A 57,671-nucleotide genomic window follows, 5' to 3' on the forward strand; every position below is an offset into this window, starting at 1 on the left:
GCCTGCAATCGCTTGATCGGCGAATTCCTGGATCTTGGCGATAGGAAACGGCGGACGGGTGCCGAGGTCGGTCCATCCCATGAAATGCCCGGCGCTCTCGCAGGCGTCCTCGTCGAAAGCGTACAGCGAGGCGTCTTTCGCGAAGAGCCGTCCTGCGACCTTGTTTCTGACGAGCGTTCGCGCCGAAGGGTAGGTCGTTTCATCCTGGCACGTGAGCATTCTTCCTCGATTCCGTCGCAGGCGCATGCGGGTCGCCTGGCCGCCCCTGCGACGAGGCATCTTGATAGCGCGCTTCGGGTCGCATGGCGTTAAGGGTAGCAGATACGGGCGGACGCCTCTAGCAAATGCGCGGAAGCTGCTCTCCGACGAGCATGTCCAGAATGCGTCGGCTGCCGAAGCCCGTTTCGAGGAGAACCTTGTGCCCGCGTTCGGGACGGCTTTCCTCGATCGTGCCGATGACGGCGGCATCTTCGCCGTAACGGCCGGCGCGCATGGCGTCGATAACGGCCTGCGCCTGGTCGGCCGGCGCGACGCATACCATCTTGCCCTCGTTGGCGACCTGGAACGGGTCGTATCCGAGCATGTCGCAGGCACCGCGGACGGCATCCTTGATGGGTACGTCGTCTTCCGATATCACGATATCCACGCCGCTCTGCTCGGCGAACTCGTTCAACGTCGATGCAAGGCCGCCGCGGGTCGGATCGCGGAAGCAGCGTACGTCGGGCGCAGCATCCAGCACGCGTGCGATCAAGTGGTTCAGGGGTGCGGCATCGCTTTTGAGCGCAGTGGAGAACGAAAGGTTCTCGCGCTGGCTCATGATCGTGATGCCGTGGTCGCCGATGGTGCCCGATACGATGACCGCATCGCCCGGCTTGCACGAGGCGCCCGAGAGGTCGCGGCCTTCGGGAATGAAGCCGATGCCCGCGGTGTTGATGTAGATGCCGTCGCCGTGCCCGCGATTGACGACTTTCGTGTCGCCCGTGACCACGTGCACGCCGGCTTCTTCGGCCGTGCGTGCGATGGTGGCGCAGATGCGTTCCAGATCGGACATCGGGAAGCCCTCTTCGAGCACCATGCCGATCGAGAGATACCTCGGCACGGCGCCGCTCGTGGCCACGTCGTTGACGGTGCCGCAGACGGCAAGGCGCCCGATGTCGCCGCCGGGGAAGAAATGCGGCGTCACGACGAAGGTGTCGGTCGAGAACGCCAGGCGCTCTCCCGGCGCCGGCGCGGGAAGCGTCGCGGCGTCGTCGCCCTGGGCGAGCTCCTCGGACCCGTACGCCTTCGCGAAGACGTCGTCGATGATGCGTTTCATCATCGAACCGCCCGACCCGTGGCCGAGCAGGACCGTTTCGTCTTTCATCTTCCGTCCTTTCCGACTGCGCGCATGCGCAGGCAGGCTCAGTAATACCGATAGTAGGCCGCGCAGGACCCTTCGGAGCTGACCATGCAGGGACCGATCGGATTCTCGGGGCTGCAGGCCTTGCGGAACAGCGGGCATTCGGCGGGGGTCATGATGCCGCGCAGCACGTCGCCGCACCGGCAGCCCTTGTGCTCGCGCGTCTCTTCGACGGTGGGGGCGAAGCGCCGCATCGCGTCGTACGCGGCGAATTCCTCGCGGATGCGATAGCCGCTCCCCTCGATCGGGCCCAATCCGCGCCACGAGACCGTGCAGGTCTCGAACACCTCGTCGATCGCGGCGAGCGCGACTTCGTTGCCGTGCGGCATGACGCCGCGCGCATAGGCGTTCTCGATGTCCGCGCGGCCTTCGGACAGCTGGCGGAAGATCATGAGCAGCGCATCGAGGATGTCGAGCGGCTCGAAGCCGGCGATGACGCCGGGGATGCGGTATTTCTCCGCGAGGAAGCGGTAGGGTTCCATGCCGATGATCGTGCTTACGTGCCCGGGCAGGATGAGCGCGTCGACCTTGAGCTCGGGATCGCCCATCAGGACATCGAGCGCGTTGGGCATGTTCTTGCACGCTGCGTAGACCGAGAAATTGGCCAGCCCCTCGGCTTTCGCGCGCTTGATGGCGATCGCGACGAGCGGCGTGGTGGTTTCGAATCCGACGCCGAGAAAGATGACCTGGCGGTCGGGATTGGCCTTCGCGATGGCGAGCGCGTCGAGGGGCGAATAGACGACGCGGATGTCGCGGCCCTGGGCCTTTTCCTTATTGAGCGACGAGGTGCTGCCGGGCACGCGCGTCATGTCGCCGAACGTGGTGATGATGGCGTCGGGCGTGCGCGCGAGCGCGATGGCGACGTCGATGTCCTCGTTCGCGGTGACGCAGACCGGGCATCCGGGGCCCGACGCCAGGCGCGTGCCTGCGGGCATGACGTTGCGGATGCCGAAACGCGCGATGGATACCGTATGGGTGCCGCAGACCTCCATGAGCGTGGCGTGTTCGGGCGCGACGGCCTCGATGGCGCCGATGAGCTTGCGCGCACGCTTCGGATCCTTGAACGTGTTCAAATCGAACATGGCGTCACTCCATGTCATCCACGAGTTCGGGAATCTGGTCGATCAGATCGAGCGTGGCCTGGGCATCCTCCTGGCTCACGACTTCGATCGCGAAGCCGGCATGCACGAGGACGTAGTCATCGAGCATGGCCTGGGGCGTCAGGTCGACGGAGATCTGGCGGGTCACGCCGAGGATGTCGACCGTCGCGATATTGCCTTCTTTGAATTCGGTGATGCGTGCGGGGATCGCTAGGCACATGTCTTACTCGCTTCCTAGGCGTGCGGATGCGACCGCCGCCTGTCCGTAGGAGAGGCCTCCATCGTTGGGAGGGAGCTCGCGATTGATCACGACGGTGAATCCTGCTTCCATCAGGGATTCGATCGTGTGTTCGATGAGATATCGGTTCATGAAGACGCCGCCGGAGAGCACGACCGTCCGTATGCCGTAGGCGGCCTGGGCGAGCAGGCACGTCTGGACGATCGCCTGGACGAAGGCGTTATGGGCCTTCGCAGCTATGACGTGTACGGGCGTGCCGGCCGCCAGATCGTCGAGGACGCCGCGGAAGAGCGGCTCGGAGTCGAGCAGCACGACGCTCGTGTCGTGCGCGGTGCTTTCCGCGGTCGCGGCATTCTTGACGATGGCTATCTCGTAGGCGTCGCGCGTCTCGCATCCGTCGATGGCGGCTTCGAAGAGCACGGCGGCCTCGCCTTCGTACCGCGCGTGCGCGCAGATGCCGACGAGTGCCGAAAGCGCGTCGAAGATGCGCCCGACGCTCGAGGTCGAAGGCGCGTTCAAGCCGCGCTCCATCATGGACGCGCAGACGTTCGCCGCATCTCCGAGCCTGTCTTCCAAGGGGCGGGCCCCAGGATGGTCGATCAGGTCGAAGGCCCACAGGGCGCCGAACGCCATGCGTTCAGGATGCTTCACCGCGGCCGCGCCGCCGGGCATCGGGACGTACGTGAGGTTCGCGAAGCGCTCGAAGTCGACGCGGTTCGCGATCAGGATTTCGCCGCCCCAGATGGCGCCGTCGAATCCGTATCCGGTCCCGTCGAACGCGACGCCGATGACCGCGTCGTCGATGTCGTGCTCCGCCATGGCGGACACGATGTGCGCATGGTGGTGCTGCACGTCCATGACGCGTATGCCGTGCGTGCGGCGCATCTCGTCCGCCCATTTGCTCGTCAGGTATTCGGGATGCATGTCGCGTGCGATGACGGTCGGCTTCGCGTCGAAGAGGCGCTCGAGGCGGTTCTTGGCCTCGAGCCAGGCATCGAAGGTCTCGGCGTTTTCCATGTCGCCGATATGCTGGCTTGCGAATGCGTCGTCGCCGCGCAGGAGGCAGAGGACGTTCTTCTGCTCGGGCCCGACGGCGAAGATGGTCGGCGTATCGGCATGTTCCTGCCCTTGCCCTGTGCCGTTCGCGGGCCGCGCGAGCTTGATGGGCATCGGCGCGAAGCCGCGGGCGCGTCGTATGAGCTGCACGGCGGCATCGCCTCCCACGCGGATGACGCGTGCGACCGAGTCGTCGAAGCGGGTCTCGATGGCGCGGTCGTTGCCGACGAAGGCGTCCGCGATGCCGGCAAGGGCCTTCCATGCGGCCTCGTCGTCGGTCTGGATGGGTTCGTCATGCACATTTCCCGAAGTCATTACCAGCATCGACCCGAATTCTGCAAGCATGAGGTGCTGCAGGGGCGTATAGGGGAGCATGACGCCGAGCTCGGAGAGATCGTCGGCGAGCCCTGCGGCGAAGACGGCGCCGGGCTTCTTCTTGAGCAGCACGATAGGATGCGCCGGGCTTACGAGCAGGCGTTCTTCTTCAGGGGACACGGCGCAGCATGCGCGGACGGCGTCCAACGAAGGCGCCATGACGGCGAAGGCCTTGCCCTCGCGGCGCTTGCGCGTCCGGAGCTCGGCAAGGGTTTCAGGATTTGCGGCATCGCAGACCAGGTGGAATCCGCCGAGCCCCTTGACGGCGAGGATACGCCCGTCGTGCAGCCAGGAGCAGGCTCGTTCGATGATGGCATCGCCTGCCGCCAGGTCGCTTCCCCATTCGAGTTCGGGATGCCGGTCGCGCAGCGTCCTGGTTCGTGCATCCGTATCCGCGTTTTCATGCACGTCTGCATCCGCGGGCGTCGCAGCGTCGGCCGCTTCCTTCCAATATATATGGGGACCGCAGTCGAAGCAGGCGTCGGGTTGGGCGTGAAAGCGCCGGTCGGCGGGATCGGCGTATTCGTGCGCGCAGGTCGGGCACATGGGGAACGCCGCCATGGATGTGGACGGGCGGTCATAGGGCAGCGCATCGATGATCGTGTAGCGAGGCCCGCAGTTCGTGCAGTTGATGAACGGGTAGCGATAGCGCCGGTCGGCAGGGTCGAAGAGCTCGCGGATGCAGTCGTCGCAGGTGGCAAGGTCGGGCGAGATGAGCGTCGTCGCATCGGAGGACGTTTCGTCCGAATGGCGGATCTCGAAGGAATCGAAGCCCTCGAGCGGGACTTCGTCGAGCAGGATCTCTTCGACGCGCGATGCGGCGGGAGCGTGCTCCGAAAGCTCCAGGACGAAATCGTCCAGATCGGACGCTTCTCCTTCGGCGTGGATGCGCACGCCGTCGATGCCGTTCAAGACCCATCCGTCGATAAGGTTATGCTTCGCGGCTCGATAGACGAACGGACGGAATCCGACGCCTTGGACGATGCCGTGGACGCGTATGTCAAGCGCCTCTCTCATAATCCCCCTTTGAAGGCCCGGTCGCGGCCCTCTCCATGCGCTACTTGCGCGCGGATCCGTGCATGCGGACGCGCGGGTGCGGGCGTTGCGGGTTTCCCGCGAGTCCCTGGTCGGACGCGATTGCTCCGTAGCCTGCGGCATTGAAGTTCCCGCGCTCGAACCCGCGCGCGGGGAAGGCGTCTTCGTCGTGGTCGGCTGCATCGTCGTGCGCATGGACGTGATCGCGCCCATGCGCCGCGCCGCTGTCGAGGCCGATGAGGTTCCGGCCCGTGGCGGTGATGGCCAGGTTGCCGTGCAGGACGCCCTTCGTGCCGAGGATCAGGTTGGATATGGCCTGGATCACATCGGTTTCGCCGCGCAGGATCACGACCTCCATGCAGAGCTCATGGTCGATATGCACATGCACGCTCGTGATGATCTGGTCGAGGTAGTCGTGCTGGATGGAATCGAGCTTCTCGCGCACGTCGCTCGCGTGATGGTTGAAGACGATCGTCAGCGTGCCCATGACCTCTTCGCCGGGCTCGCCGCTTGCCTGGCCGGCAAGCGCTTCGCGCACGAGGTCGCGCACCACTTCGCTGCGGTTCTTCGCGAGCCCGCGCGTGGCGACGAGCTTATCGAATTCGACCAGAAGGTCCTCGGGCATCGCGACCGAGAACCTCATCAAGTCGCGCCCCATGCCTACACCAGTTCGACGGTCACGCCGGTTGCGGTGCTCGCGTCGTCTTCGAGGGCATCCTTCGCTTCGTCGAGGAGCGCGCGCACGTCGTCGATCATGGACATGGCTTCATGCAGCTTTTCGGATACGGTCGCGAAGCCGGCGTCGCCGGCGGTGTGGCCGAGGTTATGGGTCCAGCGGCGCTCAAGCTTCAGATGGTCGTCGATCTGCTCGATCATCTGCTCGAACTGGCCGGTGTTGACTCCGTTGGTGCACATGGCTGCCTCCTTTGGTTGTCGTATGGTGCTATTGTGCTCCTTGAACCAGCAGATGAACGTGATAAAAGGAAAAACGGAGTGAAAAAACCTCTCAAAAGTAATACGTTTTCCCGCGCACGCGATCGCGACCTGGCGCCCTACGCGGCGGCCATCGAGGGCGATCCGGATGCCTACCTGTGCGCGCTTTCATGGAAAACGCCTTCCGATGCCGCGAAGTCCGCGATTAGCGCGTCTGCTCCGCGGATCGGATACGACGCCGTATCGTTCGTTTCCGTAGGCGGTTTTTCCGCGGCGGAGGCGTTCAGGCTCGTGGAAGCGCTCGATCCGGTGGCGCTCGTCGTGCTCGACGAGCAGGCGGCGCGCCTTTTGGAAGAGGCCTATCGCAGCCAGGTCAGGCTCGATGCGGAGGGATCGCTGCTCGGTCGGCCCGTCGCGGCCTTCTCCTCGTTTTCCGACGACCTGGCCTCGGATCGGCTGAAGCAGCGCGACTGGGCGCTGCTCAAGCGACTCAGGTCGAGGCTCGGTTGACGGCCTTCTGACGCACGCATGCCGTTCGGAGTCAATTTCGCAACAGAGGTTGCAAATGCCGTGCCCCATGGTATCTTGCACTTGCCGTTTCGCCCCTTGCGTATCTGGGTGCGCGGCCTGCATGTTTTACCAAGGGGGTAAGGAGCTCATCATGTCTCATCCTGTATTTGAAATCGATGAATGCATCGGCTGCGGCATCTGCGTGGACGAATGCCCGCAGGACGTCCTCGCCATCGAAGGCGGCGTCGTCACGATCGAGAACGAAGAGGCGTGCATCGCGTGCGGCGACTGCGTCGAGGAATGCCCGATGGGCGTCATCACGGAGATCGTCGAGGACTGACGTTCGCCGAGGACTCCCATGACCGAATCCCATCCGCACGCTTCGACCCATCCCGCGTTCGACACGCTCGTTGAAACCATCGCCGCGCTCCGCGATCCTGAAACGGGGTGCCCTTGGGACAGCACGCAGACGCATGAGAGCATCGCGGCGAACATGATCGAGGAAGCGTACGAGGCCGTCGACGCGATCGAAGCGGGCGACGTCGACCACATGCGCGAAGAGCTCGGCGACGTGCTGATGCAGATTCTCCTGCAGAGCCGCATGGCCGAGGAAGAAGGCTCCTTTTCCATCGATGACGTATGCAAAGACCTTGACGACAAGCTCGTTCGCCGCCATCCGCACGTATTCGGCGGCGCGCATGCCGGGACGGCGGCCGATGTCGAGGCAATCTGGGCGCAGGTGAAGCTTTCCGAACGTGCGGCCGCGCGGGCGTCCGACGGGCTGCTGGACGCGGTGCCCAAGAACCTTCCGGCGCTGCTGCAGGCGCAGAAGATTTCGCGCAAGGCGGCGGCCGTCGGGTTTGAATGGTCCAATGAGCAGGGTGTATGGGACAAAGTCGCCGAAGAGGTCGCGGAATTCAAGGCGGCGGCGACTCCCGAGGAGGCCGCGCTCGAATTCGGCGACGTCCTGTTCGCGCTCGTGAACGTCGCGCGGTGGCGCGGCATCGATGCCGAGAGCGCGCTGCGCGCGTCGAACGCGAAATTCCGTGCGCGATGGGCCCATATGGAAGCGGAAGCCGGTGGCTCCGACGCGCTGGAAGGGCGCGATGCCGCCGAGCTCGAAGAGCTGTGGCGATCGGCGAAGGCCGATGAATCGAAGGCCGGGAAGCCACGGACCGACGCGCAGGGGCCGGACGCGTAGAGAGATCCGGCGTCGCGCCCCTTGATTCGGAATGCAAGAATTGGGGGGGGTTGGAGGAATCGCCGGAAAGCTCCTTCGGGTTCAAACCAGGCATCTCCAGAATCGAAGCTGCACGTCGCCTTCCGCCATGTCCTGCGGCATCCCTCCGCCGACTGGTGCGCGTTCCTTTCGATGCGGCAAGGTTGCGATTCGGCGACGTTTCTTGACGTGGTGAATCGCGGGGCTACAATCTGCTTTGGCACTCAAGAGGTAAGAGTGCCAAACGGTATGTCACGCGAAAGGTCGTTTTCTCCATGCGCAAATTCAAGACAGAGAGCAAGAAGCTCCTCGATCTGATGATCAACTCGATCTATACGAACCGCGAGATCTTCTTGCGCGAGCTCATCTCCAACGCCTCCGATGCGGTCGATAAGCTCTACTTCAAGAGCCTGACCGATTCCGATATTCAGTTGGCGGCCGATGAACTGGGAATTCTCGTGTCCTTCGACAAGGATGCCCGCACGATCACCGTTTCCGACTCGGGCATCGGCATGACGTCCGAAGAGCTCGATCGCAACCTGGGCACCATCGCTCATTCCGGGAGCCTTGAATTCAAGACCGAGAATCCCAAGTCGAAGGGCACAGGCGACGCCGCTGACGACGAAACCGTCGCCGACGGAGCCTCCGCGCCCGAGGCGTCTGAAGGCGCGACGGCGGAAGCTTCCGCGCCGGCCGACGCGATCGATATCATCGGGCAGTTCGGCGTCGGGTTCTACTCGGCCTTCATGGTGGCCGACCACGTGCGCGTCGTGTCGAAGGCGTACGGATCCGACGAGGCCTTCGCCTGGGAATCCAACGGCATCGAGGGCTATACGGTATCCCCTGCCGAGCGCGCAGGCCACGGCACCGACGTCATCCTGACGCTCAAGCCCTCCACCGACGAGGCCGATTACGATTCCTTCCTGAGCCAGTACGCGCTCAAGGACCTCATCAAGAAATACAGCAACTACGTGCGCTATCCCATCCGCATGGAGGTCTCGAAGTCGCGCCCGCTGCCGAAGCCCGAAGATGCCGGCGACGACTACAAGACGGAATACGAGCAGTACACGGAGCTCGAGACCATGAATTCCATGGTGCCGATCTGGAAGCGCAAGCGCTCCGACGTGACCGACGAGGAATACGCCGAATTCTACAAGGCGGATTTCCACGACTTCGCCGATCCGTTGCGTACGGTTTCCCTGCATGCGGAAGGCGCGCTGACCTACGATGCGCTGCTGTTCGTTCCGAGCCGTCCGCCCTACGACCTCTATGCGCGCGATTTCAAGAAAGGCCTTGCGCTCTATAGTTCGAATGTCCTGATCATGGACAAGTGCGAAGAGCTTCTGCCCGATTATTTCGGCTTCGTGCGCGGCGTCGTGGCAAGCGACGACCTGACGCTCAACATCTCGCGCGAAACGCTGCAGCACGATCGCCAGCTCCATGCCATCGCCAAGCGCGTGGAGAAGAAGATCAAATCCGAGCTCGCCGGCATGCGCGATACGGATCGCGAAACCTACGAGGCGTTCTTCGCCGATTTCGGTCGCAGCATCAAGCTGGGAATCTACACCTCGTACGGCATGGCGAAGGGCCAGCTCGCCGATCTGCTCCTGTTCTATTCGGCCCGTCAGCGGAAAATGGTCACGCTGGATGAATACGTCGAGGGCATGCGTGCCGACCAGGGATCGATCTACTACGCCGCCGGCGACTCGATCGATCGCGTGGTCAAGACCCCGGTCGTGAAGTCGGTGCTTGCGAAAGGGTTCGATGTTCTGGTCTGCACCGACGAGGTCGACGAGTTCTGCATCCAAGCCATGCAGGACTATGCCGAGAAGCCGTTCGCGAACGTGGCGGGCGGGGATCTCGATCTGGCGAGCGACGAGCAGAAGGAAGCGGCCGAGCAGTCCGCGAAGGACAACGCCGGCCTCCTGTCCGCGATGAAAGATGCGCTCGGCGACGCCGTGTCGAAGGTGGTCGTTTCGTCGCGCCTGACCGATGCGCCCGCCTGCGTGACCGCCGAGGGCCCGATATCGCTCGAGATGGAGAAGGTGTTCGCGCAGAACCGGATGCCGGGCGAAGAGCCGATGAAGGCTTCGCGCGTGCTGGAGCTCAACGCCGATCACGCGGTGTTCGCGACGCTTGCGGCCGCCCAGGCAGCGGGCGATGCGGAAAAGGTGCGTCTGTATGCGAACGTGCTCTACGGCCAGGCGCTGCTGGTCGAGGGGCTGCCGATCGAAGATCCGGCGGCCTATGCGGAGGATGTCTGCGCATTGATGGTCGCCGACGCGGAACCGCCTGCGAAGGAAGCCGAATAACGCGATGCAGAACGGCCCGCCTCCCTTGCCGGGAGGCAGGCCGTTTCGATTCCGGCGGACGGGCGCCAGGGCTTCTAGAACGAGAACCCGATCTGGTCGAGCACGCTCTTGGGCACCATGAAGCGGATGGTCTTCTCGGGATCGACGAACTGGCAGACCTGCACGTCGGCGACGAGCGAGAACAGCATGACCAGGTCTGCTTCCGACATGTCGGTACGCTCGGCGACGATCTCCACCATGTCGTGCACGGCGATTTCTGCGGCTTCGTCCATCGTGGCGGCCGAGGCGATGGTGCCGAAGTGCGTCGCGTTTTCGATCACCGGATTCTTCAGGGAAAGCTCGGGAAGGGCGGTCAGCGTGACGGTGGCGAAGCCGGCCACTTCCGCGCCCGATACGCTCACCTCGCCGTCGCCCATGGCCGCGTGCATGTCTCCGCATCCGAACAGCGCGCCTTCGCAGGCGACGGGGAAATAGAGCGTCGCGCCCGTCGTGATGGCGGTGTTGTCCATGTTGCCGCCGTGGCTGCCGGGCGTGCCGCAGTTGACGGGAGCGCCCGCGGGTGCCACGCCGATGACGCCGATCATCGGATTGAGCGGGAAGGAGACCGCATCGTTCCAGACGAGCGAATCGCCGTCCACCTTGCAGAAATGCGTGCTCCAGGCATCGAACAGGTCGCCGCAGGCGCCCTCGCCCTTTCCCGTGCAGGAAGCGGTCTGCGCATCGAGCTCGATGTTCTCTATCGAGACCTTCAACGCGCCGCCCGCCTTGGCGCCCTTCACGAAGACGGGTCCGGTCGCGGGATTGATGGCATCCCAATCGATGGAGTCGAGCGTGTCGGCTTCGCTTCGAACCTGGTTGCCGAAGCAGTCCTTCGTGCGGATGCGGACGGTTTCGCCCGATTCGACGGTCAGGGCCGGGGCGAGTTCGGAAGAGAACGCGTAGAGGACCTTCTTATCATCGAGTTCGATCATGGCAGCTCCTTTCGAGCAAGGGGAAGAGGCGCGCCTCATGTGCGTTTCAGAGTATCATGCCCGGCCCAGGTGCGCATTCCCGATAATCCCTCCTTCCGCATCCATGCTGCGTACGCTCAGGAAATCATCTTTTCTGACAGTTAAGTAACATGTCAGATTACTTGTGAGAAAACTTGACAGTAACACACTTAGATAATATATTTGCATCGCGCCAAAGGGTTGGCCGGCGGGATCCGTTCAGGCCGGCAGCCATGGCGTTTTATTTAGGTCAGAAACAGTCGGCGGACCGGAACCCCGCCAGCGTCCCGAATGCGGGATGCGGATATGAGAGGACTGATACATATGGGAAAGATCCTGGGCATCGACCTTGGCACCACGAACTCCGCCATGGCCGTCATGGAAGGCAATGAGCCGACCATTCTCGTGAACGCCGAGGGCGACCGCACCACGCCGTCTGTCGAAGGCTTCCGCAAGGACGGCGAACGCGTCGTCGGCAAGGCCGCCAAGAACCAGGCGGTCACCAACCCCGAGAACACCGTCTCCTCGGTCAAGCGCTTCATCGGCCGCAGCTTCTCCGAAACCTCCGAGGAGCAGAAGACCGTCGCGTACAAGGTGGTGCGCGGCAAGGACGGCCGTGCGGTCATCGACATCGACGGCAAGACCTACACGCCCGAGGAAGTTTCCGCGATGGTGCTCCAGAAGCTGAAGGCCGACGCGGAGAAGCAGGTCGGCGGCACCATCACCGAAGCCGTCATCACCGTCCCCGCGTACTTCAACGACGCGCAGCGCCAGGCCACGAAGGACGCCGGCAAGATCGCCGGCCTCGATGTCAAGCGCATCATCAACGAGCCCACGGCCGCGGCTCTGGCCTACGGCCTCGACAAGGTGGATAAGGATCAGAAGATCCTGGTCTTCGACCTGGGCGGCGGCACGTTCGATGTGTCCGTGCTCGAGCTGGGCGACGGCGTCTTCGAGGTTCTCTCCACCGCGGGCGACAACCACCTGGGCGGCGACGACTGGGACCAGTGCGTCATCGACTGGCTGGCAACCAAGTTCAAGGCCGACCAGGGCGTCGATCTGCGTGCCGACAAGATGGCCCTCCAGCGTCTGAAGGAAGCGGCCGAGAAGGCCAAGATGGAGCTTTCCAACACCACCCAGGCCAATATCAACCTGCCGTTCATCACCGCCGTCGACGGCCAGCCGGTCCATCTGGACTACACGCTGACCCGCGCCGAATTCGAGCGCATCACGCGCAACCTGCTCGAGCGCTGCAAGGCGCCCGTCTCCCGCGCGCTGACCGACGCGGGCCTCGGTGCCGGTGAAGTCGACGAGGTCATCCTCGTCGGCGGTTCGACTCGTATGCCTGCCGTCCAGGAGCTGGTCAAGAACATGACCGGCAAGCAGCCGAACATGTCCGTCAACCCCGACGAGGTCGTCGCCATCGGCGCGGCCGTCCAGGGCGGCGTCCTGTCCGGCGATGTCGAAGGCATCCTGCTGCTCGACGTCACGCCGCTGTCCCTCGGCGTCGAGACGCTCGGCGGCGTCATGACCAAGATGATCGACCGCAACACCACGATTCCGACCCGCAAGACCGAGGTCTATTCCACGGCCGCCGACAACCAGACGTCCGTCGAGATCCACGTCCTGCAGGGCGAGCGCCAGATGGCCAACGACAACAAGACGCTCGGCCGCTTCCAGCTCACCGGCATCCCCGCGGCCCGTCGCGGCGTGCCGCAGATCGAAGTCACGTTCGACATCGACGCCAACGGCATCGTGAACGTCTCCGCCAAGGACCTGGGCACCGGCAAGCAGCAGCAGATCACGATCAGCGGCTCCACCGCGCTGTCCGACGACGAAGTCGACCGCATGGTCAAGGACGCCGAGGCCCATGCCGACGAAGACGCCAAGCGCAAGGAAGAGATCGAAGTCCGCAATAATACGGACTCCCTGGTCAACGCCACGCAGCAGACGCTCGACGAGCTGGGCGACAAGGTTTCCGCCGACAAGAAGTCGGAGGCGGAGTCTGCCATCGAAGACGCCAAGAGCGCGCTTTCCGGCTCCGACATCGAGGCCATCAAGGCCGCAAGCGAACGTTTGCAGCAGGTCGGATACTCGCTGGCCGAGGTCGTCTACTCCGCGCAGCAGGCCGAGGCCGGCGCTCCGGGCGCCGCGGGCGCGGCTCCTGCTCAGGATGACGGTCCGATCGAAGCCGATTACGAAGTCGTGGACGATAAGACCGACGAGGGGAAATAGCCATGACCGAAGACGGCAAGAGCTCCGATCCGCGCAAGATTCCCATCGACGGCACCGATGAACCCGTAGACGAGGCGGCCGAACAGGCCGCCCCTTCCGGGGACGAGGCCTCTCCCGCCGCCGAGCCGTCCTTCGCCGACGAGGTCGAAGCCTGGGTTCAGGACGGCGCCGAGGTCGAAGGCGACGAACCTGCCGAGGCGTCGGCTTCCGTGACGAGCGATCAGGAGGTTGCGCAGGCGCGCGCGGAGGCCTCGGCCATGCGCGACAAGTACCTGAGGCTTCAGGCCGACTGGGACAACTTCCGCAAGCGCACCGCCGAAGAGAACGACCAGATTCGCAAGCGCGCGACCGAGCGCCTGATGGAAGACGTGCTCCCCGTTCTCGACGATTTCGAGCGCGCCGTCTCCCATGCCGAGCAGAACGGCGAGACCGGCCTGCTCGACGGCGTGAAGGCCATCGGCGCCAAGCTTGCCGGCGTTCTGGAGAAGCACGGCCTCAAGGCAGTCGATCCTGTCGGAGAACCGTTCGACGCGCTCGCCCATCAGGCGGTCGCCACCGTGCCCGATCCGTCGGTTCCCGACGAGACCGTGGCGCAGGTGTACCAGAAGGGCTATCGCATGGGATCGAAGGTCATTCGTTCGGCGATGGTCGCCATTTCGAGCGGCGGACCGAAGAGAGAGCCCGAGCCGGACGCATCGGAGCACAAGTAGACGAAGGGGAAGCGGGCTGTTCGGGCCCGCTTTTCAATACATGTCCGAACACTGAGAAGGAGGTGGCGTTGTCATGGCTCAGACGCCTGATTACTACAAGACGCTCGGCGTTGCGCGCAGCGCCACGCAAGACGAGATCAAAAAGGCGTTTCGCAAGCTCGCACGCACGCATCATCCGGATGCGGGCGGCGATGAGACGCGGTTCAAGCAGATCAACGAAGCTTACGAGGTCCTGAGCGACGAGAAGAAGCGCAAGGTCTACGACCGCTACGGCACGGCCGATGCGCAGCGCATCCCCCACGGCGCAGGCGGGCAGAATCCGTTCGCCGGCATGGGCGGATGGGAAGACATTCTTGAAAGCATGCGCCGTGGCGAAGGGGCGTTCGGAACCGACTGGAACCTGGACGATATCTTCGGCGGGTTCGGCGGACGCGGGCGCTCGCCGTACGGCGGCGCGGGCTTCGGTGGCTTCGGGCAACCGGGAGCCGCGCGCCCGATGCGCGGACGCGACATGAACCTCACGCTCAACGTGACGTTCGACGAGGCCTTTTCCGGCTGCATGAAGAAGGTGAGCGTGAAGGCTCCCGACGGTTCGTCCGAGACGCTCGACGTGCGCGTTCCTGCAGGAGCCGTGGACGGCGGCCGCATCCGCCTGCACGGCAAGGGCGCAGCGGGAAAAGCTGGCGGTGCCGCAGGGGATCTGCTGATCACCACGAAGATAGGCTCGCATCCGCTGTACGCGCGCGATGGCGCCGACGTGACGATGGACGTTCCTGTCACGGTCTCGGAAGCCGCGCTGGGCGCTTCGGTGGTCGTGCCTGCGCCCGACGGCACGAAGGTCCGCATCAAGGTTCCCGCCGGAACGCAGGATGGAGCCCAGCTCAAGTTGAGCGGCAAGGGCGCCCCGAACGTCAAGGGCGGTGCCCGCGGGTCTCTGCGCTGCACGATTCGCGTGACGGTTCCCCGCACGCTTTCCGCGGCCGAGCGCACGGCCTTCGAAGCATTGAAAGAAGCCGAGCAGGTATCGGGCGTTCAGGTCCGTGCCGCGTTCGGTGCCTAGACGGGAGACGGATATGGAAGATAGGAACAGGCCGCTGTACATGATCGGCGTGGCCGCCCAGCTTGCCGGGGTCCATCCCCAGACGCTGCGTATCTACGAACAGAAAGGGCTGGTCACGCCCCAGCGTACGAGCGGGAACACCCGTATGTACTCGCAGGCCGACATCGATCGGCTCGAGCTTATCAACGAGCTGACGAGCGAGGGCATCAACCTCGCGGGCGTCATCCGCATCCTCGATCTGAAGGGGCGCCTCGACGAGCGCGACGACGAGATCGACGATCTGCATAAGAAGGTCCGTCGTCTCGCCGACCGCGTGCACGAACTCGAGACGCGCGCCGACGTGACCGCGCTCATGCTGCCGCAGGCGCAGCTTCCCCAGACTGCATCTCCCGTGCGGCGGCTCGGAAGCGGTCGCATGGGCGGGTTGGATTATTGAACCCCATGGCCGCGCTTATGCGAAACGCCCAGGTTGCGCGGCGGGGCGATGACGATGCGGCCTGGTTGCGGACGTGGCCGTTCGCATATGCCGCATGGTCTGAGCATGTGCGGCATCGTTGCAGGTTAGAAGATATGTCAAAAGGAGGCGTTCGATCATGAGATTGGACAAGCTCGCTATTACCGCCCAGGAGGCGTTCCAGAGCGCGATGGGCATCGCAGGCGATGCCGATACGCAACAGGTCGATTCCATCCACCTGCTGAAGGCCCTGCTCGATTCCGGAGAAAACAACCTTTCCGCCATCGTCAAGCGCGTGGGGGCCGACCCCGAGCAGCTGAAGATCAACGTCAACACGGCGATCGAGAACGGTCCGAAGGTCACGGGCGGCGTCATGGGGATGCCCATGCCCACCCAGAACCTTCTGAAGGTGCTGGACAATGCCGTGAAGATCGCGGAGAAGATGGGAGACAGCTACGCGACGAGCGAGCACTTGCTCATCGCGCTGGCCGACGACAAGGGCCAGGCCGGCAAGATCCTCAACATGGCGGGCGTCACGCATAAGAGCGTGGAAGAGGCCTACGACGATCTGCGCGGCGACGCGCGCGTGACGGATCAGTCGAGCAAGCTCGAGCTCGATGCGCTCAACACCTACGGCCAGAACCTGACGCAGATGGCGCGCGAGGGCAAGCTCGACCCGGTCATCGGGCGCTCGGACGAGATCCGCCGCACGATCCAGGTGCTTTCCCGCCGCACCAAGAACAACCCCGTGCTCATCGGCGAGCCGGGCGTCGGCAAGACGGCCATCGTCGAAGGCCTTGCCCAGCGCATCGTTGCGGGCGACGTGCCCACGAGCTTGAAGGATCGCGACCTCATCGCGCTTGATCTTGGGCAGATGGTGGCGGGCGCGAAGTACCGCGGCGAGTTCGAAGACCGCTTGAAGGCCGTGCTCTCCGAGGTCAAGCAGTCGGCGGGGCGCATCATCCTGTTCATCGACGAGCTGCACACCATCGTCGGTGCGGGTTCCACGGGCGACAGCTCGATGGACGCGGGCAATATGCTCAAGCCGGCCCTCGCGCGCGGCGAGCTCCATGCCATCGGCGCCACGACGCTCGATGAGTACCGCAAGTACATCGAAAAGGACGCGGCCCTCGAGCGCCGCTTTCAGCAGGTGTTCATCGGCGAGCCGACGGTGGAGGACACCATCGCCATCCTGCGCGGGCTCAAAGAGAAGTACGAGATCCACCATGGCGTGCGCATCACCGATTCGGCGATCGTCGCGGCGGCCGAGCTTTCGAACCGCTATATCTCCGACAGGTTCCTTCCCGACAAGGCGATCGATCTGATGGACGAGGCGGCAAGCCGTCTGCGCATCGAGATCGATTCCATGCCGCAGGAAATCGACCAGGCCGAGCGCAAGTACACGCAGATGCAGATCGAAGAGCAGGCCCTCATGAAGGAAGAGGATGCGGCATCTCAGGAGCGTCTGGAGGAGCTGCGTCGCCAGATGGCCACGTCGAAGGAGTGGCTGGATGCGCGCAAGGCCGAATGGCGTAACGAGAAGGACGTGATCGAAAGCGTCCAGCGCCTGAAGACCGAGATCGACCAGGCGCATACCGAAGAGGAGCAGGCGACGCGCGAGGGCGATCTGTCCAGGGCGTCCGAGATCCGCTATGCGCGCATTCCCGACCTGCAGCGCCGGCTCGCCGAGGCCGAAACCGCGGTGGCGGCGAAGCAGGGCGACGGCGCGATTCTTAAGGAAGAGGTCTCCGAAGAGGAGATCGCCGAGGTCGTGAGCGCATGGACCGGCATCCCCGTCACGAAGATGATGCAGGGCGAGATGGCCAAGCTGATCGATCTCGAAGACCGTCTGCATGAGCGCGTCATCGGCCAGGACGAGGCCGTGCACGCGGTCGCGGGCGCCATTCGCCGCAACCGTGCCGGGCTTTCCGATCCGAATCGCCCCATCGGCAGCTTCCTGTTCCTCGGCCCGACCGGCGTCGGCAAGACCGAGCTTGCCAAGGCGCTTGCGGAATACCTGTTCGATACCGAGAAGGCCATGGTGCGCATCGACATGTCCGAGTACATGGAGAAGTTCAGCGTCCAGCGTCTGATCGGGGCGCCTCCGGGATACGTGGGCTACGACGAGGGCGGGCAGCTGACCGAGGCGGTGCGCCGCAGGCCGTACACCGTGGTGCTGCTCGACGAGATCGAGAAGGCCCACCAGGATGTGTTCAACGTGCTGCTGCAGGTTCTGGACGACGGCCGGCTGACCGACGGCCAGGGCCGCGAGGTCAGCTTCAAGAACGCGATCATCATCATGACGTCGAACGTGGGCAGCCAGTCGATCCGCGAGTACAGCGCGCGCGAGGCCGAGGAGTCCATGGGCAAGATGGTCGAAGACATGATGCAGGCCGACGTGAGCACCGCCGCCCAGCGGCTGGCCGAGCTTCACCGCAAGATCAACGAGTCGCTGAGCCAGACCTTCAGGCCCGAGTTCCTGAACCGTATCGACGACGTGATCACGTTCAACGGGCTGTCGTCGCAGGAAATGGAGCCCATCGTCAGGCTTCAGCTCAAGGCTGTGCGCGAGCGTCTTGAGGATCGTCGCATCACGCTCGACGTGACGCCTGCCGCCATCGAACAGCTCGCGATCGACGGGTTCGATCCGGTGTACGGCGCCCGTCCGCTCAAGCGTTTGATCCAGCGCGAGGTGGTCGACCGCATCGCGAACATGATCATCGCAGGCGACGTGCTCGAGGGCGCGAAGGTGACCATAGACGCGGATATCGCCGAAGGCTATGTCTGCGAAGTAGAACCGCCTGCGGTGGATTAGGGGGGGTTCGAATGCTGCGGCCGCACCTAGGAGGGGTTGGCCGGCCGCGCGTTCGAGAACCTTCGACCGGCGTCGTTGGCGGTTGATGCCGTCGGAGGCTGATGTCGTCGTCCTTCGGATGCTTACAGCAGGAAACGGGCCGCGGCTTGAGCCGCAGCCCGTTTCTCACATAAGGTTCGATCTGTATGACGAGGGCGACATGAGGGACCCGGCCGCATCCCCGTTTCTCCGAGGGATTCGATCTGTAATCGACTCAGGTTCCGAGGGGGTTCGAACGGCGCGGCCGCGCATGGGAGGGGTCGGCGCGCTCGCGGGCCACGCCATGAATACCGAGACGGAGCCGCTCTGGCTGTCATGCGGCATGGTTGCGGTGCTGGTGGTGTTCGTCGCCGTGAATTTGATCGTGCTGAAGGAGTTCAGCTTTCAAAAGACGATCGACGGCGTACGGCCCCTGAAGGAGCTGTCGACCCTTCCTGAAGGTGCGACCTTCGATATGGCGGGTTCGTGCGCCGTCCTTGCATCGGATTGCGGACTCACGCCGCGCGAGCACGAGATCATGGGATACCTCGCGCGTGGGCGCAACGCGGCGTATGTTTAGGAGAAGCTGGTCTTGTCGCGCAATACGGTGAAGACCCATGTGGCGAACATCTATGCGAAGCTCGGCGTCCATTCCCAACAGGAGCTCATCGACATGGTCGAGAATGCGGCGCCTTTGAACGGATAGCGGGTCGTAACAGGTCGCTGCGAGCCTTAGTAACGAGCCATGGCGAGCTGCAGTGCGTAACGAGTTGCGGCGAGTTGCAGCAGGCTGTCGTACGAGCCATGGCGATCCGCAACGGGTTGTCGCGAATTGCGCGGCGAGCTGCCTCAACGAGCCGCTGCGACGAGCGTCCTGCTCTAGCGAGCCGCCGTAACGAGTCGCGGCGAGCGGATGACATCCCGCATCTGGCGAGTTGCCTTCGGCATCAGGCGTTATAACGATTTGCCGTAACGAGCCGCTGCATTGACAGGGCATACCGAGCATGAAGATTCGCATGCCGCAAGGACACTGACAATCGGAATCGCTCGTTGGCGTCTTGGCTATGCCGTGCCGACAAGGTAATCGAGTCGGTGCGGCAATCCTTTAAAAGCTTCGAAAGGAGAGAGAGAAAAAAAAAGGGGGGGGTATAGCCCCTTTTCGACCATCGAATTCGATGCTGATGACAAAAAATCGCTGCTTAGAGAATCTCGGGCACTAGTTTTGTTGTATTCACAACGAAAATGCCCCCAATGAGATGAAATTAAGTTGTCATTACAACATATGTGCTGAAAATATACCCCTATAGGGTATACTAAGCTTTGATATTTTGGCAGTAGAGAGGTTTTCACTTTTCACCCCCCCACCTATCGTCCCTATCGTTGACGCCCGCCCGCTCTTCGCCGCCACCCGGCCCACTGCCGCTTATCGTCGCCGCTCGCCGCTGCCTGCCATCTACCGTCGACAAATGCTTCTTTTCATATCCTTGGCGCTCGGCTTACGTGCGGTCCTCATAGAGCAGTGTGACAGGATGGGCCGCGGAGCATAGGTATGTTGTGGTTCTGAACTGGGGAAATCAAGGTAACATACGACTTCGATCGCTCCTGGCGGACGCCGTGCGCCGCGATTCCCTGGATACGGGAAGCCTTGCGTCCTTGTATCGGCCGTCTTCTCCTAGGATGGGGATGCCCGCTTCCCGCGCGTATGGAAGGAGACCAGGTATGGGTTCAGCAGGTATCGTCAATCACAGCGTATGCATGTCGGAACAGACGAACTTCGGCGATCGACTCATATGCGACTACATCGACTTCTTCGTAAGCATGAAGGAACGCAGCGGCGTCATCGAACGGTCGACCGTGCGGGACTATCACGCGGTGGCAAGGCTCATCGTGCGTTATATCGGCACCTGCACCGTTTCCGACGTGGAAGTGATGGCCGTCAGCGATTGGATGGCGTCGATGGTCAAAGACGGCTATGCCCCGAAGACGTGCAGCAAGGCGTTCCGTCTGTTGAGCCAGGCGTTGAAGTTCGCCGTCGGCCAAGGAGCGATCGACAAGAACCCCTGCGACTTCTGCAAGCCTCCCAAGCAGATGCGATCGCGCTTCATCGCCTTGGATCGTGCGGAAAGATCTCGGATGCTCTATCTGGCCAGGCAGGACGATAGCCCTCTCGGTTTCGCGATCGAGATCGCCCTGACGACAGGCATGCGGAGGGGCGAGGTGTGCGCTCTGAAGTGGTCGGATTTTTCAAGCCGAGGAACCCTCACCGTCCGCAGGGCGCTTGGCAACGCCGAGGGAGGGTTCTACATCAAGGAGCCCAAGTCGTTGAGCGGCATTCGCACCATTCCTCTGGCGAGCGACACGAACGAGGCCCTTGGAAGGCTGAAGGGTGCATTTTTAGAAGCGAATCGGAGCGAGGGCGGCGCTTCCGCGGACGGTTATATCGTCGGTGCGGGCGAATCGGGGGATCAACCTTATAACCCTGATCGACTGGGCAGGGATTTCGCTCAATTCTGCCGCGACAACGGTTTCGAATGCACATTTCGGGATTTGCGCCATACCTTCGCGACGTTCATGGTCGGCGCGGGCGTGGACGTCCGTACCGTGGCGAGCCTTCTCGGGCATGCGAACGTCGCGATGACGCTGAATATCTATGCAGAGGCCGATCCGGAGGCGAAGCGCCGGGCGGCAGGCGCGATAGAGCGTGCATTCGATGACGCGGCCTGGCAAAGGAAGGCGTTGACGGCTTTGGCATCCGAAGCCGGATTAAAGGTTGACGGAGCAGGCCCGTGCCTTCGCGCGGGTTTTTCTGTAAGTTAGCGTCGAGGCATTCTAGGTTTCTTCAGCGCCGCGGCGATGTCGGCGATTGGACGGCATATCCAGGTTGGGGAGGGTATATGGTTCCGCGTATATGGAGGATCTCGGCCGCGCTCTTCATTGCGGCGGTTGCGTTGGTTCTCGTGGCAGCCTATACGGTGGTCGCGTCTGCGGATACCGATAATGCGGCGGTCTCCCCGACCGAGGTCGCGGCTCCTGCGGCGGATGAAGATCCGGATACCGCCGAGGCACCTGCGGCGACCGACGGCCAGAAGGCTGCGGCGGATGATGCGTCTGACGAAAAGGCTGGCCAGCCGGAGGGGAACGCGACGGCCGATTCAGACGGGGACGCGACGGCTCCGGATAATGGGCCTTCGAACGGCGGCGCTGTTCCTGATGATGAGAAGAAGCCCGCCGACGATCCCGTCGCGCAGAAGCCTTCATCCGACGAGGGATCGACGGAAAAGGATCCTGCGCCTGGCAACGGAGCTTCGGATGAGAAGAAGCCTGCGCCCGAGGGCGATTCCGGGGGCGGTGCGAGCTCCGATGCCCAGCCGCAGACTCCGTCTCAAGATCCTGCCGAGCCGTCGGAACCCACGGATCAGCCCGACACCTCCATTGCCGAAGAATCTGGAGACGAATCGGTGGATACGCACGGGGCCGGCGGGTGCTCGGAGCGGGGCGAAGCGACCGATGGCCAGCACGAAGGTTCGCGCGTGTCCGAGACATGGAATATCGATTATGCCGTTCCGTCATGGGCGACGTCGGGAAACGTCGACTTGCGGGGCAGCCTTTCGACCGCTTGGGAGATGCGGTTGCTTGAAATAGGTCTCGAGAAGGATGCGGAGTCCGTTCGATTCCTTGCGGCAACCCGTATTATGCCGGGCTTTCGCGACGCGCGTATCGCGGGCGAGCGCGATGTCCTCGCGATTTACGCGGTCATGCGCGGCGAGACCGACGGCTTTCCTTACGGCGTCACGATAGATTCCGCCGCCGACGCCGAACTCCTCGGCAGCGTCTACTGGGCTGCGAACCGCGTCACTGCATCGCCCTCGGGCGGACTGAAAGCGGAAATGCTGGGCCTCTCCGAGACGGGCAAGTCGCTGGGGCTTTCCGACGAAGAGATAGCTCGTGCGCAGAATCTGTCCGATGCGGATACCGGTGCCGGGGTCGGCACGATGCTGGAGGGCGCGATCTCTTCGAAACTCACGGAAGACGAGCTTTCGGCCATCGATGCACGTATTCCTGACGGGATTTCCTATGGCCGCAGGGCGGTTCTCGAAGCTGCTCTGTCCCTCGAGGGCAAGGTGGATTATTTCTGGGGAGGCAAGAGCCGGGCGGTCGGCTGGAACGACAGCTGGGGAAGCCCGGGTATCGTCGCGAGCGCGGGAAGCACGGCCACCGGTTCGATCGAGCCCATAGGACTTGACTGCTCCGGCTTCGTCGAGTGGGCCTTCGTGAATGCGGCGGGCGATCCCGCTGCAGCGCGCTACATCGGGACGGGAACCTCCGAGCAGATCGGGAATTCCTATCCTGTCAAGTGGAACGAAGTCAAACCAGGCGACCTTCTCTTCCTGGCGGGAACGAACGCAGGAGCCCTCAATCACGTGGGCATCGTGCTCAGCGTGAATGACGACGGCACGCCGCGGGAAGTGGTGCATTGCTCGGGTTCGGCCGATAACGTCGTCGTGACCGGTCCTAATGTGTTCTCCATCGCACGAAGGCCGTACGTGTACGGGGAATAGCCATCCCGACAGCCGCCGGCGTCGAGCCCTTCTTCGTCAAGGCCGTGCGTGCCTGGCGGCGGCGTGGTGCGCACATGCTCCCGGCAGCGTGCCGCGCGTACGCCTCTCGGCAACGTCTTCGGCTCCCATGGCGTGTCAAAAGCCCCTGCCGCCTATCGACCTGCGACGCAGGCCGCTTCTCCGTGTCGTTCCCATGAATGCCTTGCGATGGGAGTATAGTGTGCATATACCCCCATGGGGTAACGACGACGTAGATGGAGAACACGCATGGCCGATGAAGAAGAAAACGCTGCAAGCACCCATGCATGCGGGTGCCGACATAAAGACACCGAGCGGAGCCTTGAGTTCCAAGAGGATCTCAAGAAGCGGTTGAATCGTGCGATCGGCCAGCTCAATGGCGTGAAGAATATGATCGACGACAACCGCTACTGCGGCGACGTGCTGATGCAGCTCGCGGCCGCAGAGGCCGCCGTGCGGCGCGTATCGGAGCTCGTCCTGCACGATCATCTGGAAACCTGCGTCGTCGAGCAGGTCAAAGCCGGCAATACGGACGTGCTCGACGAGGTCATGGACCTCATACGCACGTTCAAATAACCGCGGCCCGCCGGCACCTACGGCCTGCCGACGATCCCTTCGCTGCAGCGAGCGAATCGTCAGGCGCACCGATTCGGTCGGGGCCGTCTCGTCGGTCAAGAGGAAGAAGGCAGGATATGAAGCAGACGTTCGATGTGACGGGCATGTCGTGCGCAGCCTGCTCGGCACGCGTCGATACCTGCACGCGCGCCGTCGAAGGCGTGGCCGACGTGTCCGTGAATCTGCTGAAGAACAGCATGGAAGTCGAATACGCCCCGGATCTTTCGCCCGAGGACGTCGCGCGCATCAACGAGCGCATCGCCGCTTCGGTCGACAAGGCGGGCTACGGGGCCGAGCCTCGGCGCAAGGCTTCTGCGTCCGCGTCGACCGGCGGGAAGAGCACCGCGCAGCTTGCGCACGAGGCCGCGACCACGCGCGCCGCTGCCGAGGAAAAGCGCATGCGCATGCGCCTCATTACCTCGCTCGTCTTCTGCATTCCCTTGTTCTACCTGGCCATGGGCCATATGATGGGCTGGCCTCTTCCGAGCGTCTTCCTTGGCCGCGAGCATATGATGGTCACGGCCCTGGCCGAGCTCGTCTTGGTCGCCCCGATCATCTTCGTCGATTTCAAGTTCTTCAGCAACGGATTCAAAAGCCTGTTCCACCGTGCTCCCAACATGGATTCGCTCATCGGGCTCGGCGCGGCGGCATCCACCGGTTACAGCATCTGGAAGATGTTCGTCATGGCCGCTTCCCTGGGCGCAGGCGATCTGGAGGCCGCGCACGATGCCTTCATGGGGCTCTATTTCGACTCGGCGGGCATGATCTTGACGCTGATCACGCTGGGGAAGTATTTCGAAGCCCGTGCGAAAGGCCGCACGACCGACGCCGTGAGCAAGCTCATGGACCTTGCACCCAAGACGGCCACGGTTTTGAAAGGCGGCGTTGAAGAGGTCGTCCCTGTCGAGCAGGTCCGCATAGGCGATGTGCTCGTGGTGCGTGCGGGCGAAGGCGTGCCTCTCGACGGCGTGGTGATCGAAGGCAGCGCTTCCCTTGACGAGAGCGCCCTCACCGGCGAAAGCGTGCCGGTGGACAAGGCTGCGGGCGACGAGGTCACGGGTGCGACCTTGAACGTCGCGGGATACTTCACGATGGAGGTCCGCCGCACCGGCGATGACACGGTCCTTGCGGGCATCATCGCGCTCGTCGACGAAGCTACCGGGTCGAAGGCGCCGATCCAGAATACGGCGGACAAGATCGCCGGTGTCTTCGTGCCTGTCGTGATTGGATTCGCGGCGCTCGTTCTCTTCGTCTGGATCATGCTGGCCGCTCCGTTTTCCAGTGCGCTCAACTTCGCTATCAGCGTGCTCGTCATCTCCTGCCCCTGCGCGCTCGGCCTGGCCACCCCGACGGCCGTCATGGTCGGCACGGGGCGCGGCGCCACGCATGGCATCCTCATCAAATCGGCCGAATCGCTCGAGATCGCGGGCACCGTGCGGACGGTCGTGCTCGATAAGACGGGAACCATCACGGTCGGCCGTCCGAGCGTGCAGGCCTTCCTGACATCCGAAGGCGTGGAAGTCGAAGAGGCGCTGCGCACGATCGCCGCCATCGAGCAGCGTTCCGAGCATCCGCTCGGCAAGGCGGTGGTCGCATATGCTGCCGAGAAGGGCATCGACGCATCCGGCGTAGATGTCGACGATTTCGCGCAGGTGCCGGGCCAGGGCGTGCGTGCACAGATCGGATCGGCGTCATGTCTGGTGGGAAACCTTGCGATGATGCATGCGCATGATGTTCCGGTCGAAGGTTTCGCCGCTCGTGCGGCATCGTTCGCCGACGAGGGCGCGACCCCGTTGTTCTTCGCGCGCGGAGGACGCCTGGAGGCCGTCGTCGCGCTTGCCGACATCATCAAGCCGACGAGCGCCCGCGCGATTCGGGAGCTTTCCGCCATGGGCATCCGCACCGTGATGCTGACCGGGGATAACGAACGCACCGCCGCCGCCATCCAGCGCCAGGCGGGCGTCGACGAGGTCATCGCCGGCGTGCTTCCCCAGGACAAGGCCGCGGAAATCGCGCGCCTTGCCGATCAAGGCCGAGTCGCCATGGTCGGCGACGGCGTGAACGATGCGCCCGCTCTCGCCCGCGCCGATGTGGGCATCGCCATCGGAGCGGGAACCGACATCGCGATCGAGTCGGCCGACATCGTGCTCATGCGCAGCGATCTCATGGATGTGCCCGCCGCCATCCAGCTTTCCCGGCGGACGCTTCGCACGATCAAGCAGAACCTGTTCTGGGCGCTCATCTACAACGTGATCTGCATCCCTATCGCCGCCGGATTCTTCAGCTGGGCAGGGCTGACCATCAATCCGATGATCGGCGCCGCGGCCATGAGCGTGAGTTCGGTGACCGTCGTCGGCAACGCCCTGCGTCTGCGCAGGTGGAAACCGCGCTTTACCGATCAGGCGCCGCAGTCGTCCCCGCATGCCGAGGATGCGCGTATGCAGGGACGCGTGGGTGATGCCGTCGCTTCAGGCGAGGAATCGACCGAAACCGACGCGATTCGAGCATCGATGGATGGTGAGGCCCGGGTATCGGCGGGCAATGCGGTCGTTCAGAAACGCGCAGGCGACGAACCTGCGCACGAATCGGAAGGAAAGGAACCTCTCATGGAAAAGACCCTGAACGTCGAAGGCATGATGTGCCAGCACTGCGTCGCCCATGTGACGAAGGCGCTCGAGAAGGTGGAGGGCGTCGCGTCGGTCGACGTCAGCTTGGAAGAAAACCGCGCTACCGTCGCCCTTTCCGCCGATGTCTCCGATCAGGTTCTCATCGACGCCGTCGTCGATGCCGGATACGAGGCGACGGTCGCCTAGGATCCAGATCGCCTAGGATCCGGCTCGCCCGGAATCAGGCGCACGCCGTTCACGAGGAGCCGGTCCGTTCTTCCGGGGCCGGTCGGCTATCTGCGAATGGCCGATGTGGCTTCCGGAGCCAGTCGGTCGCCTGCGCGCAGCAGATACGGTTCGCGAGGAACCTGCCCTGGCACCGGCCCCTCGGGCTCCTCGTTAGTTTTCGGGGTCTTCGACCTTCAGATCTTTGAAGGCCGCACGAACGTCCTGCCGGACGATGATGCGCGAGAGACGGCTTTCGGGGTTATTGATCAGGACCGTCAGCCACATGCCGAGGACAATAGGCAGGTAGAAGGTGTACAGGCGCCAGATGAAGGTGGAAAGCGCCACGAGCGAACTGCTTGAATACACGGACGAGAAGAACGCCACGTAACTTCCTTCGGCGGCTCCCATCGCGCCGGGCAGCGGCACGAACGACGAGATCATGTACACGAAGGCCTGGTAGGTGATGACGGTCAGGATGTCGCTTCCGGTTTCCCCGAAGCCTAGATAAATGGCGAAGGATATCGAAAAGAACACGGTGAGCTGCACGAACGTGACTCCTGATACCTTGAGGAGCAGCTTCGGCTCGTGCAGGAGGAACGAAACGCCATCGTAGGCCTCGTCCATGGAATGCAGCGCGCGCTCCTTGGTGCGTTCGGGATGCCTTACGATCCTGATCTTCGCCAGAATGCCGATGACCCACAGCGCGAGCCGTGTGGTCGACTTGCGCGCGAACGCGAGCGCAAGCAGGGCGGCCACGAGTCCGATGCCTCCGACGAACCCGACGACGACAAGCGCCATAAGTGCGTCTATCTGCGACGATATGCGATTGAAGTGCAGTGCGAGCACAATGAACGAATAGAGCGTCACGGTCGTCTGGTAGACGATGAAGCGGCAGAGCAGCATAGGCATGGCATCGGAGAGCGGAAGCCCCAGACGGCGGTAGTAATAGGCCTGCATGGGCTGACCGCCGCTCGAAAGCGGCGTGATGCCGTTGAAATACTGCCCGATGATCGTGACGACGTTCGTCTTGAGGAACGAAAACCCCGGATGCAGTTTGTTGACCAGTATCTGCATGCAGAGGGATTCGAGCAGCCAGTAGACGGCCATTCCCGCGAACGCGACGAGCAGGAACCAATAGTTGAACCGGCGTACCGCTTCGAGCGTCTTAGGGCCTTCATCGGCGATGAAAAGGTATCCGAACAGCATCACGAAGGCCAGCGCGATGAGGATGGCGTTGAAACGGCGGCCGGTGATGCGCGGCGGCTCGGAAGGGAAATCCGTGCGGGAAGAGCCCTGCCTCGCGCCCGATGAGGACCTTGCGTTGTCTTCTGTGCGTCTCGCGTTCACGAATGCCCGGCCTTTGTCGAAAGCTTGCCGCCTAGGCAAACTTGTATTTCCTCTGCGCGTACGAGAATACCGCGACGGCGGCCTTGCGGAACAAGGCGGTGCGCCGGTTCGCAAGGCCGGCGAGCGACCGTGCGACGCGCGCGTGCAGGGCGGGGTTGGTTCGCTTCATGTACGCCCAGAGCTCGCGGTTCTTTGCGATCGCCTCAGGGGTTCCGATCATGAACAGGTGGATGGTCGATACGCTCATCATGGCCGATACGTAGCGCGCGTAGAGTTCCGCCATCGGCGGGTCCTGCTGCTTGAGGCGGTTGAAATCGTGATCGCCGATGCAGAGGCGCGTGGCCAGAAGCTGCTGGTCGATGCGCTTCTTCACCGTTTCGATGCCGATGGACTGGTCTTCGCGACCGATCAGGTAATGGTAGACGTCCGCATTGACGTAGTAGAGCCGCTTCACGAGCGGCAGAGGATGCAGCATGAGGTAGCCGTCCATGTAACAGACGTTCGTGGGAAGGGTCACGCCGCTTTCGCGCAGAAGATCGGTCCGGTACCAGGTTGCGTGGACCATGATGTACTGGTCGATGCGCGGCTTCCCGAATTCTTCCCATCCGAAGGGCCGGTCTTGCGGCATGAGGCCGTCGTAGCGGATGGCGTGCTTCGTCCCATCCGTCACATGGTCGTAGACGAAGTTCGAGAACACGAGGTCGAAGGCGGTCTCGGGCGTGGCATGGGCTTTAAGCACGTCGAGGACCCGATTGAATGCGGGAACGTCGAGCCAGTCATCCGAATCGACCACCTTGAAATACGTCCCGCGCGCGCAGGCGAGCCCGTTGTTGATGCCGCCGCCCCATCCGGCGTTCTTCTGATCGATGACGCGGATGGAATCGGGATATGCCGTTTCGTATTCGCGGGCGATGGCCAGTGTCGCATCGGTGGAGCCGTCGTTCACGATGATGGCTTCGCAGCAATCGAGGGCGGGCACGAGAGAATCGATGCAGGTGCGCATGTAGGCGGCCGAGTTATAGCAGGGTACGACGAACGAGACGATCGGGCGGGTCGAAGGCGCGGCCGGCATGCCGGATGCGGCCGTCGCTGCATATGTATGCACCACGCGCCCCTCCGTATCCTGATGCGTTCGCGTTTCGGTCGTTCGGGGGGAACCGCATGCGGTGGTCTGGGATGATGAGATGCGCCCCCGAAGCATCGATTCATTCTATAGAAAATGTCGCGGCTATGGGCAAGGCAAGGCGGTATTCGTGGATAGCCATAGAACTTTTGCGCATCCGTTACCCGCGCGTGAGGTTGCGAAGGATGGGCTCGACGGCATTCCCGCGCCATCCATCAGGCGATGGCATTCTTGTCCGGAGCATTCCGTTCGGGGGTCTTTCTCATGCGCGCAAGCTCGGGGATCTGGGTCATGGCGATGCCGGCGAGCACGAAGGCGACGCCGAGGACTTTGAGCGGCGTCGCCGATTCTCCGAGCACGAGGACGGCGAGCAGAATGCCGACGGGCAGCTCGCTCGATGCCATGATGGTCGTAAGGCCTGCCGGAAGATGCTTCGTGGCGATTCCGAGCAGCACGATGGGCAGCAGCTGCCCGACGAGCCCGAGCGAAAAGCCCGGAAGGGCGATGCCGTGCGCGAGGGCTCCGGACGTGAAGAAGGCGGGGCAGAAGATGAACGCAGGAATCATCGTGCCTATGTTCACGAACAGGCCGCGCACGGCCCAGTTCGTGAAGACGCCCATCCGTCCGTTGAGAAAGAGGTTCGCGGTGTAGCAGGCGGCCGTTCCTACGCCTGCGACAAAGCCGACGATGCTGAGGGCGCCGATGCCTTCGTCGGCGAGACCGCTTCCAAGATACGCTCCTGCCAGCACGAACACCGTCGCTACGAGCTCGACGGGCTTGGGAGGCCTACGGGCGAGGATGGCTTCGAGCGCGATTCCCATCCAGACGAATTGGAAGAGCAGCGTGAGCGCCATGCTCGCGGACACGAGCGAAAGCGTAAATGTGTAGAGCAGCGTGACCGAGCAGGTGATCAGGCCGAGCGTGACGAGCCTGAGCGCTTCGCGCAGGTCTATGCGCGTGCCCGGCGCCTTTCGCGCGACCGCTCCGGCTGCGGCGGCGGCGAACAGGACGAGCCCGAAGAGGCACTGGGCGAACGTCGTCTGCTGCCACGTGAAGCCGCTTGCCTCGGCCGCCTTGATGATCGGAGGCGATGCCGCATAGCATGCTCCCGCCAGAAACACGATGGCGGCGTAGAAGGCGGTGGGACGGGTTCGAGACCGCGGCTCTTCGTGCACGCTCGAGCGACCTTAGCGCTTGTTGAAGGGGACGAGCGTCGCCGGACGGCCGCCCTCGAAGACGAGCTTGGGCTCTCCTTCGATGAGCGGGCGGAAGTAGTCGAGCGCTTCTTCGGTCACGCCCTGGTAATCGGGCAGGATCCATTCGGCGGGGAAGTTCCTGACGGCGTTCGCGAATTCGCTTGCGGGGCCGGCGAAGAACTCGGCGTTATACGCTCCGTCGGCGGAGGCGCGGCGGATGCCGACGACCTTGCCGGTGAACGACGGGTCGGCTGAGCGCATATGCGCGCTCATGCCCAGTTCGAACGCTTCGGTCACGTCCACGAGGCTTTGCGCGAAGTTGCTGGAGCGCGCGGCGCGCGATAGGTCCTGCACCACGCCGCGGGGCGCGATGCCCGAATCGAGGATGATCTGCTTGAGCGCCTGGCCCGCGCCGCCGAGCACGGCGTGCGAAAAGCCGTCGTTGGCGGCCTTGCCTGCGGCGATGTAGGTGCCGTCGGCATAGTGGGCGCCTTCGCTCACCACGATGTAGCATTCGCCTTTGAGCGCCATCTTCTTCTGAACCTGGTTGAGGAACGCCTTGGCGTCGAAGTCGACCTCCGGCAGGACCAGCAAGTCGACGTCGCCCGAAACGCAGCAGCTCGCGGCCAGCCAGCCGGCGTCGCGCCCCATGGTTTCGAGGATGAAGACTTCGGGACGGGTGTAGGCGGCGTAATCGAGATAGGTGGCATGCGTGATTTCGATGGCGACTTTGGCGGCGCTCGGGAAGCCGGGGCAGTGGTCGACGGGGACAAGGTCGTTGTCGACCGTCTTGGGGATGCCGATGAAGCGCTTGGAAATACCGTTGGCCTGGGCCCATTCGGACAGGGCGTCCACGGTGTCCATCGAATCGTTGCCGCCGATGTAGAACATCGCGTCGATGCCGTGTTCATCCATGACTTCCACCAGGCGCTTGTAGTCCTTGTCATCGCCGCGCTTGAGCTTGTAGCGGCAGGTGCCCAGGGCGCTCGAAGGAGTCTGCTTGAGGATGTCGATATCGCGGCCGGAAAGATCGGTCAGGTCGTACAGGGATCCGTCAAGGACGCCTTCGATGCCGTGGATGCCGCCGAAGACGCGGTCGTACACGGGATTGAGCTGGTTGGCGCGTATGACGCCGGCGAGGCTGGCATTGATGACGGCGGTGGGGCCGCCCGACTGCGCGACGAGGCAGTTGCTCATGGTTGGTCTCCTCTATGGATTCGATGCGGTGCGCGCCGCCTGCCCGAGGGGAGACGGCTGCGTGTTCGTGCCCAAGGCACGTGCCATTATACGGCGTTGCGGCCGCGTGCGGGATGCTTGCGGAAACCCTCCGCATTGCTGCCGGGTTTCATGCCGGAAGGTCGAGTCGTTGGAAAGAGAGGCGGCTCAGAACAGCCCGACGAAGCTCGCGATCGTGGCATCCGAGAGCCGGATGATCTGCTCGCGTTCCCGCTCGGCGGCAGGGTCGAGCACGCCGATGATAGGGAATCCCGCACGCTTCGCCGTCTCTATGGCATGGAGGGAATCTTCCATGACGACGGTCTGAGAGAGGGGCGTACCCAGACGTTTGCGCGAGAGGTTGAAGATACGCGGATCGTTCTTGTCGGAGCCGACGGTTCCGCAGGTGTGCAGGAAGCCGAAGCGGTTCCAGACGCCGAGCCGCTCAAGCGCGGCGCGCGCCAGGTCGTAGTCGGTGGCCGTGGCGATGCCCATGGGGATGCCGTTGCCGTCCAGCGCGTCGAGCATCTCGCGCACGCCGGGCTTGAGGGGGATGAGTTCGCGATAGGGGCGTTCGATGCCGGCGACGATGCCGGAAATCACCTCTTCGACGGGCTCTTCAAGGCCGTAGGCTTCCTTCATGTAGGCGGCGGAGCCTTCGAGCGTGCGACGTTTGAATTGCGCGCGGATATCAGGAGCGGGCGTCTTGCCTCGGGAACGCAGGTAATCTTCGCCAAGATTTTCCCAATAGGGCATGGAATCGAAGAGCGTGCCATCAAGGTCGAAGATGATGCCGCGGACGTCTATAGGCAGGTCGGCGATGCGCATGGGGCTCCTTCTATGCGGGTGCGTGCGGAAGATTGTACGGCATCGCGTCGCAGTGGCGCCCGAGAGCTTTTTCATGCCTCATCATTCAATTTGATGCATCAAACTTCCAGCTGATGATGCATCAAATTACGATTGCCGTGCACGGCGTCATCCGCGTCGGGGGTTCGAGCCTGTCGGCGGCCCGCGCGATCATAGCTTCTTCGCACGGCCGCGTTGCCGTCGGCCGATCGGCGTTCGTGGGTGATAATGGCGGGAAAGCGAATCGATGCGAGGAGGCGTGCGTGCGCATGGAATTCAAGGGCGGGGAAACGCCGCGGCTCATGAAGGCGGATCTGCTGAGTCCTGGCTGGCTGAATAAATTCGACCTGCATTTCGAGCTGCCTGACGGAAGCGTGCATACCTATGAGACGGTGTCGCGCAAGAAGGATGCCGTCTATCGCGCCGCTCTTGACGCTGCCGCTGCGGGCGAGGATGTTGCGGGAGACGGCGATGCCGTCTGCATCGTCGGCGTGACGCGCGCAGGCGCCTTCGTGCTGACCCGGGAATTCCGATGTCCCGTGAATGCATGGACGATCGCGTTTCCCGCCGGCCTTGTTGAGCCGGGCGAGGACATCCTGGAGGCCGCCGATCGCGAGCTTCGGGAAGAGACCGGCTATGCGTTCGTGCGCGAGGCCGACGGCACGCCGACACGGGCATTCAGGTTCGCGCATCCCGGGTTTTCGACGCTTGGCGTGACCGACGAAAGCGTGGCCTTGGTGTTCGCGCTGGTGGAAAAGGCGGGAGAGCCTTGCACCGAGCCGACCGAGTTCATCGAGGCGTTCGAGCTTGCGCGTGCGGACATTCCGTCGTTTCTTGACGCATGCGCCGATCCGATGTGCGTGCGTACGCAGATCGTGCTTGGCATGACGGCATTCGGGCTGGTGGGGTAAATGACGGAGAAAAGAACCAGGGAAACGGCCGGTACCGCGCAGGACGGCAGGGGGATCGGCGGCCTTGAAAGCCCCGACGGCACCGCATCGAGCACCGATGTATTCGCTCATGATGCCGCTCTCGAATGCCCGGTGCCGCGCATCGGCGAGATCGTCGTGCCCGACCCTTCGACAGGGCGGGATGCGAAGGTGCCTGTATGCGACAAAGGCGCCGATCAGTTCGCTGCCCGTCTGCGCAAGGTCGCCAAGGAGCGTCGCAAGTGGGCCGCCAAGTCGGGGGTGTCGTGCTATCGAATCTACGACGCCGACCTGCCTGATTTCTCGGTGGCGATCGATCGATACGACGGCGTGCGGCAGAGCGCGGGCGAAAGCTACGTGGTGGTGGCCGAATATCAGGCGCCGAAGACGATCGACCCTGTACGTGCCCAGGCGCGTTTCGCTGACGTGATGAGCATCGTGCCGGTTGCGCTGGGCGTTCCGGCCGAGCATGTGTTCGCCAAGACGCGCAGGCACGAGCGCGGCGGCGGGCAGTATGTCGATCAGCAGAAGGAAAGCTGCGTGGCCTACACGCAGGAGGCAGGCCATGTATTCGAGGTCGATCTGGGAAGCTATCTGGACACCGGCATCTTCCTCGATCATCGCGACACGCGCGTCATGGTGGGGAAGATGGCAGCGGGCACGCGGTTCCTGAACCTGTTCGCCTATACGGGCACGGCGACGGTGCATGCGGCCGCGGGCGGTGCGAAGGCTACGACGACCGTCGACCTTTCTCAGACCTATCTTGCATGGGCACGGAAGAATATGGCGTTGAACGGGTTCGATGGGCCCGAGCATCGATTCGTGAGAGCCGACGTGCTGCGTTGGATCGAAGAGGAATGCATGCGCGGCGGGGTGTACGATCTGATCTTCGTCGATCCGCCGACGTTTTCGAATTCCAAGGCCATGGGGAAGAGCACATGGAGCGTGCAGCGCGACCATGTGCGCCTGCTCGCATATGCGGTGCGCATGCTGGCGCCGGGCGGCGCGGTCGTGTTCAGCTGCAACCTGCGCAATTTCCGCCCCGATCTCGAGGGGCTGGCACGTGCCGGCGTGGCGCTGGAGGACATTACGAAGCGGACCATCCCGCACGATTTCGAGCGCAATCCGCGCATCCATTGCTGCTACATCGCGACCAGGGCGTAAAGACGCTTGAGCCCGGCGTGTCGCGAGGCTTTTCATTAGAAAGGGCCTCGCGACAAGAGGCTGCTGTCCAGGAAATCTTCGGGCAGGTTCTGCATCGTCGTCCAGACGCGTGTCTTCATGATCCCAACCAGGCCTGACGGAAAATCGTAAAAACCGCAATCCTCTTGAAGGCGTTCTCCGCGGCTCTCATAGTGAGGCTTGACGTACAGGGGGAGGGACGTCGTGAAACGGGCAAGGGTTGCCAATCGGTTGAAGGCCGCCCTATGCGGACGCTTCTCTTCCCCTTCATCAAGTTCGAGGGTAAGGGGGTACCAATGTCTCGAAACACAGAGGGTGGGTCGAAGTCTCTGCGGCGTCGAAGCTTCCTGAAGCTGGCGGGCGCGGCCGGTATCGGAGCCATCGCTCCATCGGTGCTTACGGCCTGTTCCGCAGGATCCGACCAGGAGAAGGCGCCGGCGACCGGCATGGCGCAGCCCGACCACGACAGGGTCGCGCGATGCACCTGCGCGCCGAATTGCGTGGGCAGCTGCGGCATCAACGCGTTCGTGAAGGACGACACGATCATCAAGGTCGAGCCGGCGGACTTTCCCGACACGAACTATAATCGCATCTGCCTGGGCGGCATTTCGAATGCGATGCAGCGCGTGTATTCGCCTGACAGGGTGAAGTACCCCATGAAGCGCATAGGCGAGCGCGGCGCGGGGGAATGGCAGCGCATCTCGTGGGATGAGGCAATCGACCTCATTTACGAGAAGATGAGCTACAACATCGAGCATTACGGCCCCACCGCGAATTCCTGGTTCACGATGGTGGGCAATTACGGCATCATTCCCCAATGCTATTCGGCCATGATGGCCAACACCTACGATGGAACCCAGTGGACCAACTTCGGCATCATGGGCGACCTTGGCTGCAATATGGGCTGGATGCCGACCATGGGCATACAGCAGGACTCCGCGGGCTGGGAAGACATGGTGGGTTCTAAGTCCATCATCATGTTCGGTTGCAATTATGCAGAGACGAACAAGCAGGAGATGCACTTCGTCTTCGATGCCCAGGAGGCCGGCGCCCGTCTGATCGTCGTTGATCCCCGCTTCTCGAGAACGGCGGCGAAAGCGGACTGGTGGGTTCCCATCCGTCCCGGCACCGATGCCGCCTTGATGATGTCCATGATGCATTGCATCATCAAGGACGAGGCATACGACAGCGACTACATCAGGACGTATACCAACGGCGCTTTCCTTGTGGATCCCGAAACCCGCAAACTTGCGAAGTCGGGTGCGAACTATCTTGTGTGGGATGCGTCTGCGAAATCCGTGGCCGAGGTCGCGCCTCTCGACGACGCGCTGAAGCCCGCCTACCCGTCGGTGACCGTTCAAGGCGAGGTCCCTGCAGCGTGCGAGGTTCCCAAGAACGCGGCTCTCACGGGCAGCTACGAGGTCGAGCTCGATGGCGTGAAACGCAGCCTCGTTCCGGCTTTCCAGCTCATCGTCGACTCGGTCAAGGACTACGATCCCGAATCGGCAAGCGCGATATGCGAGGTGCCTGCCGAGGACATCGTCGAGCTCGCGCGCATCTACGTCGAGGAGACGCCGAGCAAGCTGCAGATCAGCCAGGGAACGAATCGATACTGGAACGGGCATCTTCCCACGCGCGCAGCCATTCAGATGGCGGCTATAACCGGCAACGTGGGAAAGCCCCACGCGAACGTCAACTGGGCGGGAGGCACCCTCATGCGCATCCTGTTCAGCGTGAATCCCGAAGGAGTCGTTCCTCGTCCCGGTCATGCAGCGACCCCTCTTCCAGGCACGCAGTGGATGGATCTCGTGGCGAGCCAGCAGCCGCATCCGGTCAAGCTCGTCTGGTTCAACAATTACGGATGGGGCTCGCAGATGCCCGAAGGCGTGAAGATGATCGAAGACGTATTGCCTCAGCTCGATTTCATCATCACGTCCGAGCAGATGATGAACGGAGGGGCCGACCTTTCCGACCTCGTGCTTCCCATAACCTCGTATTACGAGGAGCCGTGCGAGGTCATCAGCTCCTGGTCGAATTTCTACCTTCAGATGAGGAAGCAGGTCATTCCCCCGCTGTACGAAGCGAAGACCGATTACGAAGTGGGGCAGATGCTCGCCGAGCGCTTCGGGATCAAGGACGAGACCTCGTGGAAGCATGACGTGAAGGATTGGTTGCGCAAGTTCGCCATCGAAGGAAACGCCGCTCCCGAGTTCAATACCGTAAGTTTCGACGAGCTTGAAGAGAAGCAGGTCGTACGCGCGAATTTCGACGACCCGTATATCCCCTTCACGAGCCAGCGCTATGCGACCCCGTCGGGCAAACTGGAGATCTACACCGAAGGCCTGACCGATTTCGGCGAGGAGATCGCCACCTACTACGAGCCCATAGAAAGCAACCGCAAGAAGATGGCGGGGGATTATCCGCTGACTTTCATGAACGCGCGCACCGTGTACACCACCCATGGGCAGCACGTGAATCTGCCGTGGATCCGCGAGGTCATCCCCGAGCCGTGGATAGAGATCTCCGCCTACGATGCGCACGAGCGCGACATACGGACGGGGGATATGGTGCGCGTCTTCAACGAACGCGGGTCGTACAAGGTGAAGGCTCTGGTGACCGAAGAGATCAAGCCGGGCTGCGTGAACCAGCGCCAGGGCTGGTGGCCGAGGGATTTCCCCGAAGGGCACTACAGAGATCTGCTTCAGATGGAGCTCAATCCGGTACAGGATGCGATCTTCGAAACGAACTTCGCTCCGTACGACAATCTGGTCGAAATCGAGAAGGCATAGGAGGTGCGAGGGATGACTACGTACGCTTTCGCAATCAACCTGCATCGTTGCGTCGGATGCCGCACCTGCACCATAAGCTGCAAGATGGAAAACAAGGTAGCCGACGACCTGCAGAGGATTCGTGTGCTGAACGCGGAAGGCACCACGGTGCTCGATACGCCGACGGGATCGTACCCGAAGCTTGAATTCATGTGGCGCCCCGTGCCATGCCAGCATTGCGATACGCCGAGCTGCATAGAGGTGTGCCCCGTGGGTGCCACGTCGAAGCGCGAAGATGGCGTGGTCGTGGTTGATAAAGATATCTGCATCGGCTGCGCATCGTGCGTATCGGCCTGCCCGTACGATGCTCGTGCAATCGATGCCGATGCGGGCGTGGCAGACAAATGCGAGATGTGCGTCCACCGTCTGTCCAACGGCGTGGAAACCACCATGTGCCAGCTGTGCTGCCCGAATCGCGCAATCGTCGTGGGCGATCTGGACGATCCGGAATCCGAGGTCTCCAAGATCGTTTCCGGCAAGGACGTGGAGCGCTATCTGGAACACGAAGGCACGGCGCCGAACGTCTATTACTGGCGATCCGTTCCCACCTCCCGATAGGGTATTCGGCCAGCGGAATGCCGGCAGCGCTTCGGCATTCCGCTGGCCAGGCTCTCTTGCGCGTATTCCGTGTCGGCTCCTGCCGATTGCGGCATCTAAGCGGAGGGCGATCTATCGGGCCGCTTTCTTCGATAGGAGGATGGTGTTCATGCCTGTATGCGAAAACGCGGCGCTTGCCCAATCCGATGCCGAGCTCGCCGAGCTTCTTGCCCGTTGCTTCCTTCAACCGTCGCCCGACTTCGCGCTCGAGGTCAAAGGAGGCTCGCTGACGCGAGCGCTACGTGAAATCCTGGGAGAATGCTCCGATTCGGAGATACGTGCGGCTTTGGATGACGTGGAGTCGTTCGCGCGCGACCTGTCGGCCCTTGACGAACAGGCCGCATATCTGAAGCTTGAGGCTGATTACAATCGGTTGTTCGTGGGGCCGGGCAAACTGCTTGCTCCGCCGTATGAATCGGTCCATGCGACAAGGGATGGGCTCGAGGGGCGCGGCCGTCTCCGGGGCCCCGCCGAACGGGAGGTGCATGCGGCGTACATGGCCAGCGGGTACGACATGCCCGAGCGGTTTGTCGAATACCCTGACCACATCGCCGTCGAATTGGAATTCCTTGCTATGCTCGCCGCGCAAGAGGCTGAGGCGTGGGAACAAGGGGATGAATCGGCGGCTTTCGAACTGCAAGAACGTGCCGATGCTTTTCGCGAGGAGCATCTTGGACGCTGGCTTCCCTCGTTTGCCGAAGAGGTTCGGTCGGGCGCGAAGCTGCCGTTCTATGCGTCCGTGGCCACGTTGGCGCGAAAGACCATGCTAGTGCCCGGTGAGTGAATCGCGCGAAATGGGCTCGTCGTTGAGCATGGCATCGTAGAAGCGGTCGAACACGCTTAGGGCCTCGGTCGCTTCGAAAACGCGGCCGAGGCTCAGATCGTTTTCAACGACCTTGATCATGCCGGCGGAGACCAGGCGGTCCACGGCATCGTTGGTGGCTGAAAGCCCCTTGCCTATAAGGCGTCTCGCGAAGTCGACCGTGATATAGGGATACCCGGGCAGAAGGCGCATGAGGGCCTGGGCGGCGGAACCGCGGCTTACCTTTCCGAACCGGCGCTCCCAGTTCTCTTCGAGCCGAGTGTAGACGTCGATGAAATCAGAGCTTATGCCTACGGCGGCCGCAAGGCTGATGGCGCAGAAATTGGTCCAGGAATCCATGGCTTCACCCAGGCGTTGTTCGTTCGAGAGGTCTCTGAAGCTGTAAGGGAGCAGGTGTTTGGCGTGGTCGGGAGTGTTGATGGCCGGCCAGAGAGCGATGGGCGCGATGATGCCTTTCGTGAGCCCGCGCGACTTGAAAAGCGCGTGGCAAAGCGCCCTGCCCGTGCGGTCGCGACCGCTCTTGAACGGCTTGATGCACTCGAATTGGAAATGCATGAAACCCGATTGCGCTATAGGCGAGAACCATTCGTTATTCATGAACAGGCAGAGGTCGTCGATATAGACCGGCAGATCCGTGGGAACAGGCGGGCGCAGGCCGTTCATGGGGCCGTCGGATACGGGAATGAACTCCCTGTGCCTGAATCGCGCTCCCGTCTGGTCGGCCGGTTTGCCGTAGATGCACCGCGAATGCACGTCGAGTATGAATTCGGGCGTGAAGACGAATCCAGGATGCACGGTTTGCGAGATCCATCTCAGCGTATTGAGGTATTTCAGGGCATCGAGCGTGGCGGCCCGTTCGCAGAAGCAGGAATCGACCTGGCGGCTATGCAGGAAATCTCGGGAATCGATATCGCCGAGGATATCGATGAGCGCAAGGTCGCGCATGGCGGGGATCTGCCCGTCTATGCGCACCGATGTGATGGCTTCGATACGGGCGATGGCCTGAATGAGGGCCGGGCCGATCGAGGAGCCTGCGATCTCGTGTTCGATGCGCACGAGGGAGGTCTCCGCCTTGTAGGCGTTGGCCGAGGTCCTTCCATTGAGGACGAATCTCTGATCTCGAAGATAAGCTGGCGTATACACGATGCATCCCTTTTTGCCGCGCATACCTGCATCGGATCGTCGAGGCAGCCCCTTGGAATCTCCGACCGATGCAACTCCCCTTCATAGATTATATTTCCTCGCAGGCATGTTCCCCAAGAGATTGCGGTTTCTTGAGTTTTCCGCAAAGAGGCAGGTTAGAGTTGTTTATACGATAGGCACGTAGATGACTTCTATATCGCTGTTCCTGCTGTCGAGATTGAGGAACGAAGGGAAGATAATCGCATCGCTTTTCGCCTTGTAGCCATGTGTGTCAAGATAATCGTAGAGTTCGGAGAACGATGATCTTCGTACGCTTTCCGTCCGATTCAGCCGTCGCCGGAATCGGACGCACGTTCCCAGTCGAAACTTGCTCAAGGAAGCTCTGCTCGATTCGCTGACTCGATAGACGTCTTCTTCCGATATGGCATTCGCGTAGTCGATGTCGACCTCGGGAGAATCATCAATAAGGTTCTCGTATCTGATGATACGTACGCAGTGGCTTACGTACAGCAGGTCGTACAGCTCGGCACGTGCCGAGGCATTTTCCAAGGAGATGCTGAAGTCACTTCCCAACGATGCGCGTACGAAAAAGTAGTCAGGCATCGTGACGACCTCGAAATCAGCGCTGATATCCGAATTCGCAGATGTGAGTGCCTTTTGAATGCGAGCTAGACGACAAGAGATGACGTCGGCTTCGTGCAGGAGCTTCTTATGCTGCGTTTGCAGCGTATGTATGAAACTATGAGTTTCTTGATCGGCGTCCACAAGCTCTATAGCCTCTTCGATGCTGAATCCATACTGAAGAAGCATGCGGAACGCGTTTGATCGGAATGCGTCTTCGGGTGTGAAGACTCGATAGCCGTTTTCCTCACGGTGCGAGAGCAGAAGCCCGCGTTTCTCGTAGAAACGGATTTTCGATTGCGAAAGCCCCGTCATTGCCGAGAATTCCCGAATGCGGTACATGGCCTCTCCCCTCCGCCTCGTCGTTCGAGCGTCTGTTCATAAAGTGCATTATGCCCCACCTCTCGCCTCGGGCACTCCATGCGTTTCAGGAGAGGGTTGACCTTCGACCTGGTCGAGGGTTTACGGTTGCATCAAGGGCGAAGGAGGCATGGCGCAAGGGGAGCCGTGCATGCCCGGAAGAAGGAGGGAAAGGATGGAACGATCAGAATTATCAAGACGAGCATTCTTGAAAGGCATCGGTATTTCCGGCATAGCTGCGACTGGTGCATGCATGCTTGCTAAACCGACGGCAAGCGCTCTCGCCAAGGAAACGGAATCGACCGGGGATGCGGCAAACCTATATGCAAAGGCGCTTGGCGATGATGCAACTATGCTACCTATGCTCAAGGCAACATGCCCAGGTCCAAGGGGCCCGGTTGCATTCGAAGATCGCGAGATTCCCGAGTCGGAGTTTTCTGCGGAAGAAGACTGCGAGGTTCTCATTATCGGCGCCGGCATCGGCGGGCTGATCGGCAGTCTGAAGGCTGCGAGCGAAGGTGCAAAGGTCATTACGCTCGAAAAGATGAGCAAGGGCCGCAGCGCTTGGGAAAGTTTCGGTGCCGTAGGTGCCCGATTCCAGGTCGAACAGGGTCTTGAGATAGACGCTACGCAACTCAAGGACGAAATACTCCGTGCTGCGGACTGGCGTGTCGATCCTCAAACCATCGAGTCGTACATAGCGCATTCCGGAGAAACGGCCGACTTCTGGCAGGACATGATGGATAAGGTCGACTCAGGTATTGAGATGTATAAGTTCGACCAGGCTCCCAACTACAACGGGTTTCCCGTCATCGATTCCTATGTGAATTTTCGTTTGCCGAAAGGCATGAGCAAAACCTGGCTGTTCGGCCTCTATGTATGTGAGGCTCTGCGCGATGCGGCTAAGACGTTCGACGCGCTTGATATCCGCTACAACACTCCTGCCGTGCAGCTCATTCGCGAAGATCAGGGTCGTGTCAGCGGTGCCGTGGCAAAGACCGAAGATGGTAGCTACCTGCGCATCAACGCGAGCAGGGGCGTGCTCATCGCTACAGGAGGTTACGATGCCAACCCCGAGATGATGCAAGCGTGGGTTCGCCCCGAGGATTACGAGTCTTCGAGCTGGTGGAACCCGTCGTGGGGAACCACTGGCGACGGTCATATGATGGGCTTGAAAGTTGGGGCGGATATGGACAGCCTGCCTCATGCCGTTATGAACTTCAGCAACGCAACGCCTGGAACCTTCGTCGAAAAGCGCGTGTATTTTCCAGGTCCCATGAATCTTGGCATCATCGTGACGGATGAAGGCAAGCGTTTCGTCAACGAGAATAATCCCCGCCAATATGTTTCGAACTGCGTAAACGTGCAGATCCGCCGCGGAAAGTCGTGCTTCAGCATCTGGAATCAGTCGATGTTTGGCGAGACGTTGGAAAAGGTTCCAAACGCCGATAAGCAAATCGCGCTTGATGAAGAGAAAGGTTACCTCTTCCGAGCCGACACGATTGAAGAGCTTGCCGCGAAGGCCGGCATAGATGAGGTCGGTCTTAAAGATACGATCAAGCGCTACGACAAAGCCTTTGAGGATGGTCTTGAGCGTGAACCTGATTACTATCGCTGGACTGGCAATAACAAGCCCTTTGGAGAAGACGGGCCTTGGTATGCACTTCGTTCGCAGAGCGTTATTCTCGCGACCGTCAGCGGTCTTACTATCGACGCGAATGCCAACGTGCTCGATCGTGCCGGCAAGCCTATCGAAGGGCTGTATGCAACAGGGAATGCTTCGGGCAATTTTTATTCAGGCAACTATCCTCGCCATATACCAGGAACTTCGGTCGGACGCGCTGCGACGTTCGGCTATGTTGCGGCGACGCATATGCTGAAGGGAGACCAGGCATGAAGGCATCGAAGAAAAAGAACGTCGCAGTCTCTGCGTTCGTCATCGCCATAGTTTCGGCAGCCCTCATGCTTGCTGCGTGCTCTCAGCCGTCCGACGGAGCTTCCGGTTCGGATATTGCTTCATCCGAGCAGGGCGAGGTAACGGAAGCGCTTTATCCGGTCTCGGATTTCGATGCGAAATGCCTCGGATGCCATGGCGGCAGTTATGAAGCGGTCGCCAAACTCACTGAGAATCTTGGCGAGTGGAATCCTCATGATTCGCTTCATGGAGGATACGTCTCCTGCGAAAACTGCCATGCGGAAGACATGAGCGTAAAACGCAACTACTGCAGCCAGTGTCATGCGTATGCTCCTACAGAGGACAGCTTGTTTCTTAAGGATTCATGGTAATAACAACCATCGATTCGAGATTTGGTGAAATCGCGCCGGTTGATGAACGAGGCGGAGCCGACGGATTCTTTCCCGTCGGCTCCGCTTTTGGAGGGAACGAACGCGACACGAGTCGCGCTTCGTTTTCGAAGCCAGGGAGCTCCGACGCGCAAGAGCTGCGGTCCATCGATTCCGGATGCGATGGACCGCGTGCTCGATCGTCGGGCAGCGTTGCTCCGGCTGGAATCGTTACGCGATGGCTTCGGCCACCACATCGCCGACGTTACGGCCGAAAGTCGTGACGTCGCAGACCGCGTTGCCGCCGATGCGGTTGTTGCCGTGAATGCCGCCGGTCACTTCGCCGGCCGCATAGAGGCCGTCGATCTTGGTGCCGTCGGCACGAAGGGCTTCGTTGGAGGTGTTGATCTTGATGCCGCCCATCTCGTGGTGGACGCCCGGCGACACCTTGATGGCGTAATAATTTCCGTCAACGAATTCGATGCAGCCCTTGGTGCGGCCGAATTCGTCTTCCTTGCCTTCGGCGGTGATGGCGTTGTACGCATCGACGGTGGCCTTCAGCGTATCGGCGTCGACACCGATCTTAGAGGCCAGGTCGGCGAGATCGGATCCGGTGACGACGAGGCCTTGGGAATCGTAGTTCTTGACGGCCTTGTTGTTGTCGTAGACGGTCTGGTCGAAGACCTCCCAGGCGTATCCGCCCGGCTGCTCGAGCTCGGCAGCGGACACCTTGTCGCGTGTGCTCATCTCGTCGAAGAAGCGCTTGCCGTCCTGGTTGACCAGGATGGCGCCGCCGCCGCGCACGGCCTCGGCGATGAGCGGGGCGGGCTTGCTGCCATCGGCGCCTTCGACAAGGCCGACGGTCGGATGAATCTGGATCTGATCCATCTGCACGAGCTCGGCGCCCGCCTCTTCAGCCATGACGTAGCCGTCGCCGGTGGCGGCGGGCTGGTTGGTGGAGGCGTAGTCCTTCAGGTCGGGGCGGTACTTGGCGATGAGCTCCTTGTTCGAACCCAGGCCGCCGGTCGCGAGGATGACAGCTTTGGCGTTATACGTCGCTTCGGAGCCGGCATTGTCGGCCATGACGCCGGTCACGACGCCGGAGTCGTCGACGATGAGACTCTTGACCTGGCAGTTCTTAACAACTTTGATGTCACGGTCCTTGACCTGCGCCTCAAGGCCGGGCACGACGGTTGCTCCCACGGGAGAGCCGTCAGTGGGACGGTGGCAGCGCTTGACCGACATGCCGCCTGTGCTCGTGATGTTGTCCAGCCTGATGCCTAGGCCGTCGAGCCAGTCGATGGTGCCGGCGGAATGATCGCACATGAAGTCGACGAGCTCGGGGTCGCCGGTGTTGTGCCCGCCGTCGAGCGTTTCCTGAGCGAAGAGCTCGTTGCTGTCCTCGATGCCCTGTTCCTTCTGGAACTTGGTCTCGGAGGCGTTCATGCCCGACGAGCTGAAGCTCGTGTTGCCGCCGACCATCGATGCCTTCTCGAGGATGACGAGGTTCTTGATGCCTGCATCGAAGGCCGCGATCGCGGCGCACATGCCTGCTCCGCCGGCACCGACGATCACGATGTCGTAGTCTTCCGCGGTCGCATTCGATGAGTCGCCGACAGTGCTCGGCGCGCCGCAGGCCGAAAGCCCGAGCATGCTTGCGATAGCCGTGGCGCTCATGCCCACGACGAAGCTTCGGCGCGTCATGCCGGAGCCGGAGAATACGTTCTTACGTGCGTTTTCCATTCGAACCCCTCCTGGTCGAATCGTGAATGCGCTGGCATTTCCATGCGCCAGCATCCCTGAATGTAGGCCTGCGCAGGTGTGGACGATACACCCATATATGGGTAATATTGTTTGAGGGTGTTGAGATGATGACGGATAGATTATCCGTTTCAACTGGGATGATAAGTGCTATTCATACCATGGCATTAATGGGAGGGGCATGAAGGGGACGAGTCGCGCGCGGGGTATCGCAGCGATGGCGGCCACGGGACTGGCATGCCTGTTCGCGGGCATCTGGATCATGGATTCGTCGCTTGCATGCGTTCTCTCTCTTCCGAATGCCTATGCGATCGCGCGTATCGCCACCATCTTCGACTATGCCGCGTTCTTCGGAATCGTCGCGCTCGTTCATCGTCGGCGTGCGCGAGGCGTGGCGCCTTCGGATGCCGCAGCGCGCGACAGGGGGCTTCGCATCCTGCTTATTTCCGGTGCCGGATGTCTTGCGGCGTCCGTTCTCGGCGCGATGCTTCTCGGTTTCTTACGCGCGGGCCTTGCTTCGCACGGTCTTGCCGGATTCCTGCTTGTTCTGGGTCTCGTTTTGGCGAAGCTCCAGGCGGTTCCTTCCTCTGCAGCGTACGCAGGTCTTTTCGTCGAGGTCGACGGCGACGCCTTGGCGGGTGCGTCCATTGCGGGAATTGCAGGAGCATACGTGCTCGATACCGCGATCACGGCCGTGTCCGCCTCTTGCGGGCTTTCCGTATCGGGCCAGATGGCGGTTTCGTGCGCGTTCGTGCTGGCCGGAATCCTGATCGGCGCGTTCATCTTAAGGACGGTTGCGAAGGAAGAAAGCGATAAGGTCGATCGGCCGCGTGCGGGGTCGGGCAGGCTGCGCGAGGCGTTTTCGGGCCGGCTCGTGGTCACCATGCTCATTTCCTCCTTGATGCTTGGGTTCTTCCGTGGCGGAGCGGTGGAGGGGGCATCGTGCAACGTGGCGTTTTCCTCCGTTATGCTCGCCGTCGTGGCCGCGTTGGTCGTTCGTCGCGATGCGTGGGGCATTCAGGAGATGCTCAGGTCGGGGGTTGCGTTCGTCTCCGCAGGCGTTTTGCTTGCGCCCCTGATCAGCGCTGCGGTACCGGGATCCGACGTGGCTCTCGAAGCGGTCGGCATGGGGTTTTTCGAGGCGACGACCTGGCTTCTTGCCGTGCGCTGCGTGCGGTTGAGCCGCTGGATGGCGGGTGCGGCGGCGGGAGCGAGGCTGCTTGCGACGCTCGGGCACAGCTTGGGTGCGGCGCTTGCGGCCGGGGCGACGATGCTGGCTTCCTTTGGAATCAGTATGCAGGCGGCTTCTCTGCTGCTGGTCTTCGTGTATGTGATGGCGGCGATGTTCTTCTTCAGGGATCCGAACCATTTCATGAACATGGCGCCGCTGCCTGATGTAGTTAGGCGCAATGACAAGGCCGAGGAGGATTCGGCCGGTCTTGTGTCGGGCGGCGTTGCCGAACGCGAGCCAGTCCCTTCGAATTCTTCGGGCACCGAAGATGCGAATCGGGCATCGCTCGAAGCCATGGAAGACGCGTTCTACCGGGAACCTTGCCGAATCCTTGCGGAAGAGCATGGGTTGACGCCGCGCGAGCTCGACGTGCTTCGCTATCTTGCGCAGGACAAGACGCTGGGGCAGATTGCAGAAGGGCTGGTGCTCTCGCGCAATACCGTTAAGATGCATACCAAGCATGTGTATCAGAAGCTCGAGGTGCACAGCAAGCAAGAGGCCATTGCGCTCGTGAACGAGGTTCGGGCGCGAGGCGGTGCGTAAACGCCGCTTCGAAGGACGGTGTGGCTCACGCAGGGCATGATGGCTCGCGAGCGTCGTGCCGAAAAAATGTTGCACCCCGTGCAGGCATGTTGCTATGGCGTGCGGCGGCGCGTACAGAGCATGGCGGCTCGCGCAGGCGTCTTGTTGCGAGCAGCGGATTCATGAAACGCGCATGCTGCACGATGAGCGGCGCGTGTAAACATGATCGAAGGAACGGTCCACGTGCGCGTCATCGGATTGGTTGTGGAAAGGTGGAATCATGAAGCTCGTCATCGCATCCGACATTCACGGATCGGCCCATTGGTGCCTAAAGCTGATGGATGCCATCGATGCCGAGGCTCCGGATTCCATCGTGCTTCTGGGGGATCTGCTCTATCACGGTCCGCGCAACGGCCTGCCGTTCGGATATGCGCCGAAGGAGGTCATTCCGATGCTGAATTCCTTGGCGGGGAAGGTGATCGCCGTGCGGGGGAATTGCGACGCCGAAGTCGATCAGATGGTGCTCGACTTCCCCTTGGAGTCGGATTACGCAGTGATCATGGATGGAGAACGGCAGCTGTTCTGCACGCATGGGCATGTGTTTTCTCCGGGCGATCATCCGGTGCTGCCCGAAGGGAGCGCGTTTCTGTCGGGGCACACGCACGTGAAGACGAACGTGGTGCGGGACGGGATCCGGTATGTGAACCCGGGAAGCGTCAGCATTCCGAAGGACGGGTCGAATAGCTACGCCGTGTACGAGGACGGGGAATTCACGTTGAAGGAGCTCGTGTAGCGGCGGTTGTGGAGATGAGGCGTGCGTAGCGGGTGGTGCGGCGGTATTCCTTGCAATTGGTCGCATGCCGGTGCAACAGGCTGATGCGCCAAGGGTAGTGCGTGTTTCGGTCTCAGATGCGCTGCGCCTGCGGATGGCTCGATTGTGGAGATGCGGCGTGTGCGACGGCCTCAGCTTGCAGCGTTTCTTGCAATCGGTCGGCCATGAGGCTAATATGTCTTTTCGCACGTTACGCGTGCCCAGATACTGCGGGGTGGAGCAGTCTGGTAGCTCGCCGGGCTCATAACCCGGAGGTCGTTGGTTCAAATCCAGCCCCCGCGACCAAAATTACAACCCTGACCTGTGCAAACAGGTCAGGGTTTTTCATTTGTGGGGGGGGAATTTTCCGACCGACATAGTTTACCCCGCAGCACGCACGCCTTGCGGGCGACCAGGAGGGCCTGTGCTACAATCCGGACCATGGAGACGGCCGCCGCATACCGCAACCCCTACGAGGGCGGGAACCCCTCCGACGTCGGCGGAGCGCTCAGGCGCGCGGGTTTCAAGCAGGCCAACGCACCGCTGACCCACATGAGCATGAACTACGTCGAAGGCCCCGACAACGGTCTTCCGCTGGTGCTTATCCCCGCCCAGATGGGCATATGGCAGACCTACGAGAAGGTGCTCGTTCCGCTTGCCCGTTCGTTCCACGTGTTCGCGATAGAAATTCGCGGCCACGGGCGGAGCAGCTGGACGTCGGGTGACTACACCTGGAGCTCGATGGGCGGCGACGTGGCGGAGTTCGTCGAGAGGGTCGTGGGCGAGCCGGCGATAATCTCCGGCAATTCGTCGGGCGGCATCATAGGCCTGTGGTGCGCCAGTCACGCTGCCCGTTGGGTGAGGGCGCTGGTGCTGGAGGATGCCCCGGTGTTCTGCGTCGAGATGCCGCGCTTCAAGGAGCGGGACAGGTTCACCTACGAGGGACTCAGACACCTCGTGAACGCGATCGGCGACATCGGTGACCGGGATTTGGCCGACTATTTCAGGGGCCAGGTTATGCCGGTGTCCGAGACGCGCACCAAGGAGATGCCGAAGTGGTTCGTGTCGTTCATCTCGAGGAAGCTCAAGCAGACCGCGGCCCGACAGCCAGGCAGCCCCGTGGCGCTCGACCAGTGGTACCTTCCGGCGATTCTGAAGCGGCAGTTCCAGTCGCTCAAGACCTTCGACCCCGACTTCGCGCGTGCCTTCGTCGACGGGCGCGTCTACGAGGACTTCAGCCATGAGGCCGCGCTGCGGCAGGTGGGCGTCCCCCTGCTGGTGATGCACGCGAACTGGCACCGATACGAGAGGTACGGCCTGGTGGGCGCCATGGATGACGACGATGCCCGCCGCATCGCGGAGCTGGTGCCGCACGCGGACTACGTCAGGATACCTGCCAACCACGTCATCCACGCGTTCAAGCCGCGAGCGTTCGTGCGGGCGCTCGAGGACTTCGCCGACGCACACGGCCTCCGCTGAGCCCATCGCCAGGCGGCAGCCCGCTCAAACGCCAGTCTGCCGGCGGGCGGCGTTACGCCACTGCCATGCCGATGACCTGCGCGCGCTGTAGGCGCTTTTCGAGTGTCCTGCGGTTCACGCGGATCGTCTTGGTGCTCAGCTTCATGGCCGGTATCTCGCCCTGGTGGATGAGCTGGTAGATCGAGGTGTTGGAGATCTGCAGGGCAAGCTGCACCGCGCGCACGTCGAACCTGCGGTCCGTGGGTTCGAGCTCCTCCCTTCTTTCCGTCTCAGCCTCATCTACCCGAACCTGAGGTTCGGCCTCAACGGACTATACGGACTGTGCGCCATCAGGAAATGACAGTTTTACTCGAACCTGCTTGTACCTGCGAGGAGGGTGCCACCGCAACGGACCATGCGACTTCAACTGCCGTATGGACGTTCCCGGCGGGGGATGTTCTGCTGAGAGCGTCGCAATATCCTGTTTGTCGTGATATTCGCGACATATCGAGACTCCGCCGCAGCGCTCTCCACGCTTTCTACCAGGGCGGGTGGCGGAGGGCCACGCGCAGCCCGCAGCCGGTCTTCCTCGGCGGGAAGAGTGGTGAGGGCCTCCGCACTTCCAGCAACACTCCGTCCTCCTCAGGTTCTAAGGCCGTGGCAGAGGGCCCTAGCCAACGTCGAGCGATTGCGCGAATCGAGAGAAGGGTCGATACCGTCGCGTAGCCACCACGCCTGGCAGAACCATAATACGCACGGCATTTCACATCGAATAATTGTGCAATATATTGCATTTTGTTAAACTGTGCAATATATTGCATTTAACGAGAGGGGAAGGGTCCGTGAAGGTGACGACGACAGAGCAGCTGGGCTCCATCGTGAGGAACGCGCGGGCCGAGCTCGGTCTCACGCAGAGTCAACTCGCAGCGGAGGCAGGAGTCTCGCGCAGGCTCATCGCAGCCGTGGAGGACGGCTCGGCAGCCAATGTCGGGTTCGGGCGCGTGCTCGCCATATGCTCCGCACTCGGGATATCCATGTGCCTGGGAGAAGACCTGCCATCTAGGCCCCTTCCGCCCGCCGAGGAGAGGCTCTCGGAGAAGGCCCTCTCGGCAGGGAGCGCCGCGCTGGAAATCTTGGGAGGCGGCAGCCGATGAGGGAGAGAACGCTGCACCTGCTCGTGGGAGGGGGCATCGCCGGCGAGATCCGACGCGATTCGCAGGGCAAGCTGTCCTTCCGATACTCCTCGCGCTACGCGGGCCCTTCGGTATCGCTTTCAATGCCGAAGGGCTCAAGGGAATACGGCGATGCAACGATCCGCTCGTGGCTCCTGGGCCTACTGCCCGACGACAGGGAGGTGCGCCGCAGAATCGGCCGCGAGGCCGGTATATCGCCAGATGACACCTTCGGACTGCTCGAGGAGGTCGGCCTCGACTGCCCGGGCGCCGTGCAGGTCTGCAACGACGACACCCTGGAGGACGCGCTCTCCCGGAAAGGCGAGTTGAAACCCATCTCGGACGGGGAGATACGCGACAGGATCGCCGAGGCTGAATCGCCCTCCCCCCAATGGACCGCGCCCGACGAGAGCTGGTCGCTCGGCGGCAACCAGGGAAAGGTCGCCCTTCGCAAGCAGTCCGACGAATGGTTCCGCTGCACCGGCTCCGCCGCCACCACACACATCGTCAAACCAGGCATCGCGGGCATGGTCCTTGAGGCGCTCGACGAGTACCTCTGCCTGAGGCTCGCCCGCGCGTGCGGCATCCCGGCCGCGCAAGTCGAGTACCGGGAGTTCGCAGGGAAGGGGGCGATCGTCGTCGAGCGCTTCGACAGGGCGCAGGGAGGGGACGGCGAGGTCGACCGGATCCATCAGGAGGATTTCTGCCAGGCGCTCTCCGTCCCGCCCGACAGGAAGTACAGCTCGGACGGCGGCCCCATCGCCCGCGACTGCGTCACGCTGCTCAGGCGCGCAGGCAACGCGGAGTCCAACGTCGCGCTCTTCGTGGAGATGCTACTGTTCAACTACGTGGTCGGGGCTACCGATGTCCACGCCAAGAATTACTCGGTCCTGCACCTTGCGAACGATGAGACCGTGCTCGCCCCCATGTACGACGTCGCCTCTGCGCTCCCCTATATTCCCCGGCTCGGGAACCCGTGGCGCAGCGCCATGAGCATCGGAGGGGAGAACCGCATTGGCCGCCTGCACAGGAGCCACCTGGTGAAGTTCGCGGAAAGCGTCTCGCTTCCGGCAGAAGGGTGCTGCGGGCTCGCCGGCGAGGTGGCGCAACGCGTCCTCGACACGGAAGAGTCGGTGTTCAACGAGGAGACAAGCGTGCCCGGCATGGCAGAGCTCCGAGAGCGTCTGGAGAAGCCGCTGCGGAACAACTGCGAGAGGCTCTTGGCGTTTTTGGGAGACTGACGCTCGAAGACCCACTTACACCAGGGCCGTCTCGTTGGCGAAGCGCTCGCCCGCATCTTTCGGACAGACTACGGCTTGACCGAGAGGGAAGCGTAAATCGCTGTGCTGATAGCTCGCGGCCGTAGCAAGAAAACCATCGCCGAGCGCTTATTCATGACCGACAACACGGTGCGCACGCACTCGAAAAGCGCATAGAGGCCCACGAAGCCCCGAAGCAGAAGGTCTTCTTCGACGGGCAGACCTGGGCCGCCTTCGAGCTGCTGGTCTCGTTGGTCAAGCGCGCCGAGCGCGAGATCGTCCTCATCGACGGCTACGTCGACACGGGCACGCTCAACATCCTGGCGAAGAAGCGCATAGGCGTCGCGGCCACCATCTGGACGCACCCGAGCACGCGACTCACCGAGCAGGATGTGGACGCCTTCAACGCGCAGTACCCGCGGCTGGAGGTAGAGCGCACGATCGCCTTCCACGACCGGTTCCTGATCCTCGACGGCGGAAGGGCGATCGCCGAATTGACGGCTACTTCGATTTCGTCATACCGCCACTCGAGGGCTTCTGGTGGCAGGACGGCGTGGTGGGCGTGGATTACGCGCGCAAGGAGGACTTCAGGTTCATCTCCGCGATTCGCCTGTCCGGCTTCGTGTCGGTGGAAGATTTCGACTGGGCCGTCTCAGAAGCGGCGCGGAAGAAGGGGATGGACTTTTCCAGGGTGGAGTTCCTGTCTATTGACGAGGGGCTATGCGTCCAGTGCATGCGCATCGGCCCCTACGACGACGTCCACAGCATCGGCCGCGTGCTGCACCTCGGCGTCGCGGCCTTGACGGATCAGACGTCCAGGACTTCGAGGGGAGGAATGGCGAGAGCCGACTCGACGCGTTCGGCCAGGGCGCCGTCGGCTTGGCGCAGGTGTTCGACGTCGGGGTACACGACCATCGTCTTGTCACCCGCGACCCAGAAGTCGCGGTCCCACGTCTCAGGGTGGGACCAGAGATCCTCCTGGCCTGCGGCCCAGTCGGGCAGCTTCCGCTGGGTCTTGGTGGCGACGGCCAGCTGGCCCTTGGCGGTCTGGTAGACGGTGTCGATGCGGGTCCCCTCGGAGGCCGGTCGCCTGACGTGGATTAGGCGCCGCCCCATGAAGGCGACCCGGTGGTCCACGCCGTCGGTGCGCAGCGCGAGCTCGACCTCCTCGTAGCCCTCGCCCGCCTGCCGATGCTTCTTCACGTAGTCGCGGAGCGCCTCCGCGACGGCCGCCGACAGTCCGCCGGCGATCTCGCTGGCTTCGGTGAACAGGCTCAGGTCGTCTTCCGCGACATACACGTTTCTGCTGGGCATGGTCATAACTCCTTTCTACTATACATAGTCATAACTATGCACATACTTGTGGCGCTTGTCAACTCCGGCCCACGGGTTGCTGGCTGCCCCGGCGGGCTACCGCTGTCGCGGATGTTCTGGAGGCTCCGACACTGCCCCTTCCCGTCCGCTCTCACAGTGGATTGGCGACACCGACGACCGGGATCTGGCCGACTACTTCAGGGATCAGGCCACGCCGATGTCCGAGATGAGCACAAAGAGGACGTCAGAATGGTTCGTACCGTTCGTCGGCGTTCCCACCGTGCATGCGAGCAAGCTGCACGGCGTGGCCGAGCTGAAGTACTCGTACCCCGGCAACGCGGCGAGCGTGATGGTGGCGCGCCTGGTTGCGCTCGCGCTGGTCTCCGGCATGGCCCTCATGAGCATCGCGACCATGGGCATCCGCGACGCCTATGCGCTTCTCCGCCTGTCGCCATCTTCTGCTGGACGGGTTTTCCGTGGGGGAATCGAGTGGTTTTTCACATCTTCGAGGCCGTTTCGACGCGACGCGGGTTATGAGCGAGTCAGAGGCCGTTTCACCTCAAATCTTGCCAATCCACAGCATAGCCGATATGCGTCTGACCTGCTGTTTTTCTAATCTCCCGCTTCTTCAAAATCTCTAACTTCCATGTCTCCATCTTCGGTCTGGTGGTCACTTTGGTGGTCAAAATGGTGGTCACCTTGGACATCTACGCCGACGTTGACCCCGACGCCAAGCGCGCCGCCGTGGACAAAGTGGCGGACTCCTTCGACGTAGACCTCGACTCGCTCTACGACTTCCCGAGCCCAGGCGCAGCGCCGAGCACAAGTGCTGGCGCGCTCACGTTCTCGGTGGATCAGCTCAAGGCGATGCTCAAGCCCATATCCAACCACACGTTCTGCAGGGGCGTCTTTCGCTACCTTACCAAGGACGGGCGCGCGCTCGCCGCCGACTACCTGAACCTCGACGTTCCCGAGCGCGAGGGCGGCATGCTACTCCTCTCCATGCGCTGGTACCCCGTGCCGGGGCAGGACGCGCCCGCCGGGCCGGAGAACCTCCCTATAGCTCGCAGGTGCGACGGGCTCTGCGTCGTCGTTGCGGACAGCGTGGTGGTCAAACAAAAGCCCTGACCTGCGAAAACTGGTCGGGGTTTTTGTTTGGCCGCCGAAACCATTTTCCTCAGGAGACCGACTCGCTTGCGGTCGGGATTGCAGCTTGGTCGCTTTGCGAGACTATTGCATCGTCGCCTCGCTCTTCAGGTTTTGCTTACGGCCTGGTTGGGTCTCTTCGTTCCAATGCCGTGCGACTCCGTGAGGTCGCTGTCAAGCATGACCCGCCTGCCCCCTTGAACCTTCAGCAGCGCAAAACCGGCATTCCAGGCTATGCAATACCCTGGAATGCCGGCGAGGCGAGCTTTCTATTCGGTTAGTCGGAATCAGGCCGGATCACGCATCAGTCCTCCGCAAGCGCCGATTGCGCGGCGATGCGTCCCGTGACGGTGCCCATGCAAAGCGACGCCCCGCTTACCGCATAGCGCAGGTAAAACAGCTCGGCATTCGCGATCGTCCCCGCGGCGTAGAGGCCGGCGATAGGCTGGCGCTGCCCGTTCAGAACCTCGGCTTTCGTGCTGATGGCAAGCTGGCCGAAGGAGTCGTTCGTGTTTGGCGTGATCTGCACGGCGAAGAACGGCGCCTGCTCGACGCGCTGCAGATCCTCCGGCTTCTTATGGAATGCGGTATCTTCCCCGGCATCGCAGAGCGCATTGTAGGCCTCTACGGTCTTGGCGAGGGGATAGCTCGGCAAGCCGGCCGCAACCGCTAGCTCCTCGATCGTGTCGGCTGTGTCGACGACGCCCTTCTCGATGCCCTGCTTGAGAAGCTCGAGCCGCGTTTCGGGCTGATTCGAGTCGCAGATGATGGCGAACTGCTTTCGTCCGCTTTCGACGAAGGGGATGAAGTAGTCGAACTGGCTGGTCATCGACTCGTTGGCGCATCGATATGCCAGGTCTGTCACGAAGATGCCCGTATTGATCATGCGCAGCTTCGAGACTTCGTCATTCAGGGCGAGCGGCTTCTTCCCGACGAGATGGATCTGCGAGAGACCGCCCTTCAACAGGATGAGGGCGTCGGCTTCCTTCGCGAGCTCTATTCCATCTCCGGTGTTGCCGGGGCTGGAGAAGGTGTGCCAGCCGACGGCTCCGGGAGCGTAGAGCTCCTTCGACCAGTCCTGTCCATCGAACCCGCCGGAGGCGATCACCACGGATCGCGCCGAGATGTCGTATTCAGTGGTGCCTTGACGTGCGATGACGCCGGTCACGCGTCCAGCGTCCGTCTTCAGCCCGATGGCCCGGGTCTCCATCATGAGCTCGGCGCCGTTCTTCTCCGCTTCGGACACGAGCACATCGACGATGCCTTTGCCGCCGGTCTTCGACAGCATGGACCGGTCCGATACGTTGTCGCCGGGCTTTTTATCGAATTCGCAGCCCATATCGACGAGCCAGTCCAGGGCGGCGCCGCCGTTTTCGGCTACTAGTCGGCAGATATCCATATTGGCATCTTCGTCGGATTGCGCGAAGAAGAACTGGGCGATATCCTCGGGCGTGCCGTAATCGGTGTAGCCGAGCTCGTCCTGCGTCTTGGACTCGCAGCAGTAGAAGTTGCCGCTGCAGATAGACGAGTCGCCGCCGGTGATGGCAGTCTTTTCCAGCACGACAACCGTCGCGCCCGCGCGCGATGCTTCCACGGCTGCGCTCATGCCTGCTATGCCGCTGCCGATGACGACGAGGTCGGCGGATTTCGTCTCGGTGTTCTTCGCAGGCGTTTCGGCAACCGCTTGAACGGTGTCGGGGGCGTCGCCCTTCGCTGTCGGCGAGGAGTCATCGCCCTGCATGCCGTCGCTTGGCGCGGCGCTTTCCGATTTCGGCGCACAGCCTGCGAGCCCGTAGCTTGCGACCGCCGCCGTCGCGCCCAAGCCGAGTAGGAATGTGCGCCGCGAAAGATCGCGTTGCTGAGTCATCTTCTCGCGTGATTCTTCGAGGTCGGCCGAACGTGCGACGTGTTCTTGCCGCACGGATTCGGCTGCCTTGATCGTTTGAGTCCCTTCGGGTGCGCGACCTTGCACCCTCTTTCCCATGCTGCGTTTCATGAAGCATCCTCCCTTTCCTCTGCTGACGGTTTCCGGATTCCCTTAACCCGGGGTCATGGCCAGTGTGTTTGGAAAGGGATTCGCCCGCTAGCACCAAAATGGGTTGTTTACGGCGCGCGCCGCGGTCGGGGCTGAAAGGAACGGCCATCCTCCTTTTTGGAGGGGTATGCTACGACCTGCGTTTTTCTTCGGAATACCGCTCGATGCGATCGAGCAGGTCCTGCTTGTCGTGCGCTTCGGATTTTTGATAGAGGGAATGGATGTACCCCTTGACGGTATTGGGCGAGAGACCAAGCTCCGCGGCAATGTAGGTGCGCGTTCGTCCTTGCCGCAAGAGCATGAGCACCTCGCTCTCCCGTGTCGTCAGCGAATGCTCGCGTGCGAACGCGGCGATGAGGGAAGCATCCTCGGGCTCTTGCGCGCCCGCGATGGCCTGACCCATCGGCGAGGCGTGTGCCTCGGAATCATGGGAAGCGCTCGCATGACCGAAGGGGGTATCGCCCTTTCCGCTTCTCTCCAGGAAGGATGACAGGATAGGGTTCAACGCAAGAATGAAAAGCGATATAAGCGAGATAAGGGCAAGGCCGACGGCAGGATCCTCGCGGTCGATCGCGAAGGCCCCGAACGCCACTCCCGCAAGGATGAGCAGGCCGCTTATGCCCAAGGCCACGCTGAGGTACACCCACAGCGATACGTTGTCGCGCTGGCTCAGGCGCACGATGATGACGCGCGCATTCATTCCGGACAGATAGAAGGCGATGAACACGAGGGTCACCGCGACGGAGCGCGCGGCCGATGCCGTGAACGGCAAGGCGATCAGCGAAAGCGCGACGATTGGGAACAGCATTCCGTACAGGTTCGATAGGGAAGGGGTGCGGCGGCGGATATGCCCGACGACGGCCATGGCAAGCGCGGCGATGACAATGCCGGCAACGGCTTGGAATTCGATTGAAGGCGACGTGCCGTCCGTGACGTTCGCCACTTGGCTGACCGCTCCGAACGTGAAGGAGAACACTCCTAGGTACGAGACGGCCTTCATGAAGTCGGTCGCCCCCGCGCTCGATATCCCGATGCGTCGCCCCTCCTTTTCTAGAGGTTGGGCCTTCATAAGGGGCTCAGCCGCTATGACGGTCGAGACGAGGGCGAAGATCAGCTCGAAGGGCCATTCCGCCCAGAAGATGAAGGCCGTCATCAAACCGCCTATCAGGAAGGCCGCCGGCACGATGCTAAGGATGGAGAAGCTTCCTTCGGCATCTTCCTGCTGCATGGCTATGCGGGCGAGCCAGCCGAGCTCGGCCGTGGCAAGGCCGTATCCGATGCAGCTTGCCGATGCGATGGCGTAGATCCAGCCGTTATCGATGAATCCCAGATTATGAAGCAGCAGCAAGACGTTCCCGATGAATACGCACGCGAAGGCAGACCGCATGCGCGCTTGGCGCATCTGCTTCCGACGGAAGAGGCAGTCGAGCGCCGTCAGGATCATGGTCAGGATATACATGGCGAAGAACAGGGCGCCGAATGAATGGCCCGCGCCGTGGGCCAGGCTCATCTCCTGCAGGAACGTGCTGGAAACCATCAGGGGGAACATCAGACCGCATACGATTCCGTATCCCAGCGAAGATCCAAAGGCGGTTTTCACCGTATGGACGGGTATGTTGCTTCCCTGGTCTGTCATGGTCTCCCTCTGGATTCGGATCGAGATGCGCTTGAGGATCGCTCATGGTGCAGTCGTTTTCAAGGCGATGCCCATTCTAGCCGACGATGCCTACCGCTCGTTGCGTAGGGAAGGGTTCGAGCTGCATATCGCCCCGAATCGTTCCCTCATCCGACAAAACCCGCATTTACGGGCATTTTCCAGCGCTTTTAGTGTATTATCCTGTAGACTGTACGGTCAAAATCGCATGACTTGACGCGTAAAGAAGGGCAACGGCGGATTGACTGCCGCGCGTATGCATCTTCGGTGGTCTTTAGGAATTGCAAGGGTAGGAGGAAAACGCATGAAGAGGAACCTATGCTATCTCATG

The 57,671-nt window shown here is 62.1% G+C and carries 52 protein-coding genes and 1 tRNA gene (2 of these 53 cut by a window edge); 32 read left to right on the top strand and 21 right to left on the bottom strand.

Annotated elements, in window-relative coordinates; genetic code table 11:
* From HMPREF1155_RS02995 to HMPREF1155_RS03025, 7 genes are all read right to left on the bottom strand, one after another.
* Positions 1-219: the start of a glucose-6-phosphate isomerase gene (locus tag HMPREF1155_RS02995; RefSeq protein WP_009077363.1), read on the bottom strand. 1,533 nt of this gene lie to the left of the window's left edge; only the first 219 of its 1,752 coding nucleotides appear in the window; its start codon is at positions 217-219; its stop codon lies off the left edge, out of view.
* A 118-nt stretch (positions 220-337) separates the two neighbouring features.
* Positions 338-1,363 (bottom strand): hydrogenase expression/formation protein HypE, encoded by a 1,026-nt coding sequence (gene hypE, locus HMPREF1155_RS03000; RefSeq protein WP_009077510.1) that lies wholly within the window; start codon positions 1,361-1,363, stop codon positions 338-340.
* Positions 1,364-1,401: 38 nt separating this feature from the next.
* Positions 1,402-2,481, bottom strand: coding sequence for a hydrogenase formation protein HypD (gene hypD / locus HMPREF1155_RS03005; RefSeq protein ID WP_009077273.1), 1,080 nt, complete (start codon positions 2,479-2,481; stop codon positions 1,402-1,404).
* A gap of 4 nt (positions 2,482-2,485) precedes the next feature.
* Positions 2,486-2,719 carry a HypC/HybG/HupF family hydrogenase formation chaperone gene (locus HMPREF1155_RS03010; RefSeq protein ID WP_006362376.1) on the bottom strand — a complete coding sequence of 78 codons (234 nt, stop codon included), beginning with the start codon at positions 2,717-2,719 and terminating at the stop codon, positions 2,486-2,488.
* A gap of 3 nt (positions 2,720-2,722) precedes the next feature.
* Positions 2,723-5,185, bottom strand: a complete 2,463-nt coding sequence (hypF, locus tag HMPREF1155_RS03015) for a carbamoyltransferase HypF (RefSeq protein WP_009077289.1) — start codon at positions 5,183-5,185, stop codon at positions 2,723-2,725.
* A gap of 40 nt (positions 5,186-5,225) precedes the next feature.
* Complete coding sequence (gene nikR, locus HMPREF1155_RS03020) at positions 5,226-5,846, bottom strand: nickel-responsive transcriptional regulator NikR (RefSeq protein ID WP_009077186.1); 621 nt, start codon at positions 5,844-5,846, stop codon at positions 5,226-5,228.
* Between the two features lie 17 nt (positions 5,847-5,863).
* Positions 5,864-6,118, bottom strand: coding sequence for a hypothetical protein (locus HMPREF1155_RS03025; protein ID WP_006362373.1), 255 nt, complete (start codon positions 6,116-6,118; stop codon positions 5,864-5,866).
* 78 nt (positions 6,119-6,196) lie between these two features.
* On the opposite strand from HMPREF1155_RS03025, the gene HMPREF1155_RS03030 reads away from it, so the two are divergent.
* The 4 genes from HMPREF1155_RS03030 to htpG all read left to right on the top strand — a co-directional run bounded on the left by HMPREF1155_RS03030 (position 6,197) and on the right by htpG (position 10,177).
* On the top strand, positions 6,197-6,646 hold the full coding sequence (locus HMPREF1155_RS03030) for a hypothetical protein (protein ID WP_009077519.1): 450 nt from the start codon (positions 6,197-6,199) through the stop codon (positions 6,644-6,646).
* A gap of 151 nt (positions 6,647-6,797) precedes the next feature.
* Positions 6,798-6,986, top strand: coding sequence for a 4Fe-4S binding protein (locus tag HMPREF1155_RS03035; protein ID WP_009077179.1), 189 nt, complete (start codon positions 6,798-6,800; stop codon positions 6,984-6,986).
* A gap of 18 nt (positions 6,987-7,004) precedes the next feature.
* The gene (mazG, locus tag HMPREF1155_RS03040) at positions 7,005-7,847 is read left to right on the top strand and encodes a nucleoside triphosphate pyrophosphohydrolase (protein WP_009077127.1); all 843 of its coding nucleotides are present in this window, start codon (positions 7,005-7,007) and stop codon (positions 7,845-7,847) included.
* A 293-nt stretch (positions 7,848-8,140) separates the two neighbouring features.
* Positions 8,141-10,177 (top strand): molecular chaperone HtpG, encoded by a 2,037-nt coding sequence (htpG, locus tag HMPREF1155_RS03045; RefSeq protein WP_009077283.1) that lies wholly within the window; start codon positions 8,141-8,143, stop codon positions 10,175-10,177.
* A 74-nt stretch (positions 10,178-10,251) separates the two neighbouring features.
* Here htpG and HMPREF1155_RS03050 read toward each other — a convergent pair whose 3' ends face one another.
* On the bottom strand, positions 10,252-11,148 hold the full coding sequence (locus tag HMPREF1155_RS03050; RefSeq protein ID WP_009077470.1) for an acetamidase/formamidase family protein: 897 nt from the start codon (positions 11,146-11,148) through the stop codon (positions 10,252-10,254).
* Between the two features lie 342 nt (positions 11,149-11,490).
* Here HMPREF1155_RS03050 and dnaK point away from each other — a divergent pair, with 342 nt between their 5' ends.
* From dnaK to HMPREF1155_RS03100, 11 genes are all read left to right on the top strand, one after another.
* Positions 11,491-13,401: a molecular chaperone DnaK gene (gene dnaK / locus HMPREF1155_RS03055; RefSeq protein WP_009077434.1), complete on the top strand. Its 1,911-nt coding sequence runs from the start codon at positions 11,491-11,493 to the stop codon at positions 13,399-13,401.
* 2 nt (positions 13,402-13,403) lie between these two features.
* On the top strand, positions 13,404-14,111 hold the full coding sequence (locus HMPREF1155_RS03060; protein WP_009077320.1) for a nucleotide exchange factor GrpE: 708 nt from the start codon (positions 13,404-13,406) through the stop codon (positions 14,109-14,111).
* Between the two features lie 73 nt (positions 14,112-14,184).
* On the top strand, positions 14,185-15,171 hold the full coding sequence (locus HMPREF1155_RS03065) for a DnaJ C-terminal domain-containing protein (protein WP_009077158.1): 987 nt from the start codon (positions 14,185-14,187) through the stop codon (positions 15,169-15,171).
* A 13-nt stretch (positions 15,172-15,184) separates the two neighbouring features.
* The gene (locus HMPREF1155_RS03070) at positions 15,185-15,607 is read left to right on the top strand and encodes a heat shock protein transcriptional repressor HspR (protein ID WP_006362362.1); all 423 of its coding nucleotides are present in this window, start codon (positions 15,185-15,187) and stop codon (positions 15,605-15,607) included.
* Positions 15,608-15,764: 157 nt separating this feature from the next.
* Positions 15,765-18,440 (top strand): ATP-dependent chaperone ClpB, encoded by a 2,676-nt coding sequence (gene clpB, locus HMPREF1155_RS03075; RefSeq protein ID WP_009077175.1) that lies wholly within the window; start codon positions 15,765-15,767, stop codon positions 18,438-18,440.
* Positions 18,441-18,729: 289 nt separating this feature from the next.
* Positions 18,730-19,038, top strand: coding sequence for a hypothetical protein (locus HMPREF1155_RS03080; RefSeq protein WP_009077482.1), 309 nt, complete (start codon positions 18,730-18,732; stop codon positions 19,036-19,038).
* A gap of 12 nt (positions 19,039-19,050) precedes the next feature.
* Positions 19,051-19,164, top strand: coding sequence for a helix-turn-helix transcriptional regulator (locus HMPREF1155_RS09090; RefSeq protein ID WP_009077166.1), 114 nt, complete (start codon positions 19,051-19,053; stop codon positions 19,162-19,164).
* 1,013 nt (positions 19,165-20,177) lie between these two features.
* A complete protein-coding gene (locus tag HMPREF1155_RS03085; protein WP_009077194.1) occupies positions 20,178-21,275 on the top strand; it encodes a site-specific integrase in 1,098 nt (365 codons plus the stop codon).
* 77 nt (positions 21,276-21,352) lie between these two features.
* Entirely contained in the window at positions 21,353-23,017 is a 1,665-nt protein-coding gene (locus HMPREF1155_RS03090) for an NlpC/P60 family protein (RefSeq protein WP_009077383.1), read from the top strand.
* A 267-nt stretch (positions 23,018-23,284) separates the two neighbouring features.
* Positions 23,285-23,611 carry a metal-sensing transcriptional repressor gene (locus HMPREF1155_RS03095; RefSeq protein WP_009077192.1) on the top strand — a complete coding sequence of 109 codons (327 nt, stop codon included), beginning with the start codon at positions 23,285-23,287 and terminating at the stop codon, positions 23,609-23,611.
* A 116-nt stretch (positions 23,612-23,727) separates the two neighbouring features.
* A complete protein-coding gene (locus HMPREF1155_RS03100; RefSeq protein ID WP_009077336.1) occupies positions 23,728-26,463 on the top strand; it encodes a heavy metal translocating P-type ATPase in 2,736 nt (911 codons plus the stop codon).
* Positions 26,464-26,655: 192 nt separating this feature from the next.
* On the opposite strand, the gene HMPREF1155_RS03105 is transcribed toward HMPREF1155_RS03100, so the two are convergent.
* The 5 genes from HMPREF1155_RS03105 to HMPREF1155_RS03125 all read right to left on the bottom strand — a co-directional run bounded on the left by HMPREF1155_RS03105 (position 26,656) and on the right by HMPREF1155_RS03125 (position 32,193).
* Positions 26,656-27,831, bottom strand: coding sequence for a lysylphosphatidylglycerol synthase transmembrane domain-containing protein (locus HMPREF1155_RS03105; RefSeq protein WP_009077474.1), 1,176 nt, complete (start codon positions 27,829-27,831; stop codon positions 26,656-26,658).
* 31 nt (positions 27,832-27,862) lie between these two features.
* Positions 27,863-28,936 (bottom strand): glycosyltransferase family 2 protein, encoded by a 1,074-nt coding sequence (locus tag HMPREF1155_RS03110; RefSeq protein WP_238319074.1) that lies wholly within the window; start codon positions 28,934-28,936, stop codon positions 27,863-27,865.
* A gap of 233 nt (positions 28,937-29,169) precedes the next feature.
* Positions 29,170-30,129, bottom strand: coding sequence for a DMT family transporter (locus HMPREF1155_RS03115; RefSeq protein ID WP_009077209.1), 960 nt, complete (start codon positions 30,127-30,129; stop codon positions 29,170-29,172).
* A 12-nt stretch (positions 30,130-30,141) separates the two neighbouring features.
* Complete coding sequence (locus tag HMPREF1155_RS03120) at positions 30,142-31,347, bottom strand: diphosphate--fructose-6-phosphate 1-phosphotransferase (protein ID WP_006362334.1); 1,206 nt, start codon at positions 31,345-31,347, stop codon at positions 30,142-30,144.
* Between the two features lie 186 nt (positions 31,348-31,533).
* Positions 31,534-32,193, bottom strand: a complete 660-nt coding sequence (locus HMPREF1155_RS03125) for an HAD family phosphatase (protein WP_009077229.1) — start codon at positions 32,191-32,193, stop codon at positions 31,534-31,536.
* 287 nt (positions 32,194-32,480) lie between these two features.
* Between HMPREF1155_RS03125 and HMPREF1155_RS03130 the strand changes: the two genes are divergently transcribed.
* From HMPREF1155_RS03130 to HMPREF1155_RS03155, 5 genes are all read left to right on the top strand, one after another.
* Positions 32,481-33,122, top strand: a complete 642-nt coding sequence (locus HMPREF1155_RS03130; protein WP_304411936.1) for an NUDIX hydrolase — start codon at positions 32,481-32,483, stop codon at positions 33,120-33,122.
* Complete coding sequence (locus tag HMPREF1155_RS03135) at positions 33,123-34,304, top strand: class I SAM-dependent methyltransferase (RefSeq protein ID WP_009077457.1); 1,182 nt, start codon at positions 33,123-33,125, stop codon at positions 34,302-34,304. It begins immediately after the preceding gene.
* Positions 34,305-34,618: 314 nt separating this feature from the next.
* Positions 34,619-37,111, top strand: a complete 2,493-nt coding sequence (locus HMPREF1155_RS03145; RefSeq protein ID WP_009077512.1) for a molybdopterin-dependent oxidoreductase — start codon at positions 34,619-34,621, stop codon at positions 37,109-37,111.
* 12 nt (positions 37,112-37,123) lie between these two features.
* Positions 37,124-37,708, top strand: coding sequence for a 4Fe-4S dicluster domain-containing protein (locus tag HMPREF1155_RS03150; protein ID WP_009077420.1), 585 nt, complete (start codon positions 37,124-37,126; stop codon positions 37,706-37,708).
* 148 nt (positions 37,709-37,856) lie between these two features.
* Entirely contained in the window at positions 37,857-38,531 is a 675-nt protein-coding gene (locus tag HMPREF1155_RS03155; RefSeq protein WP_039993250.1) for a molecular chaperone, read from the top strand.
* On the opposite strand, the gene HMPREF1155_RS03160 is transcribed toward HMPREF1155_RS03155, so the two are convergent.
* Positions 38,514-39,713, bottom strand: coding sequence for a Fic family protein (locus HMPREF1155_RS03160; RefSeq protein WP_238319076.1), 1,200 nt, complete (start codon positions 39,711-39,713; stop codon positions 38,514-38,516). The genes HMPREF1155_RS03155 and HMPREF1155_RS03160 overlap by 18 nt on opposite strands.
* A gap of 165 nt (positions 39,714-39,878) precedes the next feature.
* Positions 39,879-40,676 (bottom strand): MerR family transcriptional regulator, encoded by a 798-nt coding sequence (locus HMPREF1155_RS03165; protein ID WP_009077305.1) that lies wholly within the window; start codon positions 40,674-40,676, stop codon positions 39,879-39,881.
* A 193-nt stretch (positions 40,677-40,869) separates the two neighbouring features.
* On the opposite strand from HMPREF1155_RS03165, the gene HMPREF1155_RS03170 reads away from it, so the two are divergent.
* Together HMPREF1155_RS03170 and HMPREF1155_RS03175 are read left to right on the top strand one after the other, a co-directional pair.
* Positions 40,870-42,591: an FAD-dependent oxidoreductase gene (locus tag HMPREF1155_RS03170; RefSeq protein ID WP_009077110.1), complete on the top strand. Its 1,722-nt coding sequence runs from the start codon at positions 40,870-40,872 to the stop codon at positions 42,589-42,591.
* On the top strand, positions 42,588-42,980 hold the full coding sequence (locus HMPREF1155_RS03175) for a cytochrome c3 family protein (RefSeq protein WP_009077221.1): 393 nt from the start codon (positions 42,588-42,590) through the stop codon (positions 42,978-42,980). Before HMPREF1155_RS03170 ends, HMPREF1155_RS03175 begins: the two co-directional genes overlap by 4 nt.
* Positions 42,981-43,208: 228 nt before the next feature.
* Here the strand turns inward: HMPREF1155_RS03175 and HMPREF1155_RS03180 are convergent, their stop codons facing one another.
* A complete protein-coding gene (locus HMPREF1155_RS03180) occupies positions 43,209-44,720 on the bottom strand; it encodes a flavocytochrome c (RefSeq protein ID WP_006362323.1) in 1,512 nt (503 codons plus the stop codon).
* A 199-nt stretch (positions 44,721-44,919) separates the two neighbouring features.
* Here HMPREF1155_RS03180 and HMPREF1155_RS03185 point away from each other — a divergent pair, with 199 nt between their 5' ends.
* The 4 genes from HMPREF1155_RS03185 to HMPREF1155_RS03200 all read left to right on the top strand — a co-directional run bounded on the left by HMPREF1155_RS03185 (position 44,920) and on the right by HMPREF1155_RS03200 (position 48,781).
* A complete protein-coding gene (locus HMPREF1155_RS03185) occupies positions 44,920-46,512 on the top strand; it encodes a LuxR family transcriptional regulator (protein ID WP_039993253.1) in 1,593 nt (530 codons plus the stop codon).
* Positions 46,513-46,771: 259 nt separating this feature from the next.
* Positions 46,772-47,284: a phosphodiesterase gene (gene yfcE, locus HMPREF1155_RS03190; RefSeq protein ID WP_009077417.1), complete on the top strand. Its 513-nt coding sequence runs from the start codon at positions 46,772-46,774 to the stop codon at positions 47,282-47,284.
* A 247-nt stretch (positions 47,285-47,531) separates the two neighbouring features.
* Positions 47,532-47,608 (top strand) — tRNA-Met (locus HMPREF1155_RS03195).
* 246 nt (positions 47,609-47,854) lie between these two features.
* Positions 47,855-48,781 (top strand): alpha/beta fold hydrolase, encoded by a 927-nt coding sequence (locus HMPREF1155_RS03200; RefSeq protein WP_238319078.1) that lies wholly within the window; start codon positions 47,855-47,857, stop codon positions 48,779-48,781.
* Between the two features lie 52 nt (positions 48,782-48,833).
* On the opposite strand, the gene HMPREF1155_RS08845 is transcribed toward HMPREF1155_RS03200, so the two are convergent.
* Positions 48,834-49,004 (bottom strand): helix-turn-helix domain-containing protein, encoded by a 171-nt coding sequence (locus tag HMPREF1155_RS08845; RefSeq protein ID WP_009077341.1) that lies wholly within the window; start codon positions 49,002-49,004, stop codon positions 48,834-48,836.
* A gap of 598 nt (positions 49,005-49,602) precedes the next feature.
* On the opposite strand from HMPREF1155_RS08845, the gene HMPREF1155_RS03210 reads away from it, so the two are divergent.
* The 3 genes from HMPREF1155_RS03210 (at position 49,603) to HMPREF1155_RS08980 (ending at position 51,368) form a co-directional block, all read left to right on the top strand.
* Entirely contained in the window at positions 49,603-49,914 is a 312-nt protein-coding gene (locus tag HMPREF1155_RS03210) for a helix-turn-helix domain-containing protein (RefSeq protein WP_039993257.1), read from the top strand.
* Positions 49,911-51,173, top strand: a complete 1,263-nt coding sequence (locus tag HMPREF1155_RS03215; RefSeq protein ID WP_009077119.1) for a type II toxin-antitoxin system HipA family toxin — start codon at positions 49,911-49,913, stop codon at positions 51,171-51,173. Before HMPREF1155_RS03210 ends, HMPREF1155_RS03215 begins: the two co-directional genes overlap by 4 nt.
* A 102-nt stretch (positions 51,174-51,275) precedes the next feature.
* Positions 51,276-51,368 (top strand): LuxR C-terminal-related transcriptional regulator, encoded by a 93-nt coding sequence (locus HMPREF1155_RS08980; protein ID WP_160150965.1) that lies wholly within the window; start codon positions 51,276-51,278, stop codon positions 51,366-51,368.
* 115 nt (positions 51,369-51,483) lie between these two features.
* Here HMPREF1155_RS08980 and HMPREF1155_RS09100 read toward each other — a convergent pair whose 3' ends face one another.
* Positions 51,484-51,630, bottom strand: a complete 147-nt coding sequence (locus tag HMPREF1155_RS09100; protein ID WP_238319079.1) for a hypothetical protein — start codon at positions 51,628-51,630, stop codon at positions 51,484-51,486.
* Positions 51,631-51,998: 368 nt separating this feature from the next.
* Entirely contained in the window at positions 51,999-52,505 is a 507-nt protein-coding gene (locus tag HMPREF1155_RS03225) for an EXLDI protein (protein ID WP_009077488.1), read from the bottom strand.
* A 217-nt stretch (positions 52,506-52,722) separates the two neighbouring features.
* Here HMPREF1155_RS03225 and HMPREF1155_RS08855 point away from each other — a divergent pair, with 217 nt between their 5' ends.
* Positions 52,723-53,121, top strand: a complete 399-nt coding sequence (locus tag HMPREF1155_RS08855; protein ID WP_009077200.1) for a hypothetical protein — start codon at positions 52,723-52,725, stop codon at positions 53,119-53,121.
* 74 nt (positions 53,122-53,195) lie between these two features.
* Complete coding sequence (locus HMPREF1155_RS03235) at positions 53,196-53,633, top strand: hypothetical protein (RefSeq protein WP_369791715.1); 438 nt, start codon at positions 53,196-53,198, stop codon at positions 53,631-53,633.
* Between the two features lie 322 nt (positions 53,634-53,955).
* Here the strand turns inward: HMPREF1155_RS03235 and HMPREF1155_RS03240 are convergent, their stop codons facing one another.
* Positions 53,956-55,647, bottom strand: a complete 1,692-nt coding sequence (locus HMPREF1155_RS03240) for an FAD-dependent oxidoreductase (protein ID WP_009077238.1) — start codon at positions 55,645-55,647, stop codon at positions 53,956-53,958.
* Between the two features lie 169 nt (positions 55,648-55,816).
* Positions 55,817-57,322 carry a helix-turn-helix transcriptional regulator gene (locus HMPREF1155_RS03245; protein ID WP_009077525.1) on the bottom strand — a complete coding sequence of 502 codons (1,506 nt, stop codon included), beginning with the start codon at positions 57,320-57,322 and terminating at the stop codon, positions 55,817-55,819.
* 322 nt (positions 57,323-57,644) lie between these two features.
* Here HMPREF1155_RS03245 and HMPREF1155_RS03250 point away from each other — a divergent pair, with 322 nt between their 5' ends.
* A protein-coding gene (locus HMPREF1155_RS03250) for a Cna B-type domain-containing protein (RefSeq protein WP_009077354.1) crosses the window boundary here: on the top strand, positions 57,645-57,671 show its start. It continues 3,330 nt past the right edge of the window; only the first 27 of its 3,357 coding nucleotides appear in the window; its start codon is at positions 57,645-57,647; its stop codon lies off the right edge, out of view.

Source organism: Slackia sp. CM382 (genome assembly GCF_000293015.1).
In the GTDB taxonomy this organism is placed as follows: Bacteria; Actinomycetota; Coriobacteriia; order Coriobacteriales; family Eggerthellaceae; genus Slackia; species Slackia exigua.

Bases quoted from the DNA above. Each gene is read 5' to 3' on its own strand.
- hypF (WP_009077289.1), bottom strand. From the start codon at position 5,185: ATGAGAGAGGCGCTTGACATACGCGTCCACGGCATCGTCCAAGGCGTC.
- HMPREF1155_RS03200 (WP_238319078.1), top strand. From the start codon at position 47,855: ATGAGCATGAACTACGTCGAAGGCCCCGACAACGGTCTTCCGCTGGTG.
- HMPREF1155_RS03155 (WP_039993250.1), top strand. From the start codon at position 37,857: ATGCCTGTATGCGAAAACGCGGCGCTTGCCCAATCCGATGCCGAGCTC.
- dnaK (WP_009077434.1), top strand. From the start codon at position 11,491: ATGGGAAAGATCCTGGGCATCGACCTTGGCACCACGAACTCCGCCATG.
- HMPREF1155_RS03225 (WP_009077488.1), bottom strand. From the start codon at position 52,505: ATGCCCAGCAGAAACGTGTATGTCGCGGAAGACGACCTGAGCCTGTTC.
- HMPREF1155_RS03010 (WP_006362376.1), bottom strand. From the start codon at position 2,719: ATGTGCCTAGCGATCCCCGCACGCATCACCGAATTCAAAGAAGGCAAT.
- HMPREF1155_RS03135 (WP_009077457.1), top strand. From the start codon at position 33,123: ATGACGGAGAAAAGAACCAGGGAAACGGCCGGTACCGCGCAGGACGGC.
- HMPREF1155_RS03035 (WP_009077179.1), top strand. From the start codon at position 6,798: ATGTCTCATCCTGTATTTGAAATCGATGAATGCATCGGCTGCGGCATC.
- mazG (WP_009077127.1), top strand. From the start codon at position 7,005: ATGACCGAATCCCATCCGCACGCTTCGACCCATCCCGCGTTCGACACG.
- htpG (WP_009077283.1), top strand. From the start codon at position 8,141: ATGCGCAAATTCAAGACAGAGAGCAAGAAGCTCCTCGATCTGATGATC.
- yfcE (WP_009077417.1), top strand. From the start codon at position 46,772: ATGAAGCTCGTCATCGCATCCGACATTCACGGATCGGCCCATTGGTGC.
- HMPREF1155_RS03240 (WP_009077238.1), bottom strand. From the start codon at position 55,647: ATGAAACGCAGCATGGGAAAGAGGGTGCAAGGTCGCGCACCCGAAGGG.
- HMPREF1155_RS03245 (WP_009077525.1), bottom strand. From the start codon at position 57,322: ATGACAGACCAGGGAAGCAACATACCCGTCCATACGGTGAAAACCGCC.
- HMPREF1155_RS03125 (WP_009077229.1), bottom strand. From the start codon at position 32,193: ATGCGCATCGCCGACCTGCCTATAGACGTCCGCGGCATCATCTTCGAC.
- HMPREF1155_RS03165 (WP_009077305.1), bottom strand. From the start codon at position 40,676: ATGTACCGCATTCGGGAATTCTCGGCAATGACGGGGCTTTCGCAATCG.
- HMPREF1155_RS03085 (WP_009077194.1), top strand. From the start codon at position 20,178: ATGGGTTCAGCAGGTATCGTCAATCACAGCGTATGCATGTCGGAACAG.
- HMPREF1155_RS03150 (WP_009077420.1), top strand. From the start codon at position 37,124: ATGACTACGTACGCTTTCGCAATCAACCTGCATCGTTGCGTCGGATGC.
- HMPREF1155_RS03060 (WP_009077320.1), top strand. From the start codon at position 13,404: ATGACCGAAGACGGCAAGAGCTCCGATCCGCGCAAGATTCCCATCGAC.
- HMPREF1155_RS03050 (WP_009077470.1), bottom strand. From the start codon at position 11,148: ATGATCGAACTCGATGATAAGAAGGTCCTCTACGCGTTCTCTTCCGAA.
- HMPREF1155_RS03025 (WP_006362373.1), bottom strand. From the start codon at position 6,118: ATGTGCACCAACGGAGTCAACACCGGCCAGTTCGAGCAGATGATCGAG.
- HMPREF1155_RS03120 (WP_006362334.1), bottom strand. From the start codon at position 31,347: ATGAGCAACTGCCTCGTCGCGCAGTCGGGCGGCCCCACCGCCGTCATC.
- nikR (WP_009077186.1), bottom strand. From the start codon at position 5,846: ATGAGGTTCTCGGTCGCGATGCCCGAGGACCTTCTGGTCGAATTCGAT.
- HMPREF1155_RS03130 (WP_304411936.1), top strand. From the start codon at position 32,481: ATGGAATTCAAGGGCGGGGAAACGCCGCGGCTCATGAAGGCGGATCTG.
- hypD (WP_009077273.1), bottom strand. From the start codon at position 2,481: ATGTTCGATTTGAACACGTTCAAGGATCCGAAGCGTGCGCGCAAGCTC.
- clpB (WP_009077175.1), top strand. From the start codon at position 15,765: ATGAGATTGGACAAGCTCGCTATTACCGCCCAGGAGGCGTTCCAGAGC.
- HMPREF1155_RS08855 (WP_009077200.1), top strand. From the start codon at position 52,723: ATGTCCGAGATGAGCACAAAGAGGACGTCAGAATGGTTCGTACCGTTC.
- HMPREF1155_RS03215 (WP_009077119.1), top strand. From the start codon at position 49,911: ATGAGGGAGAGAACGCTGCACCTGCTCGTGGGAGGGGGCATCGCCGGC.
- HMPREF1155_RS03145 (WP_009077512.1), top strand. From the start codon at position 34,619: ATGTCTCGAAACACAGAGGGTGGGTCGAAGTCTCTGCGGCGTCGAAGC.
- HMPREF1155_RS03065 (WP_009077158.1), top strand. From the start codon at position 14,185: ATGGCTCAGACGCCTGATTACTACAAGACGCTCGGCGTTGCGCGCAGC.
- HMPREF1155_RS03185 (WP_039993253.1), top strand. From the start codon at position 44,920: ATGAAGGGGACGAGTCGCGCGCGGGGTATCGCAGCGATGGCGGCCACG.
- HMPREF1155_RS03080 (WP_009077482.1), top strand. From the start codon at position 18,730: ATGGGAGGGGTCGGCGCGCTCGCGGGCCACGCCATGAATACCGAGACG.
- HMPREF1155_RS03170 (WP_009077110.1), top strand. From the start codon at position 40,870: ATGGAACGATCAGAATTATCAAGACGAGCATTCTTGAAAGGCATCGGT.
- HMPREF1155_RS03175 (WP_009077221.1), top strand. From the start codon at position 42,588: ATGAAGGCATCGAAGAAAAAGAACGTCGCAGTCTCTGCGTTCGTCATC.
- HMPREF1155_RS03090 (WP_009077383.1), top strand. From the start codon at position 21,353: ATGGTTCCGCGTATATGGAGGATCTCGGCCGCGCTCTTCATTGCGGCG.
- HMPREF1155_RS03180 (WP_006362323.1), bottom strand. From the start codon at position 44,720: ATGGAAAACGCACGTAAGAACGTATTCTCCGGCTCCGGCATGACGCGC.
- hypE (WP_009077510.1), bottom strand. From the start codon at position 1,363: ATGAAAGACGAAACGGTCCTGCTCGGCCACGGGTCGGGCGGTTCGATG.
- HMPREF1155_RS03095 (WP_009077192.1), top strand. From the start codon at position 23,285: ATGGCCGATGAAGAAGAAAACGCTGCAAGCACCCATGCATGCGGGTGC.
- HMPREF1155_RS03100 (WP_009077336.1), top strand. From the start codon at position 23,728: ATGAAGCAGACGTTCGATGTGACGGGCATGTCGTGCGCAGCCTGCTCG.
- HMPREF1155_RS03070 (WP_006362362.1), top strand. From the start codon at position 15,185: ATGGAAGATAGGAACAGGCCGCTGTACATGATCGGCGTGGCCGCCCAG.